The 57,671-nt window shown below is 47.4% G+C and carries 51 protein-coding genes and 3 tRNA genes (1 of these 54 running past the window's edge); 23 read left to right on the forward strand and 31 right to left on the reverse strand.

From position 1 onward, the window contains the following. Positions 1 to 31: 31 nt before the first annotated feature. Positions 32 to 107 (reverse strand) — tRNA-Val (locus BN1044_RS13755). 274 nt (positions 108 to 381) lie between these two features. Here BN1044_RS13755 and gltX point away from each other — a divergent pair. Continuing rightward, complete coding sequence (gene gltX, locus BN1044_RS13760; protein ID WP_072309186.1) at positions 382 to 1,797, forward strand: glutamate--tRNA ligase; 1,416 nt, start codon at positions 382 to 384, stop codon at positions 1,795 to 1,797. A gap of 5 nt (positions 1,798 to 1,802) precedes the next feature. On the opposite strand, the gene BN1044_RS23600 is transcribed toward gltX, so the two are convergent. The 3 genes from BN1044_RS23600 to BN1044_RS13770 are packed head-to-tail and all read right to left on the reverse strand — an operon-like array spanning position 1,803 to position 2,539. Next, complete coding sequence (locus BN1044_RS23600; protein WP_168780210.1) at positions 1,803 to 1,943, reverse strand: hypothetical protein; 141 nt, start codon at positions 1,941 to 1,943, stop codon at positions 1,803 to 1,805. Next, positions 1,927 to 2,115: a hypothetical protein gene (locus tag BN1044_RS13765; RefSeq protein WP_072309187.1), complete on the reverse strand. Its 189-nt coding sequence runs from the start codon at positions 2,113 to 2,115 to the stop codon at positions 1,927 to 1,929. Before BN1044_RS13765 ends, BN1044_RS23600 begins: the two co-directional genes overlap by 17 nt. A 25-nt stretch (positions 2,116 to 2,140) precedes the next feature. Further along, positions 2,141 to 2,539 (reverse strand): DNA-binding protein, encoded by a 399-nt coding sequence (locus BN1044_RS13770; RefSeq protein ID WP_072309188.1) that lies wholly within the window; start codon positions 2,537 to 2,539, stop codon positions 2,141 to 2,143. A 264-nt stretch (positions 2,540 to 2,803) separates the two neighbouring features. On the opposite strand from BN1044_RS13770, the gene BN1044_RS13775 reads away from it, so the two are divergent. After that, positions 2,804 to 2,879 (forward strand) — tRNA-Ala (locus BN1044_RS13775). 82 nt (positions 2,880 to 2,961) lie between these two features. After that, positions 2,962 to 3,037, forward strand: a tRNA-Ala gene (locus BN1044_RS13780). Between the two features lie 225 nt (positions 3,038 to 3,262). On the opposite strand, the gene BN1044_RS13785 is transcribed toward BN1044_RS13780, so the two are convergent. Further along, positions 3,263 to 4,465 (reverse strand): NupC/NupG family nucleoside CNT transporter, encoded by a 1,203-nt coding sequence (locus tag BN1044_RS13785; RefSeq protein WP_072309189.1) that lies wholly within the window; start codon positions 4,463 to 4,465, stop codon positions 3,263 to 3,265. A 417-nt stretch (positions 4,466 to 4,882) separates the two neighbouring features. Between BN1044_RS13785 and BN1044_RS13790 the strand changes: the two genes are divergently transcribed. Beyond that, positions 4,883 to 6,118, forward strand: coding sequence for an Nramp family divalent metal transporter (locus BN1044_RS13790; RefSeq protein ID WP_072309190.1), 1,236 nt, complete (start codon positions 4,883 to 4,885; stop codon positions 6,116 to 6,118). 77 nt (positions 6,119 to 6,195) lie between these two features. Here BN1044_RS13790 and BN1044_RS13795 read toward each other — a convergent pair whose 3' ends face one another. Further along, positions 6,196 to 6,612, reverse strand: a complete 417-nt coding sequence (locus BN1044_RS13795) for a DUF2502 domain-containing protein (protein WP_072309191.1) — start codon at positions 6,610 to 6,612, stop codon at positions 6,196 to 6,198. 218 nt (positions 6,613 to 6,830) lie between these two features. Here BN1044_RS13795 and BN1044_RS13800 point away from each other — a divergent pair, with 218 nt between their 5' ends. Then, entirely contained in the window at positions 6,831 to 7,373 is a 543-nt protein-coding gene (locus BN1044_RS13800; protein WP_211095610.1) for a sugar O-acetyltransferase, read from the forward strand. Here the strand turns inward: BN1044_RS13800 and mgrA are convergent. Beyond that, positions 7,370 to 8,359, reverse strand: coding sequence for an L-glyceraldehyde 3-phosphate reductase (gene mgrA, locus BN1044_RS13805; protein ID WP_072309193.1), 990 nt, complete (start codon positions 8,357 to 8,359; stop codon positions 7,370 to 7,372). The two genes, BN1044_RS13800 and mgrA, sit on opposite strands and share 4 nt — an antisense overlap. 222 nt (positions 8,360 to 8,581) lie before the next feature. Between mgrA and BN1044_RS13810 the strand changes: the two genes are divergently transcribed. Beyond that, a complete protein-coding gene (locus BN1044_RS13810) occupies positions 8,582 to 10,255 on the forward strand; it encodes an alpha-keto acid decarboxylase family protein (protein WP_072309194.1) in 1,674 nt (557 codons plus the stop codon). A gap of 15 nt (positions 10,256 to 10,270) precedes the next feature. On the opposite strand, the gene BN1044_RS13815 is transcribed toward BN1044_RS13810, so the two are convergent. Then, on the reverse strand, positions 10,271 to 11,140 hold the full coding sequence (locus tag BN1044_RS13815) for a LysR family transcriptional regulator (protein ID WP_072309195.1): 870 nt from the start codon (positions 11,138 to 11,140) through the stop codon (positions 10,271 to 10,273). A gap of 107 nt (positions 11,141 to 11,247) precedes the next feature. Between BN1044_RS13815 and BN1044_RS13820 the strand changes: the two genes are divergently transcribed. The 3 genes from BN1044_RS13820 to glk all read left to right on the forward strand — a co-directional run bounded on the left by BN1044_RS13820 (position 11,248) and on the right by glk (position 13,609). Then, positions 11,248 to 11,700: a multidrug/biocide efflux PACE transporter gene (locus tag BN1044_RS13820; RefSeq protein WP_072309196.1), complete on the forward strand. Its 453-nt coding sequence runs from the start codon at positions 11,248 to 11,250 to the stop codon at positions 11,698 to 11,700. A 72-nt stretch (positions 11,701 to 11,772) separates the two neighbouring features. Further along, on the forward strand, positions 11,773 to 12,477 hold the full coding sequence (locus BN1044_RS13825) for an aspartate/glutamate racemase family protein (RefSeq protein ID WP_072309197.1): 705 nt from the start codon (positions 11,773 to 11,775) through the stop codon (positions 12,475 to 12,477). A gap of 166 nt (positions 12,478 to 12,643) precedes the next feature. Beyond that, positions 12,644 to 13,609, forward strand: coding sequence for a glucokinase (glk, locus tag BN1044_RS13830; RefSeq protein WP_072309198.1), 966 nt, complete (start codon positions 12,644 to 12,646; stop codon positions 13,607 to 13,609). Positions 13,610 to 13,697: 88 nt separating this feature from the next. Here glk and BN1044_RS13835 read toward each other — a convergent pair whose 3' ends face one another. The 4 genes from BN1044_RS13835 to BN1044_RS13850 form a co-directional block, all read right to left on the reverse strand. Beyond that, positions 13,698 to 14,228, reverse strand: a complete 531-nt coding sequence (locus BN1044_RS13835; protein WP_254663934.1) for an HdeA/HdeB family chaperone — start codon at positions 14,226 to 14,228, stop codon at positions 13,698 to 13,700. Between the two features lie 181 nt (positions 14,229 to 14,409). Beyond that, entirely contained in the window at positions 14,410 to 15,144 is a 735-nt protein-coding gene (locus BN1044_RS13840; RefSeq protein ID WP_072309199.1) for a LytR/AlgR family response regulator transcription factor, read from the reverse strand. Continuing rightward, complete coding sequence (locus BN1044_RS13845) at positions 15,141 to 16,832, reverse strand: sensor histidine kinase (RefSeq protein ID WP_072309200.1); 1,692 nt, start codon at positions 16,830 to 16,832, stop codon at positions 15,141 to 15,143. The genes BN1044_RS13840 and BN1044_RS13845 overlap by 4 nt, the downstream gene beginning before the upstream one ends. Positions 16,833 to 17,051: 219 nt before the next feature. Further along, complete coding sequence (locus BN1044_RS13850; protein ID WP_072309201.1) at positions 17,052 to 17,426, reverse strand: MysB family protein; 375 nt, start codon at positions 17,424 to 17,426, stop codon at positions 17,052 to 17,054. Positions 17,427 to 17,555: 129 nt separating this feature from the next. On the opposite strand from BN1044_RS13850, the gene BN1044_RS13855 reads away from it, so the two are divergent. The 3 genes from BN1044_RS13855 to mdoH all read left to right on the forward strand — a co-directional run bounded on the left by BN1044_RS13855 (position 17,556) and on the right by mdoH (position 22,475). After that, on the forward strand, positions 17,556 to 17,951 hold the full coding sequence (locus tag BN1044_RS13855; RefSeq protein WP_247650243.1) for a DsrE family protein: 396 nt from the start codon (positions 17,556 to 17,558) through the stop codon (positions 17,949 to 17,951). Between the two features lie 485 nt (positions 17,952 to 18,436). Continuing rightward, on the forward strand, positions 18,437 to 19,933 hold the full coding sequence (locus BN1044_RS13860; protein ID WP_072309322.1) for a glucan biosynthesis protein G: 1,497 nt from the start codon (positions 18,437 to 18,439) through the stop codon (positions 19,931 to 19,933). Beyond that, on the forward strand, positions 19,926 to 22,475 hold the full coding sequence (mdoH, locus tag BN1044_RS13865; RefSeq protein WP_072309202.1) for a glucans biosynthesis glucosyltransferase MdoH: 2,550 nt from the start codon (positions 19,926 to 19,928) through the stop codon (positions 22,473 to 22,475). Before BN1044_RS13860 ends, mdoH begins: the two co-directional genes overlap by 8 nt. A 68-nt stretch (positions 22,476 to 22,543) precedes the next feature. On the opposite strand, the gene BN1044_RS23120 is transcribed toward mdoH, so the two are convergent. From BN1044_RS23120 to BN1044_RS13905, 8 genes are all read right to left on the reverse strand, one after another. Then, the gene (locus BN1044_RS23120) at positions 22,544 to 23,365 is read right to left on the reverse strand and encodes a hypothetical protein (protein WP_081329594.1); all 822 of its coding nucleotides are present in this window, start codon (positions 23,363 to 23,365) and stop codon (positions 22,544 to 22,546) included. A gap of 178 nt (positions 23,366 to 23,543) precedes the next feature. Continuing rightward, a complete protein-coding gene (locus BN1044_RS13875; RefSeq protein WP_072309203.1) occupies positions 23,544 to 23,942 on the reverse strand; it encodes a VOC family protein in 399 nt (132 codons plus the stop codon). A 137-nt stretch (positions 23,943 to 24,079) separates the two neighbouring features. Then, on the reverse strand, positions 24,080 to 24,847 hold the full coding sequence (gene moeB / locus BN1044_RS13880; protein WP_072309204.1) for a molybdopterin-synthase adenylyltransferase MoeB: 768 nt from the start codon (positions 24,845 to 24,847) through the stop codon (positions 24,080 to 24,082). A 2-nt stretch (positions 24,848 to 24,849) separates the two neighbouring features. Beyond that, positions 24,850 to 26,088 (reverse strand): molybdopterin molybdotransferase MoeA, encoded by a 1,239-nt coding sequence (moeA, locus tag BN1044_RS13885; RefSeq protein ID WP_072309205.1) that lies wholly within the window; start codon positions 26,086 to 26,088, stop codon positions 24,850 to 24,852. A gap of 214 nt (positions 26,089 to 26,302) precedes the next feature. Further along, positions 26,303 to 27,145, reverse strand: a complete 843-nt coding sequence (fghA, locus tag BN1044_RS13890) for an S-formylglutathione hydrolase (RefSeq protein WP_072309206.1) — start codon at positions 27,143 to 27,145, stop codon at positions 26,303 to 26,305. Positions 27,146 to 27,219: 74 nt separating this feature from the next. After that, positions 27,220 to 28,344, reverse strand: coding sequence for an S-(hydroxymethyl)glutathione dehydrogenase/class III alcohol dehydrogenase (locus BN1044_RS13895; RefSeq protein ID WP_072309207.1), 1,125 nt, complete (start codon positions 28,342 to 28,344; stop codon positions 27,220 to 27,222). After that, the gene (gene ptrR, locus BN1044_RS13900; RefSeq protein ID WP_072309208.1) at positions 28,331 to 29,287 is read right to left on the reverse strand and encodes a putrescine utilization regulator PtrR; all 957 of its coding nucleotides are present in this window, start codon (positions 29,285 to 29,287) and stop codon (positions 28,331 to 28,333) included. The genes BN1044_RS13895 and ptrR overlap by 14 nt, the downstream gene beginning before the upstream one ends. A gap of 292 nt (positions 29,288 to 29,579) precedes the next feature. Beyond that, on the reverse strand, positions 29,580 to 30,077 hold the full coding sequence (locus BN1044_RS13905; protein ID WP_072309209.1) for a winged helix-turn-helix domain-containing protein: 498 nt from the start codon (positions 30,075 to 30,077) through the stop codon (positions 29,580 to 29,582). A 637-nt stretch (positions 30,078 to 30,714) separates the two neighbouring features. Between BN1044_RS13905 and BN1044_RS13910 the strand changes: the two genes are divergently transcribed. From BN1044_RS13910 to BN1044_RS13955, 10 genes are all read left to right on the forward strand, one after another. Beyond that, positions 30,715 to 31,248 carry a lytic polysaccharide monooxygenase gene (locus tag BN1044_RS13910; RefSeq protein ID WP_072309210.1) on the forward strand — a complete coding sequence of 178 codons (534 nt, stop codon included), beginning with the start codon at positions 30,715 to 30,717 and terminating at the stop codon, positions 31,246 to 31,248. A gap of 1,063 nt (positions 31,249 to 32,311) precedes the next feature. After that, positions 32,312 to 33,472 carry a YbfB/YjiJ family MFS transporter gene (locus BN1044_RS13915; protein ID WP_072309211.1) on the forward strand — a complete coding sequence of 387 codons (1,161 nt, stop codon included), beginning with the start codon at positions 32,312 to 32,314 and terminating at the stop codon, positions 33,470 to 33,472. 161 nt (positions 33,473 to 33,633) lie between these two features. Then, positions 33,634 to 34,296 carry a GTP cyclohydrolase I FolE gene (gene folE, locus BN1044_RS13920; protein WP_072309212.1) on the forward strand — a complete coding sequence of 221 codons (663 nt, stop codon included), beginning with the start codon at positions 33,634 to 33,636 and terminating at the stop codon, positions 34,294 to 34,296. A 276-nt stretch (positions 34,297 to 34,572) separates the two neighbouring features. After that, positions 34,573 to 35,721 carry a DUF418 domain-containing protein YeiB gene (yeiB, locus tag BN1044_RS13925; RefSeq protein ID WP_072309324.1) on the forward strand — a complete coding sequence of 383 codons (1,149 nt, stop codon included), beginning with the start codon at positions 34,573 to 34,575 and terminating at the stop codon, positions 35,719 to 35,721. Positions 35,722 to 35,978: 257 nt separating this feature from the next. Continuing rightward, positions 35,979 to 36,977 carry an HTH-type transcriptional regulator GalS gene (gene galS, locus BN1044_RS13930; protein WP_072309213.1) on the forward strand — a complete coding sequence of 333 codons (999 nt, stop codon included), beginning with the start codon at positions 35,979 to 35,981 and terminating at the stop codon, positions 36,975 to 36,977. A gap of 335 nt (positions 36,978 to 37,312) precedes the next feature. After that, entirely contained in the window at positions 37,313 to 38,311 is a 999-nt protein-coding gene (gene mglB, locus BN1044_RS13935; RefSeq protein ID WP_072309214.1) for a galactose/glucose ABC transporter substrate-binding protein MglB, read from the forward strand. 112 nt (positions 38,312 to 38,423) lie between these two features. Next, entirely contained in the window at positions 38,424 to 40,016 is a 1,593-nt protein-coding gene (mglA, locus tag BN1044_RS13940) for a galactose/methyl galactoside ABC transporter ATP-binding protein MglA (protein ID WP_072309215.1), read from the forward strand. 45 nt (positions 40,017 to 40,061) lie between these two features. Then, positions 40,062 to 41,072, forward strand: a complete 1,011-nt coding sequence (mglC, locus tag BN1044_RS13945; RefSeq protein WP_072309216.1) for a galactose/methyl galactoside ABC transporter permease MglC — start codon at positions 40,062 to 40,064, stop codon at positions 41,070 to 41,072. A gap of 561 nt (positions 41,073 to 41,633) precedes the next feature. Then, entirely contained in the window at positions 41,634 to 43,796 is a 2,163-nt protein-coding gene (locus BN1044_RS13950; protein ID WP_247650244.1) for a sensor domain-containing phosphodiesterase, read from the forward strand. A gap of 194 nt (positions 43,797 to 43,990) precedes the next feature. Continuing rightward, positions 43,991 to 45,628 (forward strand): S8 family serine peptidase, encoded by a 1,638-nt coding sequence (locus BN1044_RS13955; protein ID WP_072309218.1) that lies wholly within the window; start codon positions 43,991 to 43,993, stop codon positions 45,626 to 45,628. Between the two features lie 95 nt (positions 45,629 to 45,723). Here BN1044_RS13955 and sanA read toward each other — a convergent pair whose 3' ends face one another. The 11 genes from sanA to puuD all read right to left on the reverse strand — a co-directional run bounded on the left by sanA (position 45,724) and on the right by puuD (position 57,208). Then, the gene (gene sanA, locus BN1044_RS13960) at positions 45,724 to 46,473 is read right to left on the reverse strand and encodes an outer membrane permeability protein SanA (protein ID WP_072309219.1); all 750 of its coding nucleotides are present in this window, start codon (positions 46,471 to 46,473) and stop codon (positions 45,724 to 45,726) included. A gap of 217 nt (positions 46,474 to 46,690) precedes the next feature. Beyond that, the gene (locus BN1044_RS13965) at positions 46,691 to 48,388 is read right to left on the reverse strand and encodes an NAD-dependent malic enzyme (RefSeq protein WP_072309220.1); all 1,698 of its coding nucleotides are present in this window, start codon (positions 48,386 to 48,388) and stop codon (positions 46,691 to 46,693) included. A 294-nt stretch (positions 48,389 to 48,682) separates the two neighbouring features. Beyond that, positions 48,683 to 49,567, reverse strand: a complete 885-nt coding sequence (gene cdd, locus BN1044_RS13970) for a cytidine deaminase (protein ID WP_072309221.1) — start codon at positions 49,565 to 49,567, stop codon at positions 48,683 to 48,685. A 196-nt stretch (positions 49,568 to 49,763) separates the two neighbouring features. Continuing rightward, a complete protein-coding gene (locus BN1044_RS13975) occupies positions 49,764 to 50,456 on the reverse strand; it encodes a CidB/LrgB family autolysis modulator (RefSeq protein WP_072309222.1) in 693 nt (230 codons plus the stop codon). After that, positions 50,456 to 50,863 (reverse strand): CidA/LrgA family protein, encoded by a 408-nt coding sequence (locus BN1044_RS13980; protein ID WP_072309223.1) that lies wholly within the window; start codon positions 50,861 to 50,863, stop codon positions 50,456 to 50,458. Before BN1044_RS13980 ends, BN1044_RS13975 begins: the two co-directional genes overlap by 1 nt. A gap of 128 nt (positions 50,864 to 50,991) precedes the next feature. After that, a complete protein-coding gene (locus BN1044_RS13985; RefSeq protein WP_072309325.1) occupies positions 50,992 to 52,209 on the reverse strand; it encodes an MFS transporter in 1,218 nt (405 codons plus the stop codon). Positions 52,210 to 52,459: 250 nt separating this feature from the next. Next, on the reverse strand, positions 52,460 to 52,723 hold the full coding sequence (locus tag BN1044_RS13990) for a hypothetical protein (RefSeq protein ID WP_072309224.1): 264 nt from the start codon (positions 52,721 to 52,723) through the stop codon (positions 52,460 to 52,462). Positions 52,724 to 52,990: 267 nt separating this feature from the next. Beyond that, on the reverse strand, positions 52,991 to 54,271 hold the full coding sequence (locus BN1044_RS13995) for an NAD(P)/FAD-dependent oxidoreductase (RefSeq protein WP_072309225.1): 1,281 nt from the start codon (positions 54,269 to 54,271) through the stop codon (positions 52,991 to 52,993). 5 nt (positions 54,272 to 54,276) lie between these two features. Further along, complete coding sequence (gene puuC, locus BN1044_RS14000) at positions 54,277 to 55,773, reverse strand: aldehyde dehydrogenase PuuC (RefSeq protein ID WP_072309226.1); 1,497 nt, start codon at positions 55,771 to 55,773, stop codon at positions 54,277 to 54,279. An 82-nt stretch (positions 55,774 to 55,855) separates the two neighbouring features. Next, positions 55,856 to 56,413, reverse strand: a complete 558-nt coding sequence (gene puuR, locus BN1044_RS14005; RefSeq protein ID WP_025800824.1) for an HTH-type transcriptional regulator PuuR — start codon at positions 56,411 to 56,413, stop codon at positions 55,856 to 55,858. A gap of 12 nt (positions 56,414 to 56,425) precedes the next feature. Then, positions 56,426 to 57,208, reverse strand: a complete 783-nt coding sequence (gene puuD, locus BN1044_RS14010) for a gamma-glutamyl-gamma-aminobutyrate hydrolase (RefSeq protein ID WP_072309227.1) — start codon at positions 57,206 to 57,208, stop codon at positions 56,426 to 56,428. Positions 57,209 to 57,424: 216 nt separating this feature from the next. On the opposite strand from puuD, the gene BN1044_RS14015 reads away from it, so the two are divergent. Then, positions 57,425 to 57,671, forward strand: the start of a protein-coding gene (locus BN1044_RS14015) for a glutamine synthetase family protein (protein ID WP_072309228.1). 1,160 nt of this gene lie beyond the right edge of the window; 247 of the gene's 1,407 nt are visible here — the first part of the coding sequence; its start codon is at positions 57,425 to 57,427; the stop codon falls past the right edge of the window.

Below are 57,671 nucleotides of genomic sequence, written 5' to 3' on the forward strand. Positions count from 1 at the left end.
GTACTTCACACTGCGGGAACACTCAAAAGAGTGGTGGGTGATGACGGGATCGAACCGCCGACCCCCTCCTTGTAAGGGAGGTGCTCTCCCAGCTGAGCTAATCACCCCCGCTGTGTGGAGTCGCATTATAGGGAGCGCCCGAAAATGGTCAACGCTTTTTTCAAGAAAAAATGCTGTTCGTTGGAAAAATAGTCAAGATGTCTTATACATAGGCAGCAATGATAATTTTTTAAGCACTTTTTGCAATAAGCACTCGAACTATAGTCGTAACGGCGTTGAGGAATTGAGGCGTAATGGTAGAATGCTGCCTACTTATTAGTAATAGAAAGCAGGCCACATTCCTATAATGTGGGTCATTGCGTAATAAAGGCCACGTTTCACATGAAAATCAAAACCCGTTTTGCACCTAGCCCAACTGGCTACCTGCACGTAGGTGGTGCGCGTACCGCACTTTATTCTTGGTTGTTCGCCCGCCACGCCGGCGGTGAATTTGTTCTTCGTATTGAAGATACCGATCTCGAGCGTTCAACGCAGGAAGCGATCGACGCCATCATGGATGGTATGAACTGGCTGAATCTCGATTGGGATGAGGGCCCGTACTACCAGACCAAACGTTTTGATCGTTATAACCATGTGATCGATCAGATGTTAGAGCAGGGCACCGCGTATAAATGCTACTGCTCCAAAGAACGTCTGGAAGAGCTGCGTGAAACGCAAATGGCTAACGGTGATAAGCCTCGCTACGATGGCCGTTGCCGCCATAGCCATGAACATCACGCCGACGACGAGCCGCACGTTGTGCGTTTCCTGAACCCTCAAGAAGGTTCAGTGATCTTTGACGATAAGATTCGTGGCCCAATTGAGTTCAGCAACCAAGAACTGGACGATTTGATTATTCGTCGTACCGACGGTTCGCCGACCTATAACTTCTGTGTTGTTATCGATGACTGGGATATGGAAATTACCCACGTTATCCGTGGTGAAGATCATATCAATAACACGCCGCGTCAGATCAACATTCTGAAAGCGTTGGGTGCTCCCGTTCCTGAATACGCACACGTGTCGATGATTCTGGGCGATGATGGTAAAAAACTGTCTAAGCGCCACGGTGCGGTCGGTGTGATGCAGTACCGCGACGATGGTTATTTGCCAGAAGCGTTGCTGAACTATTTGGTACGCTTGGGCTGGTCCCACGGTGACCAAGAAATCTTCAGCATTGATGAGATGAAAGAGTTCTTCACGCTTGATGACATCAGCAAGTCAGCAAGCGCGTTCAACACTGAGAAACTACAGTGGCTGAATCATCACTATATCAACACCATGGCTCCAGAATATGTGGCTATTCATCTGGCATGGCACATCCATGAAGCGGGTTATGAAACGCGTAATGGTCCACAGCTGGTTGAAATCGTTAAGCTGCTGGCCGAGCGTTGTAAGACTCTGAAAGAAATGGCGGCTCAGGCGCGTTACTTCTATGAGGATTTTGCTGAGTTTGATGCTGATGCGGCGAAAAAACATCTGCGCCCTGTCGCTCGTCAGCCGTTAGAGCTGGTACGTTCTAAGCTGGCGGCGATTACTGACTGGACCGCTGAAAATATCCATGATGCTATTCAAGGCACCGCGGATGAGTTGGAAGTCGGTATGGGTAAAGTCGGTATGCCATTGCGTGTGGCTGTCACTGGTGCAGGCCAGTCACCTGGCGTTGATGTAACCGTACATGCGGTTGGTCAGCAGCGTTCACTTAAGCGTATTGATATGGCTTTGGCCTTTATTGCCGAGCGTGAAGCGCAGCAATAAGCTTATTAGCTTATGCTTATAAAAGAAGAACCGGCTGATGCCGGTTTTTCTTTATCTAGAGTAAGCACTTTGTCATTCACATCTTTTTCTATACCACGAACTGTAAGAGCCATTTCGATTTCTAAATCTTCAGCTGTCGTTGGCATGCAAGCATTGCAGCAGAGTATTGATCCCCTCGCGCATAGTAAAATCGGTGAGGAATATTTGCTCATCTTGGTTCATCTGATTAAAGATACTTAGCCATGCTTTATCCGGAGAAGAGGTAATAGCGGAGCTTTTAATCACTTCTTTGGCGGTAAACCAGTCCTTTTTTTTCATTATAATATCCTATCGGTCTAGTGGTTTATGATGCTGAGCTGGTGGTGTCATTTTGAGCGTGAAGACAAGGCTGTGAATGCTGAGACTCTAAGCATCCCAATAATGCGTTAATGCCTCGACGCATGATAAAACGCGTTAGCTGCTCACGTTCATCTTCAGTCAACTGATAATAAATAGCACTCCACGCTTTTTCTGCTTTAGGAAGATCAGCCATATAAAATGATGATTCTTCATTAGCGAGTAACGCGGAAACAACTTCATCGGGGAAACTGCTGATGTGGTATTCGAGTGCTTTACCTTGAACGCCACTACGCTTTTGTTTACGCCATCCTTCAGATTTTGCTCTTTGGTTGATGGCTTGTGGCGTAGTAGGAAAGCCTGCGACCCCAACCAGCTCTTTTGCTGCATACCATTCCTTGTTCATATATCTTCCTTTTCTTGCTTAAAAATACTGCCGTATTTATTACTCAAAATAGTTACATATCTCGCTAATAGAATACAGAGAGTGAAGCCATAAAATAGCTTTAGCATTTCTAAAGATTGAATTGTTCTGAGCTACAATTTGTCGATAAATTTCGTTGAGTTGGCGGCTTTTTCAGCGTTTAGAACAAGAAAAACATTTAGCCGTTGACAGTATTTGTGAGGTTTCATATTATGCGCCCCGTTAACGCGATTTAGCGTCAGCGTTGGGGCTATAGCTCAGCTGGGAGAGCGCTTGCATGGCATGCAAGAGGTCAGCGGTTCGATCCCGCTTAGCTCCACCAACCTTTTCTCAGATTGGTTGGAAGTATAAAAGCTTTAAATAAGCTTAAAAGAAGTACAACCACTTCTCGTAGTTTACGTTGTGGGGCTATAGCTCAGCTGGGAGAGCGCTTGCATGGCATGCAAGAGGTCAGCGGTTCGATCCCGCTTAGCTCCACCAAAATTTGAAAAGCCGACAGAAATGTCGGCTTTTTGCTTTTCTGTATCTCGTACTGAAACTCTTTTCTTTTATTTCAACTCTTTCGCTATCAATTCAGTAAACACCCTGCTTAATAGCTCTGTAAGCACCGTTACGGGCTTTTCTGTAAAAAAAGACCCCGTTGGCTAGCAGACATTAAAAAAGGCGCCTAAGCGCCTTTTAGCCAATCAGATTTTATCCAGCGTATTACAGGAACAGACCCGCAATTGACGCAGACAAAATACTCACCAGCGTAGAACCATAAACCAGTTTCAGACCGAAGCGAGCAACCACGTTTCCTTGGTGTTCGTTCAAGCCTTTGATAGCGCCTGCAACGATACCGATAGAAGAGAAGTTCGCGAAGGAAACCAAGAACACAGACAGAATGCCCAGTGAACGAGGAGACAGTTCGGTCGCAATTTTCTGCAGGTCAATCATGGCAACGAATTCGTTAGAAACCAGTTTGGTTGCCATGATGCTGCCAACGTTCAGCGCTTCGTGGGCTGGTACGCCCATTACCCATGCAAATGGATAGAAGACATAGCCCAGCAGTCTCTGGAACGTCATGCCGTCAACGTGGAACAGCGCGAAGACCCATTCGGTCAGGCCGTTCAACGCAGCAATCAGCGCGATGAAACCAATCAACATAGCGGAAACGATGATCGCAACTTTGAAACCGGCCAAGATATATTCGCCCAGCATTTCAAAGAAGCTCTGACCTTCGTGGGTGTTTTTCAGCTGGATGTCAGCCTCACCTTCCACAGAATAAGGGTTAATCAGGGACAGCACGATAAAGGTGCTGAACATGTTTAACACTAATGCGGCTACCACAAATTTGGCATCCAGCATGGTCATGTATGCACCCACGATGGACATAGAAACGGTAGACATTGCCGTTGCTGCCATGGTGTACATACGTTTTTCAGACATTTTGCCCAGAACATCTTTGTACGCAATGAAGTTCTCAGACTGACCCAGAATCAGCGAGCTTACGGCGTTAAAAGATTCCAGTTTACCCATGCCGTTGATTTTAGACAGCACGGTACCAATTGCGCGGATGATAACCGGCAATACGCGGATGTGCTGAAGAATACCAATTAGAGCAGAGATAAAGACGATTGGGCACAGTACGTTCAGGAAGAAGAAGGCCAGACCTTTGTCACTCATGTTACCGAAGACGAAGTTGGTACCTTCTGCCGCATATTTGAGCAGCGTTTCGAAGAACCCAGAGAAACCCTTCACGAAGCCCAAACCAATGTTGGAGTTCAGGAAGAAGTATGCCAGCAGGAGTTCAACGACTAACAGCTGAACAATGAAGCGCACGCGAATGCTTTTGCGATCGCGGCTAACGAGCAGGGCAAGTACCGCTACCACCGCAAGGGCTAAAACAAAATGCAAAATAGGGGACATACAGTGCTCCAAATTATGAGGCAGGCTAAATTTCGCAGCACATTCTATGTAACGGCACAGGTAAAAACGAGACTTGGATTGCAAATATTGAAATTGTTATAACGTAAATCAAGAAAAAAGTTAGAAAAGTAACAAAAAGCCCCCATGGACCATGTTGATGAAAGTTTGAAAAGTTGTGATATTATTATTAAACACCATAGTTCGCTTTTTTGGAAGAAATCTCAGAAGCGGTGGTGGTAACGTGTTTAAGAGCTGAAAGCGCCTTGTCAGACTCCACAAGCAAACGGCCTATCGAACAGATAGGAAGTATCGTTTAAGTTGATATTGATAATCATTATCACTTATACAATAATGGAGTTAATCACGAAGTTTAGGTCACAAATCGTTAGTGTGACTATAGGTGTTAAGGTGGCTGGTATGCTTGATTCACGTGTTGCAGAAACAACTCCTCCTGCGTCGCGGAAGATAAAACTTTCGCTGATGGGACCCGCCTTTATCGCCGCCATCGGTTATATCGATCCCGGTAACTTTGCGACTAATATCCAGGCCGGTGCGTCTTACGGCTACAAGCTGCTGTGGGTCGTGGTATGGGCCAACTTCATGGCCATGCTTATCCAACTCCTTTCCGCAAAACTTGGCATCGCTACCGGTAAAAACTTAGCGGAACATATTCGCGATCGCTTTCCACGTCCGGCGGTTTGGGCTTATTGGGTGCAGGCTGAAATCATTGCCATGGCCACCGACTTAGCTGAGTTTATTGGGGCAGCCATCGGCTTTAAATTATTACTGGGCTGTACGTTGCTGGAAGGGGCGGTTTTAACCGGCATTGCGACTTTCCTGATCTTGACGTTACAACGCCGTGGGCAGAAACCGCTTGAGTTAGTTATCGGCGGCTTGCTGCTCTTCGTTGCTGCGGCCTATATCGTGGAGCTGGTGTTTTCTCAACCGAGCATTGCTCAGCTGGCGCACGGGATGCTGGTGCCTGATTTACCCACTCACGAAGCGGTCTTTTTGGCTGCCGGCGTGTTGGGTGCAACGATCATGCCGCATGTTATTTACCTGCATTCGTCTCTGACGCAAACTTCTGCATCCTTGGGAACCAAGGCCGAGCGCTACTCTTCGACTAAACTCGACGTTGCCATTGCAATGACCATCGCCGGCTTTGTTAACCTTGCGATGATGGCAACCGCAGCGGCGGCGTTTCATTTTAGCGGTCACAGTGGGATTGCAGAGTTGGATCAGGCTTATTTAACGCTAAAACCGCTGCTAGGTAATGCCGCTGCCACTATTTTTGGTTTGAGCTTAGTGGCCGCCGGATTGTCTTCCACCGTGGTCGGAACGCTGGCAGGACAAGTCGTCATGCAGGGTTTTGTACGCTTTTACATCCCACTCTGGGTGCGTAGAGTTGTGACCATGTTGCCTTCTTTCATCGTGATCATGGCTGGGCTGGATGCAACCCGCATCCTATTGTTAAGCCAGGTACTCTTGAGCTTTGGTATTGCTTTGGCGCTGGTGCCGCTGCTGCGCTTCACCGGCGATAAAGAACTGATGGGCGACATGGTGAACGGACGTACCGTTCAGGCTCTGGGTAAAATCATTGTGGTGGTGGTGGTCGGACTAAACGTCTACCTGTTGGTGAGCATGTTGTTTTAGGGCTTAGAAGATTTGTTTTTAGAAAATTTATAGAAAAGCAGGCTCATTTTTGTGAACCTGCTTTTTTTATTTAGTCATTAGTGATGGCCATGCCCGTTGCCACGGTTGTCATGGTCATGACGATCGTGGTTTTTATAGTGGCCATAATGGTTGCCACGGTCATGGTGCTTGTGTTTGTTTTTATGGTCATAGCGGTAATATTTCCCGCCGCGTGAATAGTAGTTTTTCTGCCACCAGTTGTGGTCACGCCAGCGACCACCATCCCAGTAATAGCCGCGTGGGCTGCGGTCACCGACCCAACGGCCTTGATGATTGCGCCACCAGTTTTGATCGCGCCAGTCATAGCCATCCCAGTAATTCCCACGCTGATCGCGGTCACCAAGGTGCAAGCTCACGCCGGGAAGTAAATCGATATCTGCTGATGTGGCCTGTGCAACGCCCAGAGGCATCAGGCTACAAAAAGCGAAAATAACGGCAGCTATACGCAGGTTCATGTTTTTCTCCTTTACGGGGAAGGACGTTGGTTGGCATCATCTTCAATGAACAACACATAACGCCACCATTCCTTTATGTGAACTGATATTAGCATTGTGAATGTGATTACAATGTGGAGAAATGGGGGAATCCTCGGTTAATCGCGACGTTTGAGATTATTCTGGCGGCCTCGCCAAGTTAAGGAGCAGTAGACGTGAGCAAAAGTGAAAAACAGAAGATGATTGAGGGTGAAAACTACTACTCATCGGATCCTGAGCTAGTGGCCGATCGACTACGCGCGATTGATTTATGCTTCCGCTTTAACTACACGTTGCCGTCGCAGCAGCAGGCACGCAAAGAGCTGCTGCAAGCGCTGTTGCCGAATGTGGATAAGCAGGCTGAGATCACCGGGCCGTTCTTTTGCGACTACGGCTACAACATTAAAATTGGGCAGCGATTTTACGCTAATACGGATCTGACCATTTTGGACATCGCGCCCGTGACTATCGGCGATGATGTGATGTTTGCCCCCCATGTACAGCTGTATACCGCGGCACATCCCACCCATCCTGAACAGCGAATTTCAGGCATTGAGTTTGGTAAGCCGATCACGATTGGCAACAAAGTGTGGATTGGCGGTGGGGTGATTGTGTGTCCGGGCGTCACCATCGGTGACGGTTCCGTGATTGGTGCTGGCAGCGTGGTAACGAAAGATATCCCGCCGCGCGTTGTTGCAGCGGGAAACCCATGTCGTGTACTGCGTTCGGTCGATGAAGACTAGCTGGCCAGAATTTCTTCGATAGCGCTGAGTTCTTCGGCGCTAAAATGTCGGTTTTCTAGCATGCCAACGGCATCTTCAATTTGGCTGATACGGCTTGCGCCGATCAGTACCGATGTCACGCGATCGCCTCGTAATACCCATGCCAGCGCCATTTGCGACAGTTTTTGCCCTCGCGCCAGCGCCATCTCATTAAGCTGCTTAATTTTACCCAGTTTCTGCTCAGTAATGGCTTCTGGTTTTAAGAACTGGCTATGTGCTGCGCGTGAATCTTCAGGTATTCCATGCAGATAACGGTCTGTCAGCAGCCCTCCCGCCAGCGGGGAAAACGCAATCGAACCAACGCCTTCTTCTTGCAAGACATCCAACAAGCCGCCTTCAACCCAACGTTCAAACATTGAATATTTAGGCTGATGGATCAAGCAGGGCGTTCCAAGATCGCGCAGGATCGCAATCGCTTGGCGAGCCGTTTCCGCGGGATAGTTAGATAGCCCAACGTACAGAGCTTTACCCTGACGCACGATGAGATCGAGTGCGCCCATGGTTTCTTCGAGCGGCGTATTAGGATCGGGGCGGTGGTGATAGAAAACATCTACATAGTCGAGGCCCATGCGTTTCAGGCTTTGATTAAGGCTAGCCACTAAGTATTTTTTGCTGCCCCAGTCGCCGTAAGGCCCTTCCCACATGGTGTATCCCGCCTTGCTTGAAATCACCATTTCATCGCGATAGGGCAGAAGATCGTGTTGTAGAACACGGCCAAAATTGGTCTCTGCCGAGCCGGGAGGGGGACCATAGTTGTTCGCGAGATCAAAATGGGTGATGCCTAAATCGAAAGCGCGCAACAACATATCGCGGCTGTTATCGAAAAGGGTGGTATCACCAAAGTTATGCCACAACCCCAGCGAGATAGCCGGTAGCTGTAAACCGCTGTTACCGCAACGTCGGTATTCCATCGATTGATAGCGTTCGGGATTTGCCAGATAACTCATTGATCTTCCTTACACGATGACATGAAAAAAGACGACAAACACACAGTGCGCCGCCTGTTGTTACTAGGTAGCGTGCGTGTTCATTGCGTAAATCTAGCTTTCCATCATGCTCCTGAGCCGGTTTCAACGCCATCAAAAAGAGCCCCCTATACTTTTAAACGTGAACTAACTACTCGTTTTTTCAGTGCTTACTGCCCTGAAATGTCCATTGGGAGCATCGCAATGAGCAAGACTGCAAATAGCACGGTGTATAGCGTATCCGACTACCTCCTCGACCGACTTTCACAGGCGGGTATCCAGCACGTGTTCGGCGTTCCCGGAGATTACAATCTGCGTTTTCTCGATTTTGTTACGGCTCACGCCGATCTTGAATGGGTGGGATGCACCAACGAACTCAACGCCGCCTATGCCGCCGATGGATATGCGCGCTGCGCGCCTGCTGCTGCGCTGGTTACCACGTTTGGGGTGGGGGAGCTAAGTGCGATTAACGGTACCGCAGGCAGCTATGCTGAATATTTACCGGTTATTCATATTGTGGGGGCACCGAATAGGCGCTCTCAGCAGAAAGGGGAGTTGCTACACCATACGTTAGGCGATGGTGATTATGGCCATTTCTACCGTATGGCGGCGGAAGTGACCTGCTCACAGGCCGTATTGACGCCAGAAAATGCGGCGGTAGAAATCGATCGCGTTCTCAGCGACGTGCTCTATCACCGTCGGCCAGGCTACCTTTTATTGCCAAGCGATGTGTGTGATGAGCCGATTCGTACCGAGCTCTATCCCTTAGCCACGCGACAGGATGAGATCATCGGGCTAAATGAATTTGTTCAGGCGGCACGTGAGCTACTTAAACCGGTGCGTAAGGTGGCATTATTGGCTGATTTTCTGGCCGATCGTTTTGGTCAAAAACAGGCCGTTCAGCAGTTGGCTGATTTACCCGGCGTCGCTAGCGCAACGCTGCTGATGGGGAAAGGCGTTCTTGACGAAAGCCAGCCAAACTTTGTTGGCACCTATGCTGGAGGCGCCAGCCAACCCTGCGTAAAGGCCGCGATTGAAAATGCGGATGCGTTGATAAGCGTGGGAGTGAGGTTAACCGACAGCGTGACGGCGGGCTTCACCCATCAGCTTGCAGTGAATAAAACTATCGATATTCAGCCGTTTTCAGCCAGCGTGGCAGGGCGCGTATTTAGTCAATTACCGATGAACGATGCATTAGCTGCGTTGATGGCGCTGGCGCGCGAGCTATGCGTGGAGTGGCAATCTCCCGATGCTCAGCGTGACAATTTACCTGAAGGTCACGGCAATCAGCTTGATCAACATACGTTTTGGCAGCAGGTACAGCGATTTTTACGCGCTGGCGATATCGTGATTGCCGATCAGGGAACCTCGAGTTTTGGCTCTGCCACGTTGCGTTTGCCTCAAGACGTTAGCTTTATCGTTCAGCCACTGTGGGGGTCGATTGGCTACACGTTGCCTGCGGTGTTGGGTGCCCAACTGGCGCAGCCACAGCGCCGCGTAGTGCTGCTGATTGGCGATGGTTCGGCTCAGCTTACGATTCAAGAATTGGGTACGCTGCTGCGTCACGGGCTAAAACCGGTGATTATTTTAGTCAACAACGATGGCTATACCGTCGAGCGAGCGATCCACGGCCCCGAAGAGGTCTACAACGATATTGCCGCATGGAATTGGACTCAAATTCCGGCCGCACTTTCGGTGAACGGCAACGCGGTTACCTACCATGCCGACAGCGGGCAATCTCTGCAAAAGGCCTTTGACGCAAGCAAAACGCCAAAAGCGCTGACGCTGATTGAAGTTATGCTGCCAAAAATGGATGTGCCTGAATATCTGGCGACGCTGAGCAAAGCGATTGCCGAACGTAACGCATCGCATCAATAGTCGGCTGAATAAGTCTCAAGCGGGCATATCCAGTAGATAGTCTTTAATCCAGCTCCCTGCCGGTCCCGGCGGGGAGTTTTTTGACCACACCACGTCGACAGAAATGGATTTTGGCCAGCCGGGCACTGACAGCGGCACCAATTCTTGTTGATGGCAAAACTCCTCCACCAACGCGCACGGTAGTACGCTCCAGCCAAATCCTTGAACCGCCATGCTCAGCAACAACAAATAGTTAGGTGCAGACCAAATCAGCCCATGCATTTGGCTTTGATCGCGCTCGAGATAGGTGCTTAAACGCAGTTCGCGCACGGCATTGAGTTCTTCTGGACGAATACGTTCGCGTAGCGCGAGTGGATGTGACGGGGCGGTATAAATTGCCATCTGGGTTTGTTTGCTTAACCGCGCAACGCCAATATCCGGCGGATAATACTTGCGCGCTTCTATCAGCCCAATGTGGGCGCGGTTTTTTTGCAGCAGATCGATAACGTCTTCATCTTCGCCAATCAGACATTCAAATTCAGTATCGGGATAGCGCTGGTCGAATTGTTGTAACAAGGCTTCTAACGCGCTGGGATGGAAGGTGTCGGAAAGCACAAACGTCAGGCGAGGCTCAATGTTATCCATCAAACGCACGGCTAGCTGGTCTAGGCGCTCGCTGGCGGCCAAAATTTCCTTCACGTGAATCAAAACCCGCTGTCCCTGTTCGGTTAGAACCGGATGACGAGCCGAACGGTCAAACAGCGTTACGCCCAAATCATCTTCTAAATTGGCAATCGCGGTGCTGATGGTGGACTGACTTTTATGCAAACGGCGTGCGGCGGCGGAGAATGAACCGGCAGAAACGGTTTCGACAAAGGCATTGAGTGCTTCGGGAGAGTAACGCATAAAGTATCTATTTTATCGATGGAACCTAATTTTAATATAGCGATAAACCTGAGGATAATCACCTTCTCTGACATGACTCAGAGGATTAATTTGAGGTTTTATTCCGTATGCAACGTAAATCTTTGATGGAACGCGTGTTCCACGCCGTCACTTTTGAGGCCATTGCGACTCTTATCTGTGCGCCCGTTGGCGCGTATTTGATGCAGCGCTCAGTATGGGAGATGGGCGGCCTGACGATTATTCTGGCTACCGCTGCGATGATCTGGAATATCATCTATAACGCGATATTCGATCGCTTATGGCCGGTAAGTCGGGTGGTGCGTAATGTAAAAGTCCGTATTTTCCACGCGCTTGGCTTTGAGTGCGGGTTTATCGTTATCGGCGTTAATATTGCCGCGTATGTGTTAGGCATCTCGATGCTACAGGCGTTTATATTGGAATTGGGTATCATCCTGTTCTTCCTGCCATACACCATGGTTTATAACTGGGTGTATGACACGCTGCGTGAGCGCATTGTTGCACGTCGTGCGGCTCGTAATATGGCGTCAACCCTACGCTAATGCTGTACTCATTCTGCCCGCCTGCGTTATGTTAACTCCTATAGAGAATAGCGGGTTAACAGGAGCAACAGCATGAAAACACTAGGCTTACTTGGCGGAATGAGTTGGGAATCCACGGTTCCTTACTATCGAATTATCAACGAGACCGTAAAAAACCAGCTGGGTGGGCTCCATTCCGCTCGGCTGGTTTTATACAGCGTCGATTTTGCCGAAGTTGAACATTTACAGATGCAGGGCGAATGGCAGAAGGCCGGTGAGCTTTTGGCAGACGCTGCGCAACGTCTACACGCTGCGGGTGCAGAGGGCATCGTGGTGTGCACCAACACCATGCACAAAGTGGCCGAGCAGATCCAATCACGCAGCGGTTTGCCATTGTTACATATTGCCGATGCTACCGCGGCACGCATTCAGGCTAAAGGCTTAACGCGTATTGGCCTATTAGGCACGCGTTTCACGATGGAACAAGATTTCTACCGTGGCCGACTCACCGACGCCTTTGGCATTGAAGTCATCGTTCCCAACGAATCTGACCGCGAAATTATCCACCGCATTATTTATCAGGAACTGTGCTTAGGACAAATCCGTCCTGAATCACGCCAACAATACCGCGAGATTATGCTGCGTTTAGCTGAACAAGGTGCGCAGGGCATTATTTTGGGATGCACCGAAATTGCATTGCTGGTCGACCAAACCGATGCTGACGTTCCCCTGTTTGATACCGCGCAGATTCATGCTGAATATGCTGCGCACTGGGCGTTAGGTAACGAAGACGTTTAAGCGTAGAACGGGTGCAAACAGCGCCTTGCTGAAACGATTTTTGTGATCGGTTTCACTATTGCGTGCCGTAGTGCGGAGTGCCCGTTGTGGGGGCTGATGCGGCTGTGTTTAGATACGGCCAGTCTTTTTTCAGTGGTTCAGGCAGTATTTTTTTGGAGATAGCAGTATGACAACGCACGCACTGGTCGGGGATGTGGGGGGAACTAACGCGCGATTGGCTCTTTGCTCGCTGGAGAACGGTGAAATCTCGCAGGCAAAGACCTATTCAGGGCTGGAGTTTGACAGTTTAGAAGCCACTATTCGTACTTATCTGCAAGAGCATAATGTTTCCGTCAAAGAAGCCTGTATTGCCATCGCCTGCCCCGTGACAGAAGACTGGGTGGCGATGACCAACCACACGTGGGCGTTCTCTATTGCTGAGATGAAAAAAAATCTGGCGCTGGAAAAGCTGGAAGTGATTAATGATTTCACGGCGGTTTCCATGGCGGTTCCTATGCTCAAGCCTGAGCATCTGATGCAGTTTGGCGGCAAAGCACCGCTGAAGGATAAGCCGATTGCTATCTACGGTGCCGGCACGGGGTTAGGCGTAGCGCATCTTATTCATGCCGCCGATCGCTGGATCAGCCTACCGGGCGAAGGCGGGCACGTCGATTTTGCCGCTAACAGTGAAGAAGAAGATCTGATCCTTGAAGTGTTGCGTCCAGAGCTGGGGCACGTTTCCGCCGAGCGTATTTTATCGGGTCCGGGATTGGTTAACCTTTATCACGCCATTGTGAAATCGGATAATCGTCTGCCGGAAAACCTTGCGCCTAAAGACGTTACCGAGCGGGCACTGGCGGATTCTTGCACCGATTGCCGCCGTGCGCTCTCGCTGTTTTGCGTCATTATGGGGCGCTTTGGCGGCAACTTGGCGTTAAATATGGCAACCTTCGGCGGCGTGTATATTGCGGGTGGGATTGTGCCTCGTTTTCTTGAGTTCTTTAAGGCGTCAGGGTTTCGTGCGGCGTTTGAAGATAAAGGGCGCTTTAAGGACTATGTACATGATATTCCAGTTTATCTTATCGTGCATGACTTCCCAGGATTGCTGGGCGCGGGCGCGCATCTGCGTCAAGAATTAGGGATGAAAATCTAGCTAGATTCCCAAAGCTCACTGAAAATAAAAAACTAAAAGCCTGCGCAGGAGACTGAGCAGGCTTTTTTGTGAGCATCAGCAAAATGCATTAAAAATGTTTTTTGACGTATTGCTCCATTTTACTCTTCAAATCAATAAGCTTGGTTGCTGGTGCCTTATTACACTCTTCAATTACCATCGGAGTGACAAACTCGTCAACCTGTTGCTCATCAACGTAATCGCCGCCTTTATAGTGGGTATCTAAATTGCTTACCCAAAATACAACCGGTGTTTGTGCCTGTGTATCAAGCGCCAAAAAATCTTCACAGGACATGTGAATGGGTGTGGTTTTAGATTCTTTGGATTTTGAACCGGTGGCGTTGGTTGTTGCGGCCGGAGCGTCTAACGTTAAGACTGCGTTGTTCTGCGCATTATTGCTTTGTGAATCACTGTTTTGAACCGATGCTGCGTAGGTGCAGGTGGTTGCCAGAAGCGTGGTTAAAAGCGCTATTGAAAAGGTTTTGTAATTCATCATCGCTATTCTCTCTTCGATCCAACAGAGCAAACCGCTCATAAATACATCATAAAAGTGCCATTTCCGTTGATATCTGTCATAACGAGCGGAAGTGTTTTGTAACACAAATAGTATATAGCACTTTGTGAAATGTTATATTTAGATATTAGCTCTATAAATATAGTTTTTTGGTCTGTTTGCTATGTGCTGATTAGTGCTTTTAACATGAGTTCGGTCGACAATGGATCTCGTGATGAGATCCATTGGTAGGGCGATTGACGAAAAATAGACTTGATTCTATTCGATGCTATAACCGCATGAGTTGGCGGAATGCTTTTATTTTTCCACGGCTTACTGGAACTTCAAACTCAAGATCGGTGAGGCGCAGTACGTAGGTGTTGTTAAACCACGGTACGATCTCTCGGATTTTAGACAGATTGACGCAGTACGAACGATGACAGCGGAAAAACTTCTCTTCAGGCAATCGGTTACAGAATTCAGTAATGTTCATAGGCATCACAAACTCTTCGCGGCGGGTATAGACTCGGGTGACCTTTTCATCCGCCGCGGCATAATAAATATCGTTGCACTCGGTGACGATGATGCGTTCGTCTTTTATCAGGTTAATGGTTTTAGGGGCCGGTCGCGCTACGGTGTTGTTGTTGGTTAACTCCTGCTCGCGCTGGTGGCTGGCCTCTAGTTTTTGCAACATGGTGATGATGCGTGACTCGTGATAGGGCTTAAGAATGTAATCAAAAGCCTCTAGCTCGAAGGCTTCTACCGCATGTTCTTTATAAGCGGTGATAAAAATAATCTGCGGCTTACGAGCGAATTTGCTGAGATTTTGTGCCAGCAGAACGCCGTCCAACGAAGGGATATTGATGTCGAGAAAAATAGCGTCCACTTCGTTATGCTGTAGGTATTTCAGCACATCCAGACCATCATCGAAGGTGCCCACAATCTGAATTTTGCTGTGAGTTCGGATCAGGTAGCTTAACTCTTCCTGCGCTAAAAACTCGTCTTCTACAATAATCGCTTTCATAGCGTATTAACCTCCTTGGGTTCTCGCACCGTGAGTTCGTTGTGCGTAGGAACGCTTGGGGTAATGTAAAAATAGATCTCGGTGCCGGGTTCAAGGCGGCGGATATGCAGACCATCGCCATACAGCAGCTTGACGCGCTGATGTACGTTGAGCAGGCCAATTTTATTATTTGGCATATCGCCGTGCGTCACCCGATCAATGGTTTCTTGGCTGATCCCGTTGCCGGTGTCTTTGATAGAGATCCTTATTCGGTTATCTTTCTTTTTAACCGCAATCGCTACCACGCCCTTGCCGCGACACGGCTGGATCCCGTGCACGATTGCGTTTTCAACTAACGGCTGAATAAGCAGGCTAGGAATAGTTAAATCGACGTCGTCGATGTCAAAAATAACCGTCAACTTACTGCCGAAACGCGCTTTTTCAATCGCCACATAATCCTGGATTTGGTGTAGCTCGCGCTTAATATCGATGTGCTCATCGTTGAGTTCTAGATTAAAGCGCAGATAGCTAGCCAAATTAATGATCAGCTGGCGCGCGGTATCTGGATTGGTGCGAATAGAGGAGGAAATCGCGTTGAGCGCATTAAAGAGGAAATGAGGGTTAATCTTGCTTTGCAGCGCGCGTAGTTCGGCTTTGTCTGCCATTTCGCGCAGCTGTTCAATGCGCGAAACTTCAATTTGCGTCGAGATAATCTGCGATAGGCCGACGGCCATCACCTTCAATGAATAGGTGATTTTGTGCGCGTGGCAGTAATAGATTTTTAGCGTACCGGTGACTTCGCCTTTTTCGCGCAGCGGGATGATAATTTGCGAATGGATCTGCGGCGTGCGATGAGCTTCATCGTTGTTATTTACCGTGATGTCACCGCGCTGAATCGTTTGGCGAGTGACATCGCTAATCAGCTCTTCGCCGATATTGTATTGATCTTCGCCCACGCCGACGTAGGCGAGAATATTTTCGGTGTTGGTGATGGCCACGGCATCGGCGTTGATATCTTCGCGGATGATCCGGCAAATAGTCATCAGCGACTCACTATTGATATTGCGGAAGTACGGCAGCGTTTTGTTGGCGATATCGAGAGCCAGTTTCGCCTGACGAGCCGCAATAACCTCTTTTTCATCTTCAACGCTTTGTACCAACAGCACGATCAAACCGATGCAGCCCGCGCCGAGGATCATCGGTAAACCGATGTGTTCAACGATATCGATCCCTAGTGGTTTAGAGTCGATAAAGACGATAATCAACACCATCGTCAGGCTTTCGCACAACATGCCCGCTAAGATACCCGCGCTCCAGCGTTTTTCTTTCGCCACGCGCTGATGGATCCACGCTGAAATAATCCCAGCAATAATGCTGCTGATTAAACATGGGATCGCGGTGACGCCATCCATATCGATCAAATAGCGATGTACGCCCGCGATGAGGCCGGTGGTGATCCCCACCCAAGGGCCAAAAAGTATCCCACCGGAAATAACCGCGATAATGCGTACGTTGATTAACGCCCCTTCAACGCTGATACCGTTATAGGTACTAAATAGGGCGAAGATGGTAAAAATCGCGGTGACGGCGGCGAGTTCAACCCGCGTATGCTGCTCTTTTTGCAGCAGTTGGCGGAACAGGCGAATGCGTGTCAGAAAAAAGATGCAGATCAGCATCAGAGCGGCGCGTTCAAACACCGCTAGCAGCATATTGAAGTTTTCTTGCAAAATATTATAAACCGAATAATTCAGGGTATTGATGTATGGCGATTATAGCCATAAAGCCCACGTGATGATAATCAACCTGGGCGGTGATACCGATTACCGTAATGAGAAGCGGGGAGGGCGCTCGCCTATAGGCGAAAATCAATCTATCGCAGATGCGCTCTGCGATAGCGGGGGAACTGTTTTGTCGATAGCAAAGCGGGGTTAATTTTGCTCTTCCCACTCGTCTGAGGCGGTTTCACCTTCTTCGGTGTCTAACGGCGGTTCGTACTGGAAGTCGTCTTCATCCCATTCGTAGAGCGTATTCTCAGTAATCCACTCTTCACGAATCTCTACTTCATCATAGTCATTATCAAAAATGGCCTGAGCCGCTTCGCCGTTAAAGAGCGGCACTCCATCTCCGCCTTCATCTTCGGTGGCGTGGAATTCAGCTAGCCACATGATTTCACCGTCTTGCATGACATATTTTTGCAAATTGAGCTGTGCGACCTGGGAGGCGTCATCGCTGTTTTCGTGATCGGCTAAATAGGCTTCGCGGGCGGCGTCGATAGCTTCATCTAAGGTTAGATACATGTCCATGATGTTTCTCGCTATTGGTGGTGGTTATGAAGTTTGAGTTCAAATATCAATTGTTGATAATTTCTGCAAAGGTGCAAGAAAACGGCAAGATTTTTTTGTGCACCCTGTTGGCAAGATATGTGCTCAATCATGACTTTGACTTCTCTGGCTGCTATGGTTCAAGCCTCTTTTACAGAAAAAATGATGACTAAAATGAAAGTTGTATTCCATGTTTCAGAATCAACGCACTGCATTCCAGCGTTTAACAGCGCAACGAATCTGTTGAAAGCGCGCAACGGCAAATATACCGATATTCATATTGTGTTTACCGGTTCAGCCATCAGCACGTTGATTGCTGACAGTGATGAGTCGCCAAATTGGGAGACGTTGCAGCAGGCCAACGTTATTTTACTGGCCTGCGAGAATGCGATGCGGGCGAATAGCATCACACTGGACCGGTTACTGATGGGGGTGAACTCAGTTTCTGCAGGAATATTGGCGCTGGTGGAACATCAGCAAGAAGGTTATTTTTACATCAAACCTTAGCGGATACTTCTATTCGGCGACGCGGATAAACGTTACGTCACTTAAGCAATCGTGTTTATATCGCTTTTACTTTCTTAATTAATGAATTGGTCAATCAGAATTGTGGATAAAAAAGCAGCTTTTTTCTATTAATGGCGGCGCTATGGCTGGCTGGTCTAAATTTATTCAGTGAAATTTTTATCTTGCACAATCAAGCCTTTATTAGGGATCTTCCTAAAAAACACTTAATGTAACATTTTGATTTTAAATGCTAATTTAATTCTGATTGACGTTGGGTATAATTAAATTCAATCCTATTGGGTTGCAACCCTTATTAGGTTGTTGTCGACGGGGTGAGTAATCAATTACTATGCTTCCAACAAACCAATTTATTACTGAGTTCTTCGTTTCGTAGAGCACCATCAGGGGGGTATGTGCTAACACATTTATTAACCACCCGGCCCAAGTTTCGCGCTTTAACAGGGCTGGCTGCATCAGTATTTCTGATGCTCGCAACAACACAGGCATGGGCGTTTTCGCTAGATGATGTTGCAAAAAAAGCACAATCTCTGGCAGGGGAGTCTTTCAAGGCACCTAAAAGCAATCTGCCTTCAGAGTTTCGTGAGATGAAGTTTGCTGACTATCAGCAAATCCAATTCAATCATGACAAACCCTATTGGAATAACCTTAAAACTCCATTCAAATTAGAGTTCTACCATCAGGGTATGTATTTCGATACGCCGGTTAAGATCAATGAAGTGACGGCAACATCGGTTCGTCAGATCAAATATAACCCAGACTACTTTAATTTTGGCTCAGTGAAACACGACCCAGAGGCCGTGAAAGATCTGGGCTTTGCGGGTTTCAAAGTGGTTTATCCGATCAATCAGGCGGGTAAAAACGATGAAATCATGAGCATGTTGGGCGCAAGCTATTTCCGCGTTGTGGGTAAAGGCCAAGTCTATGGTCTTTCTGCGCGTGGTTTGGCTATCGATACCGCACTGCCGTCTGGTGAGGAGTTCCCGCGCTTCCGCGAATTCTGGATTGAGCGCCCGAAAGCAAAAGATAAACACTTGGTGATTTACGCGCTGCTGGATTCTCCACGTGCGACTGGCGCATACCGCATGATTGTGACTCCGGGTACTGACACCGTGGTTGATGTGCAGTCTCGTGTTTACCTGCGCGATAAAGTGGGCGTGCTGGGCATGGCGCCGTTAACCAGCATGTATCTGTTTGGTTCAAACCAGCCATCTACTAACACTAATTATCGACCACAGCTGCACGACTCTGAAGGCCTGTCGATTCATGCAGGTAACGGCGAATGGATCTGGCGTCCACTGAACAATCCTAAACATCTGTCCGTGAGCACTTTCAGCGTTGAAAACCCGAAAGGTTTTGGCCTGCTGCAGCGTACTCGTGATTTCTCTCAGTACGAAGACCTAGACGATCGTTACGATCTGCGTCCGGGCGCTTGGGTTGAACCACGCGGTGTTTGGGGTAAAGGTAAAGTTCAGCTGGTGGAAATTCCAACCGCCGATGAAACCAACGATAACATCGTTGCATTCTGGATCCCGGCAAGCCTGCCAGACGTCGGAAAACCTATTAATCTGGATTACCGTCTACACTTCACTCGTGATGAAGCAAAATTGCATGACCCTGCGTTAGCGTGGGTTAAGCAGACTATGCGTTCTACCGGTGATGTGAAGCAGTCTAACCTGATTCGTGAGCCTGACGGCACAACTGCGCTGATTGTTGACTTTGTTGGTCCAGCACTGAAAGCGTTGACGCCTGATGCGCCTGTAACCACTCAGGTGACAACGGATGACAACACTAAACTGGTGCAGAACGATTTACGTTACAACCCGGTAACCGGCGGCTGGCGTCTGACGCTACGCTTCAACGTTATCGACAACAAAAAACCGGTTGAGATGCGCGCTTATCTCATTAAAGAAGATAAACCGCTGAGTGAAATCTGGAGCTATCAGTTACCTGCCAATGAATAAGTCTACTGAGAATGCCGATGCCTATCTAAAGGCATTGGCGATGAGCGCGGAGCAAGAAGCCGCGCTCAGGCAGCAAATGACCGCATCACAGGAAGTTTCTGTGGATGCGGTGCATAGGTCGCTGGCCTCAGACGATGTTCAACTGTCGGATTTAGAGGCGCTCGATGCGCCTCTTTGTTCAGTTGAATCACGTCTTGAAATGGGCTGGTCGGATACGCTGGAAGAAAAAGCATTGCTGACAAAAGATGCGGCAGGACGAACTGCGATCAAAGCAATGCCAACCATCAAACGTACGTCGATGTTTCCTGAAAAGTGGCGTACCAATCCGGTTGGCCGCATGTGGGATGGCCTACTAGGTAGAACGCAGCCGCCGAAACACCAGTTTAAAACCGCGGCAGAGGCCGAGGCTGATAAACGCTGGCGTAAAGTGGGCTCAATGCGCCGCTGGATTTTGCTGATCCTGATGCTAACCCAGACAGTGATTGCCACGTGGTACATGAAAACCATTCTGCCGTATCAAGGGTGGGAGTGGATCGATCCAGCCTCAATGCTGGAGAAACCGATCATGCAGTCGGTGATGGAGCTGCTGCCCTATGTTCTTCAGTTTGGAATATTAGTGCTGTTTGCCATTCTCTTCTGTTGGGTGTCGGCCGGGTTCTGGACGGCGCTGATGGGCTTCCTTCAGCTCTTGATTGGCCGCGATAAATACAGTATTTCGGCCACGACGGTCGGGGACGAAGCGCTCAATCCGAAGCATCGCACCGCACTTATCATGCCTATTTGTAACGAAGACGTATCCCGCGTATTTGCAGGGCTGCGTGCGACCTACGAATCGGTGGTGGCGACAGGACAAATCGAGCATTTTGACATCTTTGTGCTGAGCGACAGCTACGACCCTGATATTTGCGTAGCTGAGCAAAAAGCATGGATGGAGATTTGCAAAGAAGTCGGCGGTGAAGGGCGTATTTTCTATCGCCGTCGTCGTCGTCGTGTGAAACGCAAATCCGGTAACATCGATGACTTCTGTCGTCGTTGGGGCGGAGAATACAGCTACATGGTTATTCTTGATGCCGATAGCGTGATGAGCGGCGATTGCTTAACCAATTTGGTTCGTCTGATGGAAGCCAACCCAAGCGCGGGGATTATTCAATCTGCGCCGAAGGCAACCGGTATGGACACTATGTATGCGCGTATTCAGCAGTTTGCAACGCGTGTATACGGGCCATTATTTACCGCAGGTCTGCATTTCTGGCAGTTAGGTGAATCCCATTATTGGGGCCACAACGCCATTATTCGAGTGAAGCCGTTTATCGAACACTGTGCGTTGGCACCGTTGCCGGGCAGCGGTACCTTTGCTGGTTCCATTTTGTCACATGACTTTGTGGAAGCCGCATTGATGCGTCGTGCTGGTTGGGGGGTGTGGATTGCCTATGACCTGCCGGGTTCCTACGAGGAATTACCACCGAACCTGCTAGATGAGCTTAAGCGTGACCGTCGTTGGTGCCAGGGTAACCTGATGAACTTCCGCCTCTTCTTGGTGAAAGGGATGCACCCGGTTCACCGTGCGGTGTTCCTGACGGGCGTGATGTCGTATCTGTCGGCACCGCTATGGTTTATGTTCTTGGTGCTTTCAACGGCGCTGCAGGTGGTGCATACGCTGATGGAGCCACAGTACTTCCTGCAGCCGCGGCAGCTATTCCCTGTTTGGCCGCAGTGGCGTCCTGAACTGGCGATTGCGCTGTTCTCAACCACCTTGGTGCTGTTATTCCTGCCAAAACTGCTGTCAGTGGTGCTGATTTGGGCTAAGGGTGCGAAAGAGTACGGTGGTTCGTTCCGCCTGCTGATTTCTATGTTGCTGGAGATGTTGTTCTCCGTGCTGCTGGCACCGGTACGTATGATTTTCCATACCGTATTTGTGGTGAGCGCGTTCCTTGGCTGGTCAATCACTTGGCAGTCACCGCAGCGTGATGATGATGCGACGCCATGGAGTGAAGCTTTCCGTCGCCACGGTTCGCAGTGTTTACTCGGCCTTATCTGGGCGGGTGGCGTTGCGGTGCTGGATTTGCGTTTCCTCTGGTGGCTGTCACCGATCGTGGTGTCGTTGATCCTTTCGCCAGTGGTGTCGGTTATTACTAGCCGTCGCACGCTGGGCGTGAAGTGCAAACGTGCCAAGATCTTCTTGATCCCTGAAGAGTATTCTCCTCCGGTTGAGATGGTGGCGACCGAGCGTTACGTTGAGCTTAACAACAAGCGTGAACTCGATCATGGCTTCCTGCGTGCGGTGTTTGATCCTGCGTACAATGCACTGGCTACCGCGATGGCAACTTCTCGTCATCATGCGCATGCTGCAATTGCAAAAGCGCGTGAAGAGCGCGTAGAAAAAGCGTTGAGCACGGGGCCTCAGGAGCTTAGCCGAGACGAGCGTTTGGCGCTGCTGAGCGATCCTGTTACGTTGGCTCGTCTGCATCAGTTACTGTGGAGCACGCCAGAACGCTACCCACAGTGGACTCAGGCTTATCAGGCATTGAAGCCAGTGGCTTAACCGCTTAGCTGAGCTAAATGTAAAAAGGGTGTTTGCCGAAAAGCAAACACCCTTTTTTTATCTCGCGATTAAGGATGGGCTGCGCGGTGAGGCGGGTAGTACAAGATGTCTTGTTGCAGCATAAAGCGTGATGTGATGCTTTTAAGCTCGCCTTGGTAATCAAAGCTGATGATTTCCTGTTTCTCTGACAGTATACAGTTCCCGCTGTTATCCCATTTTTGGCACTCGGTGATATAGGTAACATGAGGCGTTTTGGTGATAGAGCTGAGATCCTTGCCGTTATCGGTAAAGGTTGAAAGGGTGTCATTGTCGTTTTTCACGACTTTCTCTAATCGTCCATCGGGACGATACAGATACATACCAAATCCAGGATTACGGCCAACGGCAACGTAGAAACGCACCTGATCGTCAGGCGTGTAAAAATAGTACTGATTAGTAATGCCGATAGTGTTGTCGCCAGCTTCAACTTCGGTCACCTTCACAATCCGGCCACGATCGTCCATTTTATAGGCGCTGATGAGCTGCGAAACATCTTGCTCATTGCTGGTTTGGACCATCACTACGCTGCGACTCATCCAACCAATATCATCCAGCATTAAGCGACTTTCCCAAACGGGGTTGGGACCGTAGCTTTGGCTGGCGGCCTCGATTTGTCCGTTACGAGCAAACTCGATGCTGATATCGCGCAGCGTATCTTGGCTCTCTGGACCGATAACGTATTGATGATAGCTTTTGGCTGGGCCAACGATATCGCCTTCCATCAAGATAATATTGTTGGAACGCACAATGTGAGAATTGCCAATAATCGGTGGAGCCGCTATCGCGCCAGACGGTAATAACACAACGGCGAGTAGCGTTGCAGCAGCGAGTAAAGTCTCTGGGGGCCGCATTCATGCTCCTTGTTGCGGTATGATTTAGCTAAATCGCGCCTAGAGAAAATCGTCGTCAGGCACAATTTATCGTGACTATCAGTGATGCAAACGTGTCTTAATTAATCATACACTAGGCTAGAAATAGAAGAGGGACTGAATGGGCTATGCGGTAGGAATTCACGGCCCTGAGCGATAATTATTGAGGCGTTGATAGTCGATTTGCGATTTCAATCAGATTGCCGTCTGGGTCGCGCAAATAAATAGAACTAATTTTCCCGGTGGCGCCGGTGCGGGTTACTGGCCCTTCAATAATCTCGACGCCGCAGCCAATCACCCATAAAACTACTTCCTGCAATGGCTGCGCCGTAATAAAGCAGAGATCGGCGCTGCCCGGCGTTGGATGTTTAGCATGTGGACGAAAAGGGGATTTAGCCGCGTGAAGATTGATTTTTTGCTCACCAAACGTGAGCGCCGTACGGCCTTCGCTGCCAAAGGTTTCAACGCCCATCCCCAGAACCTGCTGATAAAACTGTACGGATTTATCGATATTAGCAACGGTGAGGACTAAATGATCCAGCGCGGAGAGTTTAAGCATGGGCAGGCGGCTCCAAAAAATGATGCGAATATGAGTGAAAACGATATCGAAGAATAAAACGTTATTCAGCCACCATAACGTTTTACTCTGATGTTATTCAACATTTACGCAACAGATAGGAGCACAGACCAGATCGGTTATGCGTGACCGCACACTTCGCAGGCAGGGTTTTTAGGTAGCGTCATCGAACGCCACTGAGAGCTCATGGCGTCGTACATCATCAGCCGCCCACGGGGAACCGTGCCGAAATGAGCCAATAGCTTAATGGCTTCCATCGCCTGCGTAGCCCCAATAATCCCGACCAATGGCGACATTACACCCGCTTCCACACAGGTGAGGGCGTTAGCACCAAATAAGCGGCTTAAACAACGATAGCAAGGCTCATCGTCTTGATAGGTAAATACGCTGACTTGCCCTTCCATGCGGATAGCGGCACCGGATACCAACGGCTTATGCAAATTGAAGCACAAGCGATTAAGACGATCGCGAATCTCCACGTTATCCGTACAGTCGAGAACCACGTCAGCCTGTGCGATAAGCGCGGTGAGACCGCTATCCTCTAGCACGGCATCAACGATGTTTATCTGCGTATGAGGGTTAATCTCTTGGAGCGACAAACGTGCCGACTCGACTTTTGGCATCCCGATTCGTGCATCGCGGTGCAAGATTTGGCGCTGCAAGTTAGAAAGAGATACCGTATCGAAGTCGACAAGCGTCAGGGTACCCACGCCAGCCGCCGCCAGATATTGGCTTGCAGGGCAGCCTAAACCACCCAAGCCAATAATTAGCGCATGCGATGCTTTTAGCTTTTCCTGCCCGTCGAAATCAAAACCGCGCAGCACGATCTGGCGGTTATATCGCATCATCTCAGCATCGCTAAGCTCTTCGGGGATCTCTTTGCTCATGCTTAAAATCTCAGCAGCGGATTAAATAGTTCGACATCGACTAGCTCACCGGCTTTGACCGAGCCGCGCTCGCGCTCTAAAACAATGAAAGCATTGCCGAGGGTAAATGAGCTAAAGACGTGTGAACCCTGATGTCCGGTGGTGCGCACCTCTAGCTCGCCCTGAGCATTTGCGCTGACGATGCCACGCTGGAAATCTAAACGACCCGGTGATTTTTTCAGCGGAGTTATCGCCTTGGCTTTTAAGCGCGCCGGTGGCTGCCAGTGGGTATCGCCAGAAAGATGCGCAATCAGCGGTTGCACCAGCTGATAGAACGTCACTACGGCTGAAACAGGGTTGCCCGGCAGGCCGCAGAACAGTGCGCGATTAAGTTGGCCAAAAGCGAAAGGTTTACCCGGCTTCATGGCCAGTTTCCAGAAACTGATTTTTCCGACTTCATCTAAAATTTGTTTGGTGAAATCGGCTTCGCCAACGGAAACACCACCGCTGCTAATCAATAAATCAGCATGCAGATCGCCCGCTTTGAAGGCCTCGCGCAGCGCCTGTGGATCGTCGCGGATAATGCCGAGATCGATAATCTCGCAGTGCATTTGCTCAAGCATTAAACGCACAGCAAAGCGGTTAGTGTCGTAAATCTGGCCATCTTGCAGTGGGGTTCCCACCGGCTGTAATTCGTCGCCGGTTGAAAACAGAGCGACTTTCAGCTTACGTACAACCTTAATTTGAGCAATACCCAAAGATGCCAATAGAGGAAGTTCGGCGGTGCCTAAACGTACGCCGGCAGCTAATACTTCAGCGCCTTGGCGAATATCTTCCCCGGCCAAACGGATATTTTGCCCCTGCACTGGCATCGCTGTAAAACGCACGCCTTGTTCGCTGAGTTCAGCCTGCTCTTGCATGATAACCGCATCGGCTCCAGCCGGTACGGGCGCGCCTGTCATAATACGAATGACGCTGCCTGCTGGCCATTCACCGCTGAACGGGCTGCCTGCAAATGCTTTGCCAGCGACAGGAAGCACGGCGTCTGGCGTGATGTCTTGCAAACGAACGGCGTATCCGTCCATCGCCGAGTTAGCAAACGGAGGAACATTTAACGGAGAAATAACGGGAAGCGCGGTGATACGGCCAGCGGCATCGGTCAGCGCCACGTCTTCAACATCGGAAATGGCTGATGTTTGTGAAAGCAGTTTTTCCAGCGCTTGCTCAATAGAAATCAAATCAGAGGTGTTGTAACAATCCATCGGTTGGCTCCGTGCAGGGTTCCCGACAGCCGATCTCAGCTCAGGAGGGAATAAATAATGCGGCTATTATGGCAGAAATCGAAGAAGGGGAGAACGCTCGCGTAGCCCGCTTATAGTCCGCGTAGGTAGGTTCAGAAGGATATATCGATAGTCATCATTAAAAATGGCCGCAGGTGCGGCCATGAAATTCAGCGTGAATGAAATCTCACCCACATTACGCTAAGCCAAGGTGTTCGGCATGGAAGCGTAGATGATCTTCAATAAACGTCGCGATAGTAAAGTAGCTATGGTCATAGCCCGGTTGGATCCGTAATCGGAGCGACCATTCGTGCTGACGAGCTAATTCGGCAAGTTTGGCGGGTTGTAATTGATCCGCTAAAAACTGATCGTCATCACCCTGATCGATGAGGATCGGGAACGTTGGCTTTTGCTGCGCAATCAGACAACAGCTGTCATAGCGCTGCCAAAGAGACCGATCGTCGCCCAGGTAGGCCGCGAAGGCTTTTCGCCCCCAAGGTACCTGCGTTGGGTTAACGATAGGCGCAAAGGCAGACACCGACGAATACTGATGTGGATTACGTAATGCCAACGTCAGAGCGCCATGTCCGCCCATCGAGTGACCGCTGATGGACTGTTTATCACTGACGTTGAAATGTTCGCGAATAAGCGCTGGCAATTCCTGCGTGATGTAATCATCCATTCGATAATGGCTATTCCACGGCGCCTGCGTGGCGTTGAGATAAAAACCAGCCCCTTGTCCCAGATCGTAACCCGCATCGTTAGGCACTTCATCGCCGCGCGGGCTGGTATCTGGGATCACTAATGCTAAACCTAGCTCAGACGCAATGCGCTGTGCGCCCGCCTTAGTGGAGAAATTTTCGTCATTGCAGGTTAAGCCTGACAGCCAATACAGTACCGGCGGCGGTGCGTCGTCGGCTGTGGGAGGCAAATAGATGCTAAATGTCATTAGACAGTTGAGTGCATCAGATGCGTGGCGATAGCGTTGCTGCCAGCCATTAAACAGACGATGCTCTTCTAACAGTTCCAGTGAATCCACGACGTTCTCCTATCCGAGATAATGGGCGTAAGCATCGCGCCCATTATTTTGGGTATATCCGTTATTCGCTTTGACTAGCGGTCAAAGTGAATGACGGTACGAATCGACTTACCTTCATGCATAAGATCAAAGGCTTGGTTAATGTCATCCAAGCTCATGGTGTGGGTAATGAAATCGTTGAGGGCAAACTCGCCGTCCATATAGCGCTGTACGATATCCGGCAACTGAGTGCGGCCTTTAACGCCGCCGAATGCGGAACCGCGCCATACGCGACCGGTCACCAGTTGGAATGGACGGGTCGAGATCTCTTCGCCCGCGCCCGCAACGCCGATAATAACCGACTCGCCCCAACCTTTATGGCAGCATTCAAGCGCAGAGCGCATTACGTCTACGTTGCCGATACACTCAAAGGAGAAATCGACGCCGCCATCGGTCAGTTCGACGATAACTTGCTGAATTGGTTTATCGTAATCTTTTGGATTAATGACGTCGGTTGCACCTAACTTGCGAGCCAGTTCAAATTTGTCCGTGTTGATATCGACACCGATGATACGTCCCGCGCCTGCCATTTTGGCACCAATGATGGCAGACAGACCGATACCGCCCAGACCAAAGATCGCCACGCTGTCGCCAGGCTTAACTTTAGCGGTGTTGACGACGGCGCCCATACCGGTAGTTACGCCGCAGCCCAGTAAACAAACTTCTTCCAGCGGAGCTTCCTTGCTGATTTTAGCCAAGGAAATTTCTGGCACAACGGTGTATTCAGAGAACGTCGATGTGCCCATATAGTGGAAAATTGGCTTGCCGTCTTTGGAGAAACGCGTTGTGCCGTCTGGCATCAAGCCTTTGCCCTGAGTTTCACGAATGGCTTGGCACAGATTGGTTTTGCCTGACAGGCAGAACTTACATTTGCCACATTCCGGCGTATAGAGCGGGATCACATGATCGCCCACGGCGACGGTGGTCACGCCTTCGCCCACGGCCTCAACGATGCCCGCACCTTCATGGCCTAAGATCGCAGGGAACACGCCTTCCGGGTCTTTCCCTGATAGGGTATAGGCGTCTGTGTGGCACACTCCGCTGGCGACAATGCGAACCAAAACCTCGCCTTTTTGAGGCGGCATCAAATCAACTTCTTCGATGGTTAATGGCTGATTTGGCCCCCAAGCGACGGCGGCGCGAGTTTTAATCATTTGCATGGTGTGCTCCTGGTTCTTTTTGATGTAAGACGATGGCGTGCTCTGACGCGGGAATATCAATAGTCACTGACTGTTCTGCTACGCGCTCTTGCTCAATGATTTGCATTTTAAGCGCACGAATATTGGGATTAAACGCATCGCGTCGCCAGATAAGCCATGTGGCAGTTTGAGCGATATCATCAGGCAATGCGTGTACGGCCACTCGTTCATGACCGGGTAAAAGAGATAGAACCGAGCGTGGGATCATCGCAATACCGGCACCGCTGGCGGCGCAGGCCAACATGGCGTGGTAAGACTGAATTTCCATAATTGCACCGGGTACGGCGCCATCTTGCTGAAACCACGACTCAAAGCGCAGGCGATACGAGCAGCTAGGCCGAAAGGCAAACAGCGTTTGATTGGCGGCGTCTTTAGCGCGCGTAATCGGTGGGTGTTCAAGGCTGGAAATAACGACCATCTCTTCACGAAAAGCGATACAGCCGTTCAACTCATCATGATTGAGCGGACCGTCGACTAATCCTGCGGTAAGCGTTCCCGCACGCACTTTCTCCGTAATCTCCCCCGAAGTCCCCGTCACCAACGAGAGTGCCACCTGAGGATAACGTTGGTGATAGGCCGCCAATAACGTCGGTAAACGCGTTGCAGCGGTGCTTTCCATTGAGCCTAACGCAAAGCTCCCCGCCGGTTCTCCGGCATGGGTGATGCTCATTGCTTCATCGCTGAGCGCCAGAATTCGCTTGGCATAGTTGAGAAAGTTATGCCCCATCGGTGAAAGGCGTAAGCGCTGTTTTTCTCGAATGAACAGATCGGTGCCCAGCTCTTGCTCTAGCTGACGTAAACGGGTGGTCAGGTTAGAAGGAACGCGATGAAGTAGCTCCGCTGCGCGAGCAACCGAGCCAGTTTCAGCTACGCTACAGAACATGCGGAGTTGGGTAAGATCCATACTCATTCTCTTAACGTGAATAATTTTATATAAAATATTCACTTTTCATGATGCTTTTGCAAGCAGAGTTTGTATGAAATCAACTTTATTGACGTTGCAGGGGGGTGACAAACCCAGCTGATAGCGGATATGACAATATAAGATTAAAAGTGTAATGGTGCGGAAGATGGTGATCATGTACACGGTATCGTTGGGGCTTATAAAACACATTTCGTAAATCTAGTTATGATAAAGATAGTTATTAGGTGTTGGCTGTTTTTTTCTTATTGTATTTTAAATAATAAAATAGTTATCAAAGTAAAGAAAAATAATGGCTTATGACGGTAATGAATAAAACGATATTAAAATAGCATATAAACCTTATATCGTACTGTTGTTGCATGATATTTATTATTAATTCGCTTCTATTATAACCATGCTTTTCCTCTGAAGAGGGGAGCAACAGCTGTATATCTTCCTGTTTTCCCATGGCTATGTCTTTACAGGAGGTAAGCGAAAAACGATATCCCTTATTTCTTATTGTTAATATGGTGTTTTTTAACCCACAAATAGCAAGTGCTCGTCTAACTCTATGAATTAATTGTGATAAATTATCTATATACTCGTGGTTTTCAGCATCGTCAGGCCATAGCTCAGCAATAACCTCTTCCTTCGTTAATATTTTATCAGCATGTTTAATCAAGAGTTTTAGCAGCATGATTTCCATATAAGATAAATGAATATAGCTATCTTCATAGCATATACATTGATTGCTAAGATCAATGTGGCATCTTTCGTTTAGCATTAACATAATCTACCTCTCAGGTATAGAACACGTAAAATAGATGCTTGTTATGGCATTGGGTATTATTTTTTTGAACTTTCATGATTTGTCTCTTTCTGTGAATGTACTAAAAATCTTACTTTATTTATTGTGAATATCTCAAGTGAATTGTCACATAATAATTTATATTTTGTTTATACATACATGCAAAAGATCATTAGCAGTAAAATATTCACTCGTGTTATTGATAATGTTAAAATAACGATATCACTATGATAATAGACAAAAAATATTCTTTACAGGAGACGTGATTAATTAATTTTTTGGCTATTTCTGCGTGGATACAGCTGCAACAACATCCCCCTCTAATATCCATATGTTTAGTGTGTGAATGTGGGCGTCAGGTAATGATGCATGATTAACGAAAAATTCATGTATTTAATTTTAAAATTATGTTTATTTAAATATCTTTGGTAGTGAATTATTTAATTAAAATAAAATTATTAATATTTTAAAAATATTAATATTGAAGCGTTAAGTTGTTTTTAAATTTTAATATATTAAATTTTATTTTTCTTGGTGTGTTTTTATTGTTAACTGGGGTTGTGCGAAATAATTCTATTTTTCACATCAAATAAGTTACTCAGTTAATAAGGAAAAAAATATGAACAAGAAATTACACGCGTTAATTTCAACTTCAGTGCTGGCTGCCGGTATTATGCTGTATTGCCAAGGTTCTTATGCTCATGGGTATGTGACTTCTCCACCAAGTCGAGCCTATCAGTGCCAACAAGGTGTTAATCATGATTGTGGCTCAGTCCAATATGAACCACAAAGTATTGAAGGACAGGGGCAATTTCCTTCTGGCGGACCTGCTGATGGTCACTTGGCTAGTGGCGGTAAAGACAACTTTGGCGACTTAGATAGTCAAAGCCCAACCCGTTGGGTAAAAACCTCAATTAAAAGCGGGGATAATACGTTTGTATGGAATCTAACCGCACAGCATAAAACCTCAAGCTGGAAATATTATCTAACCAAGCCAGGCTGGAATAATGCGAAGCCACTGACACGTGCTGATTTCAATCTCAAGCCGTTTTGTCAGTTTAATGATAATGGTGCCATGCCTGATCAGACTGTGACCCATAAGTGTACTATTCCAACAGGTAATACGGGCTATCAGGTTATTCTGGCTGTTTGAAATATTGAAGATACTACCAATGCATTTTATCAAGCAATTGATGTAAACATTACTGATTAATTATAACTCTACTTAAAGTGATTCGATTTGTGTATTTTTTAGAGGCTGCTAATCTGCCTCTAAGAATTGAGTAATATAATTGTCATATTTCAAGTTGTATTTTTGTTGCCTGTATTTTTACAGTCGAATCACTTATTTGAATTAATATTATAGGGATGTGGTCGCTTTTCGCTTCAATGTGAATTGAATTATTTGGCGCATAAACGCTAACGGTACCGCCATGAAATATGGAAGAAATAATATTTTTATTTTAAATAGGATACTATTATGTCGAAGATTATTACTCCCTATGTTGATGTTACCGTGAATGCTGTGTGGGATGACAGCCTCTGAGTTTTACGCTAGAACGGCCATTGCCCCCATGATTGGCCTAAATGGTGATACCAATGCGATTTTCTCATTAGCCGATGCTAAAACCCTATCCAACTTTGTAAAGTAAATGGTATGAGCTTTATTGGCATGTGGTCATTCAATCGTGATGACCCTTCCTGTTATGATTATGTTGATCTATTCACTAGCGGTAACCCTAATCAAAAGCCTCTGGTGACTACACCAGAGTTTTTTCTTCAGCGTTAAAATAACGGATAATGAAAATAAGGTTATCCAACCAGCGCTATTAAAAACAGCCATCAAAATATGAATAAATAGCGATGGGATTTACTTTTTAGCCTTATTACATGCTGCGCATTTACAATCGTGCGTACCGTTGTAAGGCTATTTTTATTCGGACAATGATGAAGCCATCTAACATTTTACCTAGAGCGCCTCAACTTAAAATATCTCATCTTCCAAAAAATTCTTATCTATCTTGATTGAACCAACTGAGCCAGTTTCAACTACGCTACAGAGCATGCGGAGTTGGTTAAGATTCATAATTATTCTCTTATCGTGAATAACTTAATTATAATTATTCACTTTTTGAGACTTGCTTGACAAGGCAATATAGCAACAAATTATTTAACAATTACCTATCATCAAGCGTGATAGGGATGGAAATCCTGCAATGGCAGTGCGTATCGCATTAAGCGGTTTTTTAGCCTTGGTCGTGGCAATGGGAATCGGGCGGTTTGCTTTCACGCCCCAAGTTCCATTGATGATTGCGGAGCATCAGTTTTCACTGACAGGGGCGGGCCTAGTGGCTGCGCTTAACTATCTGGGCTATTTGGCCGGTGCTTTTGATGCCATGCGTGCGAGCAGACAGGTTGAACGGCGGCTACAGCTTGGGCTCTGGGGAGCGGTGTTTTTAACTCTGCTTTCAGCTTGCGTAAGCGGTTTTTGGTGGCATAGCTTAATTCGTTTTATGGTTGGCTGGGCGAGCGGATGGGCAATGGTGTTGGTGGCCGCATGGACGAATGAACGTTTGGCTCATTTCGGAAAACCAAATCTTGCTGCCGCGGTGTTTGCCGGCCCCGGCGCCGGTATTTTTATCAGTGGAATGCTATCGGTCGGAATTAGCGCGCTCAATCTCGATGCGGCTCAGGCGTGGCTGGTTTATGGTGTGTTAGCGCTGGTGCTCATCGGTTTTATCGCCCGTTTCTTACCAAGAGCAGGGGAGCTGCATCGCCCTGACGTGCCTGCTCAGCCTTTAGTATTAACGCCAGCACTTAAACGACTTGTGTGGAGCTACAGTCTGGCTGGATTCGGCTATATTTTACCGGCGACGTTTTTATCACAAATGGCTCATGCACGTTTTCCCGATAGCCTATTTGCCCAGTTTGTTTGGCCAGTATTTGGCTTTGCCGCCGTGGTGGGGATTGGTTTGGGGATTTTGACGCGTCGCTGGCTGCTGACTCAGCAACGCTTAGCGATCGTACTGTGGATCCAAGCATTAGGCATTTTGTTCACGGAAACGATCCCTGGAGTCAGTGGGTTGGTATTAGGAGCATTACTGACCGGCGGCGGATTCTTATGCGTAGTTCAACTTTCGCTGCAATATGGCCGTGAGTTGGCTCCTTCGCACATTCGTTATATGGCAGGGTTGCTGACCACGGGTTACGCCGTTGGCCAATTAGTGGGCCCTATGCTTTCGGCTATTTCAACGGCGCTAACTCATCGTTTAGAGCCTGCGCTGTATATTGCTGCAATAGGTTTACTCGTTGCGGGTGGCTTGGTTTTTCGCACCCAGCCCGTGCGCAGACCACAAACAGAGCGCACTGATGGATAACCGCACACTTTATATGCATTAAACAAATGACGGTTTTTCATGTATAGCTGAAAGAGTATCACTGGATAAAGCGTTCGCACTCCACTAAAGTGATGACAAAATTCTGATGTGATCACCATCAAATTGTGCTCAGAATTAAGATTACCTGCAGGAGAGAATTGATGTCATCGCTAAGTAAAGAAGCAGTTTTGGTTCATACGGCGCTAGAAGCTCGCGGCCTAGAAACTCCCCTGCGAGGGGAAGTGTTAGATCGTGAAACACGTAAACAGCGCATCAAAGAGCACATGACGGAAATCATGCAGTTGCTCAATCTTGATTTGTCTGACGATAGCTTGGCGGAAACGCCACACCGTATTGCCAAAATGTACGTTGATGAGATTTTCTCTGGCTTAGACTACGCGAATTTTCCCAAGATAACCGTCATTGAAAATAAGATGAAGGTTGATGAGATGGTCACGGTGCGGGATATCACGTTAACCAGCACCTGTGAGCACCATTTTGTGACCATCGATGGCAAAGCGACGGTGGCCTATATTCCTAAAGAGTGCGTTATTGGCCTGTCGAAGATTAATCGCATCGTGCAATTCTTTGCGCAGCGCCCGCAGGTACAAGAGCGTTTGACGCAGCAAATTTTGGTGGCGTTACAAACTCTGTTGGGAACCAATAACGTTGCGGTATCTATTGATGCCACCCATTATTGTGTGAAAGCACGCGGTGTGCGTGATGCGACCAGTGCGACGACCACAACTTCGCTCGGTGGGCTGTTTAAATCGAGCCAGAATACCCGTCAGGAGTTTTTGCGCGCGGTACGCCATCACGGCTAATTGAGTGGGAATAATCGGGTGATTGACTCGAAGTGATACAGCGCCGGCCATGTGCCGGCGTTTTTGTCTATACCCGTCATACTTCAAGCTGCTCACGCGTTGGCTGCACCCGCTCACCACAGTCACTTACTGGCGTAAGCTTCTGGGGATTTGCAGGTTTGCCGCCTTCAACCAACTTGAATTATTTTGGGTATCGTTAAAGTACTGTCTATAGGGATCGCCGTTATGCTGCAGCGTTTGCAAAACTCTCAACCCGAAGCGGTAACAAAACCCACCATGCTGAAAACACGCATTGGTACGCTGGATTTTGTACGCGGGCTGGCGATTCTTTGTATTCTTTTAATGAATATCACCGGCTTTGGTTTACCTAAAGCGGCCTATCTTAACCCTGCTTATAACGGCCTCCCCGATGGCGCAGATACGCTGACGTGGGGTCTGTTACATATCTTCGTGCAAGGCAAATTTTTAGCCATGTTTGCGCTGCTGTTTGGGGCAGGGCTTCAGCTATTGTTGCCCAAAGGCAAACACTGGCTGCGTGCGCGTTTATCTTGGCTGGTTTTATTCGGACTAATTCATGCCATTTTCTTTTGGGATGGCGACATTTTATTGGCCTATGGCCTGATTGGGTTAATCAGTTGGCGAATGATCCGCGATGCGACTTCAACCCTTCAGCTGCTGCGCACCGGCCTTGTGCTGTATGTTATTGGATTAGGGCTGTTACTGTTGCTGGGGCTGATTGCAGGGCCTGAGCCGAGCGCATTTTGGCAGCCGGGATATGCCGCCATTCAGTACGAAGGGATTTGGAAAATACACGGTGGCTGGGAAGCATGGCGTAATCGCAGTGATTTGCTCAGCGCAAATCTGATGGCGCTGGCGGTGCAGTATGGTTGGCAGCTCGCGGGGCTGATGCTGGCCGGTGCGGCATTAATGCGCAGCGGCTGGCTAAGCGGCAGTTTCAGCCAGCGACATTATCGGCGAACCGCACTTTGGTCGCTGGTAGTGGGGTTAGGCATTCAGGTACCGACAACCTTAGCGCAGTGGCAAAATGGTTGGGAATATCACGTTAGCGGCTATCTGCTTCAGGTGCCTGCTGAACTGTCTGTCCCGCTAATGATGATCGGTTATGTTTCGCTGATTTATGCCTTCTGGCCACAAATCTCACGGCTAAAACTTGCCTTCGCGCTGCGGCAGGTTGGACGCATGGCGTTGACGAATTATTTGTTGCAAACGCTGCTGTGCACCACGCTGTTCTATCAATTTGCTATGTTTAATCACTGGTCAAGAGCGGCATTGCTTTGGGTTGTTCCGGCGGTATGGCTGGTCAATATTGTTTTCTCGGTGCTTTGGCTGCGTCACTTCAAGCAGGGGCCTGTTGAGTGGCTTTGGCGTAAATTAACGGCGCTTGGCGCTCAAACCAGAGATTAAGCCAAAACGGTTCAAGTGAATTTTGACGCTAAAAATAGGGATAGAAAGCGTGAGTTAAGCTAAAGGTTAATGAAATGTATGAAAACGTTTTCTTTCCTGTGACATATTTCACGCAGCAATGATGAAAAACTGGGTAGCATAGCGCGGTCATATCACGTACGTGCTTTCGACTCAGGGATCTCTATGAATACCATTCGCTGTCCTGCACTATTCCGTGTTTATTTTTATGCTTTTCTTTGCCACCGTGAGCGTCGCGCATGATCACTATTCGTGATGTTGCACGGCTGGCCGGCGTTTCCGTAGCTACCGTATCCCGTGTTTTGAACAATACGGCGATCACCACGCCTGAAACGAAAGCGGTGGTACAGAGCGCCGTAGCCGAGCTCGGCTACCGCCCGAACGCCAACGCGCAGGCGCTAGCCACGCAAAGCAGCGATATGTTGGGTGTGGTGGTGATGGATGTTTCCGACCCTTTCTTTGGCGCTTTAGTCAAAGGCGTTGATGAAGTTGCCCAGCGAGAACGCAAAAACTTGCTGATTGCTAACAGCTATCACGATGCAGACAAAGAGCGAAAAGCGATAGAAATGTTGATTCGCCAGCGCTGCAATGCATTGATTGTGCATGCAAAAATGCTATCAGACGATGAGCTAGTGGCGTTTATGCATCAGGTGCCGGGTATGGTGTTGATCAACCGTATCGTTGCGGGCTATGAACACCGCTGTGTGGGCCTGAATAACTTGGCGGGTGGGCAAATGGCGACGCAATTGTTGCTGGATAAAGGTCACCGGCGGATTGGATTTTTAGGCTCGAACCATCCGATTGAAGACCTAATGATGCGGCAGAAAGGATACGAAACCGCCATGCAACTCGCGGATATCGAAATTGGTAAAGCGTGGTACGCCTATGCTTCGCCCGATCTGCAAGGCGGGGAGGCCGCGATGGTAGAACTCCTTGGTCGCAATCAGCAGCTGAGTGCTGTTTTTGCCTATAACGATGCTATGGCCGCCGGCGCCTTAGCCGTGTTAAAAGAAAATGGTATTTCTATCCCTGAACAATTCTCTATCGTGGGTTTCGACGATATCCCTATTGCACGCTATACCAGCCCTAAACTGACCACGGTCCGTTATCCTATTGTTTCTATAGCTATTTTAGCCTCTGAACTAGCGCTTAAGTCCGTTCATCAGACGCCTCTTTCTGCCAACGGTCATTGTTTTATGCCTACCTTGGTGCAGCGCTGGAGCGTGGGTTCTCGATAATTGTGGTGTAGCTCACTTTGTCAGCAGATTGGCCCATGTAACCGTTTTCAATCTGTGAGTTCATTCACAGATTATTAACATAATCGTGTCTATTCTTGTGGCGTTTTCGCTATCACAAATATCAGTCATACGTGTAAATCGCCCTGATACTCTAGGTTTTTCGGGCGTCAAACCTAGAGTGGCTGGGATATTCTAAATGTAAACGATATGTGTATTTTAAACGGTTCACGTTGGTATTTGCTTTCTTGCCGCAGCGATAGTGGAAACGATAAACAAGGGCGTCTGAAAAATCGGACATCCATGCTGAAATACCCTACATCCAATCGGAGCTTCACATGAATAAGAAGACGTTTACCTTAGCAACTTTGGCGGCCAGCATGATGTTTGGCGTCGCGGCACAGGCGGCAACCACCAATATTGGGGTCACCATCTATAAGTACGACGACAACTTTATGTCCGTGGTACGTAAGGCATTAGAAAACGATGCTAAGGCAGATCCAAGCGTCAAATTGCTGATGAATGACTCACAAAACGATCAGTCCAAACAAAACGATCAGGTTGATGTATTGATGGCGCGTGGCGTGAAAGGGCTGGCGATTAACCTCGTCGATCCTGCGGCTGCGCCAACGATTATTGATAAAGCGAAGGCAAACGATGTTCCGGTCGTATTCTTCAACAAAGAGCCCTCTCGTAAGGCGCTGGATAGCTATGACAAAGCGTATTACGTGGGTACCGACTCCAAAGAGTCCGGCATTATTCAGGGCCAACTGATTGGTAAGCATTGGAAAGCCAATCCTAATTGGGACCTGAACAAAGACGGCGTGATTCAGTTCGTATTGCTGAAAGGCGAACCGGGCCACCCAGATGCCGAAGCTCGTACCACTTATGTAGTGAAAAGTCTCAACGATCAAGGTATTAAAACTCAGCAATTGCAGTTAGATACGGCAATGTGGGATACCGCGCAGGCCAAAGATAAGATGGATGCATGGTTGTCTGGCCCAAATGCGAACAAGATTGAAGTGGTTATCGCTAATAACGATGCCATGGCGATGGGCGCCGTTGAAGCACTGAAAGCACACAACAAAACCTCGATTCCCGTATTTGGTGTCGATGCGTTGCCAGAAGCGCTGGCATTAGTTAAATCAGGTGCAATGGCCGGTACCGTATTGAACGATGCCAATAACCAAGCTAAAGCAACCTTCGATTTGACCAAAAATCTAGCCGAAGGCAAGCCAGCGGGTGAAGGTACCAACTGGAAAATTGAAAATAAAATTGTTCGCGTTCCGTATGTCGGCGTCGATCAGGACAATCTGTCTCAGTTTATTAAAAAATAAGCTTCACCTAAGCCTATATAACAATAACTTTTAAGTTTTAAGCCCGATATTGATTGATGGTTCAACCAGAGGTTATCGGGCTTATTCTTTATGTCATTTTCAGGTGGATGTTATGCCAGATAACTCTTTGATGGGTAACTCGTTGACAGATAGCTCTTTGGCAAAAGATCAGATTTCTAATCAAGAGAACGCATCGATAAAACATGATGATGACGCGTTTTTATTAGAAATGGATAATATCAATAAGTCATTTCCTGGCGTCAAAGCGCTGGATAATGTCAATCTGCGTGTGCGACCACACTCTATCCATGCATTGATGGGGGAGAATGGTGCTGGGAAATCCACGCTATTAAAATGTTTGTTTGGTATTTATCAAAAAGATTCAGGACGTATTCTTTTTCAGGGAAAAGAGATTAATTTCAAGAGCGCGAAAGAAGCATTGGAGCACGGCGTTTCGATGGTTCATCAAGAGCTAAACTTAGTTCTGCAGCGTAGCGTAATGGATAATATGTGGCTTGGTCGTTATCCGATGAAAGGGATTTTTGTCGATCAAGATAAAATGTATCAAGATACTAAAGCGATATTCGATGAGCTCGATATTGATATCGATCCGCGTGAAAAAGTCGCTGGATTGTCGGTATCCCAAATGCAGATGATCGAAATTGCTAAGGCATTTTCATATAACGCCAAAATTGTCATCATGGATGAACCCACCTCATCTTTAACAGAAAAAGAAGTTAATCATCTTTTTACTATTATCCGTAAATTAAAAGATCGTGGATGCGGCATTGTTTATATCTCCCATAAAATGGAAGAGATATTTAAGCTCTGCGATGAAATCACGATCCTGCGTGATGGGCAGTGGATTGCGACCCAAACGTTAGATGGCATGAGTATGGACCAGATCATTTCAATGATGGTGGGACGTTCGCTAACCCAGCGTTTTCCCGATCGGGTTAATACGCCGGGTAAGGTCATCTTGGAAGTCCGTGAGCTGACGTCGCTGCGCCAGCCTTCAATCCGTGATGTTTCATTCGATTTGCATGAAGGCGAGATCTTAGGTATCGCGGGGCTGGTGGGTGCGAAGCGAACGGATATTGTGGAGACCTTATTCGGCATTCGTGAAAAGGTAAAAGGTACGATTCGCTTGCATGGTAAAGCGATTAACAACCATAGCGCGAATGAAGCGATAAACCATGGCTTTGCCTTAGTCACTGAAGAGCGCCGCTCTACCGGTATTTATGCTTATCTCGATATTGGTTTTAACTCGCTGATTTCGAATATTCGTAAGTATAAAAATAAAGTGGGCTTGCTGGATAATCAGCGGATGAAAAGCGATACCCAGTGGGTTATTGATGCTATGCGGGTAAAAACACCAGGGCATCATACATCGATTGGCTCGCTGTCTGGCGGTAATCAGCAGAAGGTAATTATTGGTCGTTGGTTACTGACTCAGCCAGAGATACTGATGCTGGATGAACCCACTCGCGGTATTGATGTGGGGGCTAAATTCGAAATCTATCAATTGATGACCGAGCTGGCGAAAAAAGGCAAAGGCATCATTATTATTTCATCAGAAATGCCTGAACTACTGGGTATTACCGATCGCATATTAGTCATGAGTAATGGCCAAGTTGCCGGTATTGTTGAAACCAAAAGAACATCACAGAATGAAATTCTGAGATTGGCTTCTTTGCATCTATAAATTCTGCATCGGTAATGTTGCACCTGATATTTTAAGGGTCCGAATATGAGCGTATTAAATAAAAAAAGCCTGTTTACCTATTTTAAAGAGGGCGGGATTTATGTTGTTTTATTAGTGCTGTTAGCGATTATTATTTTTCAGGATCCAACATTTCTAAGCCTAATGAACCTGAGTAATATTCTGACTCAGTCATCGGTGCGTATTATTATTGCGCTCGGTGTGGCGGGGCTGATTGTTACACAGGGTACGGATTTATCTGCCGGCCGTCAGGTGGGGTTGGCTGCCGTGGTTGCTGCAACGCTTTTACAGTCTATGGATAACGTCAATAAGGTGTTTCCAAACTTAGACACCGTACCTATTCCATTAGTCATTCTCGTGGTGTGCGCGGTGGGGGCTGTGATTGGTTTAGTGAACGGTTTAATTATCGCCTATCTCAACGTAACGCCGTTTATTACCACCCTTGGTACCATGATTATTGTCTACGGTATTAACTCGCTGTATTACGACTACGTAGGGGCTTCACCTGTAGCGGGCTTTGCACCGAATTTCTCGAATTTTGCACAGGGCTTTTTGCGTTTCGGGGATTTTAAACTCTCTTATATTACGTTTTATGCACTGATCGCGGTCGCTTTCGTCTGGGTGCTGTGGAACAAAACGCGGTTCGGTAAAAATATCTTTGCTATTGGTGGTAACCCTGAAGCGGCGAAAGTTTCTGGGGTAAACGTACCGTTAAATTTGATCATGGTGTATGCACTGTCTGGCGTGTTCTACGCATTTGGTGGGATGCTTGAAGCGGGGCGTATCGGTAGCGCAACGAATAACCTTGGCTTTATGTATGAATTGGATGCTATCGCAGCCTGCGTCGTCGGCGGCGTGTCATTTAGCGGTGGTGTAGGAACCGTTATCGGTGTGGTGACTGGGGTCATTATTTTTACGGTGATCAACTATGGCCTGACCTACATTGGCGTTAATCCCTATTGGCAGTATATTATCAAGGGTGCAATTATCATCTTTGCCGTAGCTCTTGACTCGCTGAAGTATGCGAAGAAAAAATAATTATTAAAAATAAAAAAGCCGGACTTAGGTTCGGCTTTTTTTATGGCATAAGATATTTCTCGGTGTAATCCTCTGTATAATAAATTTATGATGATAAAAATTCATGTATTTCAAATTAAACTTTTAATAAAAACAAATCAGAGTTATTAACATGCGTACACTTCAAAAGTGAATTTTCTATTTGTTAAATATAATCACATTATTAACCTAATAATAAAAAAAGAATGTGCTTGGTTAATTTTTATCTAGGAACATTCTTGATTGCAATAATAATTCTACATTTCTTAGTCCTCAATATGTAATAATCTCCCATCAGGTTTAATACTTGAGGTATTGAGCTAGTAACATAAAGAAATTATGTCTCTTGCTAACTACATATCAAGGAAGTGAGCAGTACTAAACGGATTTTTCTACGAGAATAGACATTTCTTAAATTATAAATCCATAACTTACGAAATGGGCAAACATGAGGTTTCATTGTTTGTTTTCTATCTCTGATATTTTTTCTTTCCAAAGAAGCATATCGATACAATGAGAAACACCATTATCAGGCTGCAAGAAATGATTGTTCCGATGCTTATTTGCATCGTATTGCTGCCTTTATCGCGTGAATTATCGCCTATGGCGAACATTCAAGGGAACGCAATTTTTTTACTTTATCTTCCGTTGGCTTTAGCGATTTCAGTTGTCATGTTATTTGGCATGAAAGGATTCATTCCGCTGTTTATCGTTTATACGTTTTATTATTCAACTTTAAATATCATGAGCTTGACCGAAGCCGTAGTGCTTTCACTGTGTTACGGACTGCCGCTATGGGGAAGTTTCTGCATCATGAATCGTATGGTAGGCGCTCGTTGGCGTTACGATATTGATAGCATGAGCAGTCGTGCATTAGGCATTCGTATGTGCGTATTTGGGTTGCTTTATCCGCTAGCCTGTAAAGGCATGATGCTCGCGTTTGGTTCCGTGTTAGATATGTCTCCAGTAATGGAACGCTATTTTTCGTACAAGCTAGATATGTTCGCGGTGGTTAACGTTGAGGCGCTGGTTTTGTCTTCAATCGCAATTTCGCCCGCCTATTATTATAATTTGCGAATGTTGCTTAACGGAAACTATGCAAAGAAATTTTTTAACCAATGTTTGCGTAATGCTTTTTCAAGAGAAAAACATTGTGTGACATTCATTTGGCTAGGGATTTTATTGGGGGCGCTATTTGCTATTTGTTTCCCCGCGCAGGAAAATTTCAACGTCAGCTACTTTATCCCATTGTTATTTATTTTGTTTACCTACGGAATATTTAGGTTCGGGCATAGAGTTATTTTACTTATGTGGTCATTTACGGCCCTGTGCTTATTTGTTTTTAACTCAAATTTCTCTGTTGAGCTCAATAGTAGTTATCAGATTGCATTTTTATCGGCTTCATTGATTGCTTTTACGGTCTCAATTTTTTATATGGCCGTGATGTTTAAACGCAGCGAAGTGATGAAACGGGTTTATATGCATCTTGCCCGTGTCGATCCGATGGTGGGTTTGGCAAATATTCGTTCATTGAATTTGTATATCGATAAGCATCCGCAGGGTACGCTTTGTTTTCTTCGTTTAACAAATTTAGAAGCCTTGAGCCGCTATCATGGCATGATGATGCGGGTTGATACCAAAAGGCGTATTGCCGCGGTGATTAAGCCGCTGCTTAAACCGGGTGAAGATATCTACCAACTGCCAGGCTGCGAACTGCTGCTTTATCTTGATACGACGGATAACGTTAACCGCATTCATCTGATTCGTCAGCGCCTGTGTGCTGCTCAACTCAGTTGGAAAGACAATCCGGTGATTTTGCGCTACGGCATTGCTTATACTCAGTTTGATGCTGAGGAAGAGTCACTTTATACCAGCGTAGGTAAACTCCATCATCTTTCAGAGCGCGCTAGCCTCGAAAATGAGGTTACCTGTTTAGAGGAAAATGCGCAGTCGATTAGGGAAGAAGTGAGCGAGCGAGTGGTGTGGTTGCGGAAAATTACGACGGCGTTGCTTGAAAACCGTCTCGAGCTTTATGCTCAGCCTATCGTGCATTCGGGAGGAAAGAGTTATTACGAGATATTAGCTCGTCTTCTGGATAACGGTGATGTGATCCCGCCGAGTAAATTTATTCCACTTATTTCTGAGTTTAATTTGTGCGCGCAGTTTGATTTGCTGATGGTTGAAAATGTGGTGAAGCACATTAGTGAAGCGAAATTAGACACCAGTAATACCTGTTTCTCGGTTAATCTGATGCCACTTACCTTGATGCAGCGTGATACTGCGCCACGCATTATTGAAATCTTTGAGCATTACCAAGTCCGTCCAGAAGCGATCATTTTTGAAATCACCGAAGAACAGCATCTTGTTAATGAGAATATCGAGCACTCGACGATTAAAGCGCTACGCGACTACCATTTCAAAATTGCCATTGATGACTTTGGCACCGGATTTTCTAACTATCAGCGTTTGAAATCCTTAAATGCGGATGTCGTGAAAATCGATGGGATATTCGTAAAAGATATTGTCAATAACTCGCTCGACCAGCTGATTATTAAGTCGATTTGCGATATTGCTCGAGAAAAGAAACTGCAGGTCGTTGCTGAATATGTTGAGTCTCAAGAGCAGCTGGAAATGCTACAGCAATTAGGTGTGCAATATTTGCAGGGTTTTTTACTTGGAGAACCTAAGCCGCTAAGCTCTTTCTAAAATTTTATGTTCAATGAACACCGCGTCCTATTGATGTGGTGTTCATTATTTTTTATCTCTGTCTTCTTGTTTTTAAATTTTAATTTAAATTAAAAGAATTGTTTTTTATATTAATAATGTTTTGTTACTTATATTTTTCATGTGTTATGTAGTGGCGATTGTATTTTTAACTGTGAAATTGATGAGAAACTAACATGAAAAATGAGCTTAATATATTTTGTAGTGTTAACTTTGATGGTTTTATCTATATTGATTTTAATACATCAGAGCAGATCGATAATGTTCGCTATAAGCTATGCAGTAATGACGTTGTTGTTGCAGAGAAAGAGAGTGTAGATGTCAGTGAAACAATTTTTTTTGCAGGGGTAGACGAAGGAGACTACACGGTAATTGCTACTGTTACGGCGCAGGATCAGAATATTATTGATGTTTCCTCGCCAACTATTCACGCAAAGAACAGACGGTTTTTTTCACAAACCAAATCAGTGCAGACGATAGAAAGAAAACTAAAAGGGAAAAATCATATCATTGATGGTGTTGTTGATTATTTTCTTGAGATTAAATTTAAAGCTGGAGGTGATAAGAAATTCAAACACGAAAACGTTGATGGAGTTTCACATTTTTCAAGCTTTACCAGAATGCTGATTAAGAATACGGATCTAAATATTAATGATATTTCATTGCTAAAAGTTTTCACATCCGCAATAAGTAATAAACATGGCTATAATTCACTAGGTAATTTATATAAAATTAACGCTACGGCAAGTTTTGATCTATTAGATAAAATATCAGAACAAATTGAAAAACTTGATTATGTTGAATATTGCGCAGTGGTTCCCGTTACCGATAATCTGACTCCGGTTACACAGCCACTCTTTAACGATTCATCAAGATCACATCGGGTTAGATCACTCACTCCCCCTACCGCAACCCCTGATTTTTCAGCCAAACAAACCTACCTTGATGCTGGCTATGGAATGAATGTTAGAGCGGCATGGGCTCTGGAGAATACGGGGTCTAATGTAAATATTCGCCATCTTGATTTTGGCGTTTATCATAATCATGAAGATCTCAAAGGCAATATTACCGTCGTTGCTAGCCGATCAGAGTCTGAAGATTGTAACCACGGTACAGCCTCAACAGGTATTATTGCCGCTGTAAAAAATACTTTAGGTGTGACAGGCATTGCTCATGGCGCTAAGTTTTATTTTTACGACACAGATTATTTAGATTTGATTGTTAAGGATGCATTACCCGGCGATATTGTGAGTCTCAACGTCCAATTTTCTATTAATGGCACTTATGTGCCTGTCACTACTAACAAATCATGGTGGGATAAAATTAATGCTCTTGTTAATCGTGGTGTGGTTGTCATTCTAGCTGCGGGAAATGGCGGTGATGACTTACGAAATCTTGCTGAGTTTGATGACTACGGTGATAACGGCAGCATGCTAGTGGGTGCTTGTGAGCATGACACTGGGCGTTCTTGTTATTTTTCAAATTATTCCCATTCAACATCTTTGGTGAATTCTTGGGGGGACTGGTCAGTGACTTCAACAGGGTATGGCTCATTGCAAATGGCTGAAAATGAACGTTCATACTGTGATGATTTCTCTGGCACATCAAGTGCAACGCCGTTGGTGAGTGGGGCCTTAGCATTAATTCAATCTTATGCCAAAAATAACTATGGCGTTTATTTCAATGCTCATCAAATGCGTGATGTTATTGTGAAGACGGGAGGCAATGAAGGGGTTGTTGATGGAATTGGCTATCGCCCGAATATCGTCGCAGCGATGAAGTATATTGATACTTTGCTGCAAACTTCAGAATGATTTTAATAAAAATAGATTAACTGGCGTCACAGACGATTTAGGGTAAAGCACTGAGTTCCGAATAGGTGACGCTTAGGCTAGCCGCGAGATAATATCTATTTAGCCGCTGGTTTTTCAGCGGCTTTTTCTTGTTTTAAAACCTGCTCAAGTTCTTGCAATTGCTCTGGAGATACCGCTGGATAGCTTTGTGCATCGGCTGGAACTTTATGCACTGCCGGAATGGGGATCATCGGGCCCAGAAAACGAGGTTCACGCTTAAGTATATAGAGATCGGTTAACGCCCCTAGGCGTGCGCCAATTTCCCTTACTCTTATCATCATCATATTTTTTGGCGACGGTACCGCCAGGCATTGCGCCTGTATACCCATGTGAAGCGCAATAAACAGAGCACGCTCACAGTGGAAACGTTGAGTAATGATGGTGAAGTCGTTGGTATCGAATACTCTGCGGGTGCGAACAATGGAATCCAGCGTTCTGAATCCTGCATAGTCGAGCACAATATCGCCGTTAGGCACACCGGCATTGATGAGGTCACGGCGCATCGTTACCGGCTCATTGTAGCTCTGGAGCGCGTTGTCGCCGCTCAACAATAAGTAATTCACTTTGTTGCTGTTGTAAGCGTTAAGCGCGCCTTGGATGCGATAACGGTAATACTGATTGATGGTCCCAGTACTGACATATTTGGCCGTACCTAAAACCACACCCACCTGACGATGCGGTAAATCCTGCACATCTTCGTAAATATACGGCGCAGTTTTCCAGCTAATCCAGCGATCTAGACCAATAGCAGTCACCGCCAGTAAAATAGCGACGGTTAAAATACCGTATATCAGTCGTCTCCACATGATGGTGCCTGCTGTGTCGGTTAGATTTATGTCTGGATGTACTTATGCCTACGAGGCTACTTTACCCGCTAAGGCGACGCAAGCAATCTGAGTATGATTTTCCTAACTTGATGATTTTTTAGACGATGAGGGCGCGTTATTAAAAATAAAGCGTGGTTGTTACGCCACGCTTGGGGGAGGATTCTGGTTGTATTTTACTCAGCGACTTTCACGAAGCTTAGAATGAAGTTCGCTTGTAGATACGATACTGAGGCTGCCAGAAGTTATTATCGATCGCTTGTAATAACGCTTCATCAGAGGTTAATACGGCCACGCCTTGTAGCTGTGCTTCTTTGGCCACTTGGAACGCAATGGAGCGCGATACCTGCTGGATATCTTTAATATCGGGTAGCAGTGCTCCAGTACCTTGCTGTGCCAGCGGTGAGCAATCTGCTAAGGCGCGGCTGGCGGCCATGAGCATGCCGTCTGTGACGCGCTTTGCCCCTGAGGCCAGAACACCGAGCCCAATACCAGGGAAGATGTAGGAGTTATTACATTGCGCGATTGGGAAGACCTGATCTTTATAGCTTACCGGCCCGAACGGGCTGCCGGTAGCGACCAGCGCCGCGCCATCGGTCCAGTTAATAATATCTTCTGGACGTGCTTCAACGCGTGACGTTGGGTTCGACAGCGGCATAACGATAGGGCGCGCGCAGTGGCTGTGCATTTCGCGAATGATTTCTTCGGTAAATAAGCCAGGCTGACCCGAAACGCCGATGAGAACGGTAGGCTTAGCGTTACGCACCACTTCCAACAGTGAAATGGCATCGCTTTCTACTTTCCAGTTCGACAACGATGCACTTTTTTGCACCAGCTTACTTTGGAACTCTAACAGGTTTGGCAGTTTGTCTGTGAGCAAGCCAAAGCGATCGACCATAAAGACGCGTTGGCGTGCCTCTTCATCGCTCAAGCCTTCGGATTTCATCTGGGCAATAATTTGCTCGGCGATACCACAACCAGCAGAGCCTGCCCCTAAGAACGTAATGGTTTGATCGCGCAGCTGGCTACCGGCAGCACGGCTGGCAGCAATCAGACTACCCAGCGTGACGGCCGCAGTGCCTTGAATATCATCGTTGAAACAGCACAGTTCGTCACGATAACGGTTGAGCAGTGGGGTGGCGTTTTTCTGCGCGAAGTCTTCGAATTGCAATAGCACATTTGGCCAGCGGCGCTTCACCGCCTGAATGAATTCGTCAACAAAGGCATAATACTCGTCACCGGAAATACGTGGGTGACGCCATCCCATATACAGCGGATCGTTTAAGCGCTGTGGATTGTTGGTGCCGACATCTAACACAACCGGCAGCGTATAAGCAGGGCTGATGCCGCCGCACGCGGTGTACAGTGACAGTTTACCGATAGGGATCCCCATGCCGCCGATGCCTTGATCGCCTAGCCCAAGGATACGTTCACCGTCGGTTACGACGATAACTTTCACGTTTTGTTTGGTGGCGTTTTGCAACATGTCGTCGATGCGGTCGCGGTTCGGATAGGAGATGAACAGGCCACGCGCGCGACGGTAAATATCAGAGAAATGTTCACAGGCTTCGCCCACCGTCGGGGTGTAAATGATCGGCATCATTTCACTCAGATGGGCATCAAGCATGCGATAGAATAGGGTTTCGTTGGTGTCTTGGATATTACGTAGGTAGATATGTTTATCGTTATCAGTTTTGAAATCGAGATACTGGCGATAGGCGCGCTCGGTCTGTTCTTCAATCGTTTCGACGGCTTCAGGTAACAGGCCATGCAGGTTGAAGTTGCTGCGTTCTTCTTCGCTAAAGGCGCTGCCTTTGTTCAGCAGGGGGAATTCCAGCAGGATCGGGCCTGCGTAGGGGATGTACAACGGGCGTTTACTTTCGTATTCCAGTTCCATGAATAGCACTCTTTATGTCGGGCGGTATACCCATCATATTTCAAGCTGCATTTTTGTTGGCTGTGCTCACTGAACGCATCAATGCAATTCGAATTATTTGGGTATAGTGATCAGATTATCAGAGATTTTAATACGTCATCCCAGCGATCCTAAGAGATACTAATAAGTTGTTCAATGCTTGTTATAGAAAGATGACATTTAGCAGGGAAAGTGCGAGCTAAGTAACACTTTTTTACAGGATTTGGCGAGGAACGAACGGAAACGCAGGGCCGAATGACCCTGCGTTAAAGTAGCTTAAATCTGAACCTGTTCTACTTGAGTGCAGCCTAATGCATGAAGCGTTGCTTGGGTTGCATCCCACTGGGAGAACACGGCGTCTTCTGTTTCAACCAATACCGCGCGGCGTGTACGCAGCACATCTTTTCCTGAAACGTTCATCAGAATCAGTGCGGCCTGCAACGGCGGTAAGCTTGGGTTGAATGCCGCATTTTCAGCATAACGTCCGCTATAAACGGTGCCATCATCGGCTTCCAAGGCAACGCCGCTATAGGCATGGCTATAAGGCGCATGGCTGCGGTTGGCTGCATCTAATGCTGCTAAAGTCAGTTCATCTGCATTCGCTAAGCTGAGGTTATGGTTCTCTTCATCCATCAACAGCGTTTTGATTTCAAGATCGCGTGGGCCAAAAGCATCCGGCAGGTAATCACCCAGCGTGGCGGCCTGACGACCTGGCAGGTTGATGGCCAGCTTGGTTCCGCTATTGAGTTCATTCATAAACTGGCGGCAGTGACCACAAGGCGTGTAGTTAACCGTGATGGAGGCGAGGGCTTTTTCGCCGCGCAACCATGCGTGCGTTACCGCACACTGTTCTGCGTGAATAGTTTGCTGCATTGGCGCGCCCAGAAACTCCATATTGGCACCGAAATACAGGTTGCCGCTAACGCCGCGTGCAACGGCACCGACGTAAAAATTGGAGATTGCTGCCAGTGAGCAGGTGGCGGCCATAGGGAGCAGGGCAAATGCTAATTCGCTGTCGCTCATGCCGGTAGCTTGTTTCAGAACCTCGACTTGAGAAGCGGTGATAACCGCTTGGAAATCAGCATGATTGATAATCGGTGAGAGCGCCGCCTGCAAAGCGGCTGGCAGTTGGCTGAATGCCGCGTCGTATCGTGCGTGCATGGGGGAGCCTCTTAGTTAGTTACGGGAGAGTATTCTAGGCAACCGATTGGCTTTATTATGTGATTATTATCACTATTTTGATGTAATTAATGTAACAAATGAAAGAAGTGTGAGATGTATCGCGGGTTTTTGTGATTTCTGTTTCTTGCTGCCGCTTCATGAACCTCCCCATTTAGGGGAGGGATAGGAAGTGATCTTAGCTAAATAAATGCAGCATCACAGGGAAAAGGAATGGCGCTAACAATGAAGTAATAATCCCGCAGATAACCAGTGCCAGCGAGCTGAATGCGCCTTCCTGAAAATCCATCTCGGCGCAGCGTGCGGTCCCAAGGGCATGCGAAGCGGTACCCATCGCCAAACCACGCGAGGCCTTGGTGCTAATTTTCATCAAGTTCAATAGGGTATGGCCAAATACAGCCCCCAGGATCCCAACGAAAATAACGCATACCGCACTGATTGCTGGGATGCCACCAATCGACTGTGACACGGCCATCGCAATTGGCGTGGTCACTGATTTCGGCATCACTGAAGCAGCGATTTCTGGCGAAGCGCCCATCCACAGAGCAATTGCGGTACCTGAAATCATGGCTGTGGCGCTACCGATAAAGCAGATAGTGATAATGGATTTCCAGCGTGCGCGGATCTGGTGGATCTGCTCATACAGTGGAAATGCTAATGCGACCACGGCGGGTTGCAGCAAACTGTTGAGCGTTGAACTGCCAGCAAAGTAATGCTCGTAAGGAATTTTGAGCAGTAATAGCAATGGAATAATAATTACCATTGATACGAGCAACGGATTCAATAACGGCATATTTAGCTTTTGGGCAATACGTCGCGCCCCAAAAAAGACTAATAGTGTGAGTGGTAAGGACCACCAAATATAAGCCATTATTTTTTCTCCTCGCTGCCGTCGGTAGCCTCACCGATGATGCGTTCGCGATGCACCATATGAGAGCTATAAGCAACGACAACCATAATAATCAAAGTACTCACTAGGCACGATACGACGATAGGCCCAAACTGCTTGGTCAGAACGTCGTAGTACTGCATCACGCCAACGCCGATAGGGACAAACAACAGCGCCATGTAGCGGATTAAGATATTACAACCGGGCTTCACCCATTTTGCCGGCATGATTTGTGACGCCAGCAGGGCAAATAGGATCAGCATGCCAATAATGCTGCCTGGAATTGTGATTGGTAGCAGCGTTGAGATGGCATTCCCTGCAAATAAGCACAGGTAAATTAATATGAAAGCTCTCAAATACTGCCAGCAAACTGAAAATGCTTTTGACATCAGTGAATACCTAAGAAAGAAAACGCATTCATCATACAATTAAAATCAGGAATGTGCTACCGATCACATCATGAAAACAAGTTATCGCAAATATGCCGTTTGTGAAGGTTTTCAGTCAGAAGCCCGTATCAGATGAGATCTTCGGAAGCATGGTTGGATGCGCCCGACAGTCTATAGCCGTACCAGAAAAATGCTAGACCAAAAAGTGATATCACTGCCAGTACGTAGAAAAGCATAGTCGGTGGCGCGAAAGACAGCAAAAAGCCACACAGTATAGGGTTTACCGCGCCGCCTAAATTGCCTAAGTTTTGTACCCCATAATAGCTGCCTTTCAAGTGAGGTGGCGCAATAAAATCGATAAACAAGTATTCAACCGGGATCACAATCACTTCACCGAGGGTGAAGATCGCCATGGCGACCATCCAAATAGGAATGGAACGCTCAGCCAACGCAAACCCAATGAGCCCAAGACAGAAAAAGAGCGTGCCAAACATTAGCCAGCGCAACAGATTTTCTTTATTCATTTTGCGGCTGAGCAAATACTGTAAGCCGATGACGACGGTTGCGTTCACCGTCATTACCGAACCAATCACTTGATAAGCAAACTGCGCATTGCTGACGGTAATGAGATACTGGGACAAGTAGCCAGTAAACTGCCCTGCAACCACTGCACCCATGGTGCTGCCAAGGGTGAAAAAGATCAGCCGCCGGTCGTGGCTTAAGACTTTAAAGGTGGCTCGAAAACTGAGCCGCTGTTCGGTAAACACCGCACCGCCGTTCGTCGGCGGAAGCCCGTAACCGTCTAAGCGTAGCCACAGGGTGAGTCCAACGAGAAAGGCCAGTAGGCCAGAGAGGAAAAACGGCAGCATAGGATAGAATGACGCTGCGAAAACGCCGAGCGCTGGACCAACGGCCCAGCCAACATTGACCAAGGTGTAATTCATAGAAAAGCCGCGAATGCGTTCACTCACCGGCAACCATTCGGCAAAGCAGGCTTTAATGGCAATGCTGAAAATAGAATAAGCGGCGTGCAGTAGCGCCAATACGGGCACCATCCAGAGCACGTCGTTAAGCCATGGCATAATACAAAACGTCAAAGCAAATAGGGCAATGCTGATAATCATCAAACGGTGTTTATCGAATTTATCAACCAGATAACCACCGTAAAAGCTGGCGACAATACCAAGAGCAAGACTGACACCTAAGACTAACCCCACGCTCTCAGGTTCAAGATGAAAATGCTCAGTCATATAGATGGTAATAAAAGGCAGCGTAATGGCGCGCCCTATAGTTAATATGAGCGATGAAATTAATAGCAGGGTAATTAGTGGTGGGAATCCTTTCAGCCTCATATATTGACATCTTATTAGGTGCAGTTTACGCATGGTAAAGGGGCGAACGATAGCTACTGAGTGTATTAGAAAAAACGGAGTCGGCTAGTCTAAACAATAAATTCAATAAGTTATTTATAATTTATGACTCGTTTAGCGATCAATGACTGCTACAAACCAGAAATCGTAAAGAAAATACTGAAGTGAAAAATAAATGTTTGTAAAAGATTCAATGGCAATCCATTACCATTGTTCACTATGTGGCTTATGGGTGCTCGGCAACGAGTCTGGCTTGTTCAGACCATGCGTGGAGCTGTTTTGTATAGATAAATTTGATGGAAGGAAAGGGCTCTAATGGACTGTTCACCGCGATATAAACCAGGCATGGGTAGCTTTCTGGCTGTGATTTTTTAGCAAAATCAAATAGCTCACTTTCATCGACTAAAGGATCTGAATTGGCGTCGAGGTCATATAGGAAAGAGCTAATGACCCATTTGTAATATTCATCATAATTATATATTAGCTGCATAATATTCCTCTCTTTTAAATATATAAATGCAGCTTTATATTTTGTTTTTTTAAGCGCCTAAATACCAGCGCTATTTTCATTAATTTCGTATCGCTGATACTAGCCGGTAATAATAGTGTTTAAAAATCAAATGAAATGAATACAAATGGAAAACTCTGAAAAGTTATTCCTTACTTTTGGTAGCATAATTAATGGCGATAAAAGTAAGTTTAATGGAAAAATACAAGAGTCTTATAGACTCTTGTATTTCGGTGGGTAATGGCGTAATTACACGCCTAACCGATCGCGGATTGTATAATAGGCGGCACCGATAGCGGTGAATGGAATTTGTAAATTTCGTCCACCAAAGAAAGGAAGATGAGGAAGTTTAGCAAAGGCATCAAAACGTTCGGCGTCGCCACGCAGCACTTCTGAAATCAGTTTCCCGGCTAGATGAGTACAGGTAACGCCATGCCCGCTATAGCCTTGCATGTAGTAAATATTATTCTCCAACCGACCAAACTGTGGCATGCGTGATAGGGTCAGCAAGAAATTGCCAGTCCAGCGATAATCAATTTTCACGCCTTTCAATTGTGGGAAAGTTTTCAGCAATTTTGGCACGATGAGATTATCAATATCGTCTGGGTCACGAGCACCGTAAACTACGCCGCCGCCATACAGCAAACGGTTATCGCCGGTTACACGGTAGTAGTCTAAAAGATAATTACAATCTTCAACGCAGTAGTCTTTCGGAATTAATGAGGCAGCCACGTCGGCTTGTAGAGGCTCCGTTGTTACAATTTGAGTACCACACGGCATGCTGCGGCGCGCTAATTCCGGTTCGACTTTATTTCCCAGATAGGCATTCCCCGCGACGATAACGTATTTCGCCTGCACTTGACCTTTTTCAGTCACAACCGTGGCAGGTGTGCCATGCTTAATTTTAACAACCGGAGATTGCTCGAAGATCCGCCCACCTTGCATGCGGATCGCTTCAGCCTCGCCGAGTGCTAAATTGAGAGGATGAATGTGACCACCGCTGTGATCTAATAATCCTCCAACGTAGCGATCGGAGGCGATCTCTTCACGCACGCGGTCTGAATCTAAAAGTTCAAGCTGAGTATTGCCATAGCGTTCCCAATGGGCTTTTTGTTCGATGAGCGTGTGGTATTGCTTGTTATTGAGCGCAACGAAAATGCCGCCGGGTTTGTAATCACAGTCGATGGCGTAACGTTTGATGCGCTGGCGAATAATTTCAGCGCCTTCAAACATCATACTGCCCAGCATTTTTGCGGTGTCCATCCCGTAGCGTTGTTCAATCACGTCAATATCGCGGCTGTAGGAGTTGACCAACTGACCACCGTTACGTCCGCTGGCGCCAAAGCCAATGCGCGCTGATTCTAGCAAAACGACGTCATATCCCGCTTCAACTAGGTGCAGTGCGGAAGAAAGGCCGGTATAACCACCGCCGACGATACACACGTCGCATTGAACGGATTCGGTCAGCTGTGGGTAAGGCGCGTGTGGATTCGCGCTGGCGGCATAGTAGCTATTTACATGTTCAGTCATGATGTTTACTCCAGCGAGATCCAGATAGTTTTCAATTCGGTGAATTTTTCTAGGGCGTGCAGTGACTTATCGCGCCCGTTACCGCTCTGCTTATAACCACCAAACGGTACGGTCATATCGCCATCGTTGTAGTTGTTGACGAATACTGAGCCCGCTTTCAGGCGGCGCGACATGCGATGGGCTTTAGAGAGATCGCGGGTCCAGATGGCTGCGCCTAAGCCATAATCACTGTCGTTTGCCAGCGTGAGCGCTTGTTGTTCGGTGGTGAAGGTCGTAACGGCGAGTACCGGGCCAAAAATTTCTTCACGTGCAATGCGCATTGAATTGTGAACGTCGGTAAAAATAGTGGGACCGAGATAGCTGCCATGTTCACCTTGTGGGTGATCGCGGCCATCCAGATACAGGTTCGCACCTTCAGCAAGCCCTGCAGCGATATATTCATTCACTTTTTCGCAATGATCGGCATCGATAAGCGTGCCCATCACGGTTTCAGGATCGAGTGGGTTACCCGGTCTGAAGGCCTGAGCCTGTTCGCGCAGAATACTGAGAAACTCGTCTTTGATACTTTCTTCCACCAATAAACGCGTGCCTGCGATACACACTTGGCCTTGATTGTAGAAAATACCCGCCGCCGCATTAGCCGCTGCTTTTTGCAGATCGGGGCAGTCGGCAAAAATAATGTTGGCGCTTTTGCCGCCGGCTTCGAGCCAAACGCGTTTCATATTGGAGTCACCGGCGTCTTTCAACAACTGTTTGGCAGTGCGCGTGGATCCGGTAAATGTCAGTACGTCGACGTCCGGGTGGCGAGAGAGAGCTTGTCCTGCGCCTTGGCCAAAACCTGAAATCACGCTCAATACGCCGTCGGGTAACCCAGCTTCTTTGGCTAAACCAGCGACACGTAGAGCGGTTAACGGTGATTTTTCCGACGGTTTTAAAATAACGCTGTTACCCGCGGCTAAGGCTGGCCCGAGTTTCCAGCAGGCTAGCAGGAGAGGGAAGTTCCAAGGCACGATGGCGGCCACAACGCCAACGGGCTCACGTTCAATTAACGCAAGGGCATCTTGAGCCGTTGGCGCAATTTCGCCATACACTTTGTCAATGGCTTCGGCATACCAACGCAGAGAGCGGATAGCTCCGGGAATATCATCACGTAGGCTATGGCGAATAGGCTTGCCGGTATCCAGTGTTTCCAGCAGCGCCAGCTCCTCGTGATGCTGTTCCATTAAATCAGCCAGCTTCATTAGCGTAGCTTTGCGTTTTGCCGGTGGGGAGCGCGACCAATCCCCCCGCTCAAAGACTTCACGCGCTGCGCTAACGGCCTGATTCACATCGTGCTCATATCCCTGAGCGACGCGAACCAGCTCACGCTGACCCGCCGGATCTTCCACGGCAAACTGTGCGCCATCGGCGGCCTGCTGATAACGGCCATTAATAAACAGTCGGTTCTCAATCTCTAGGGCGCGAGCCCGTTGCTGCCAGTACTGCAAATCGTGAAAGTCCATGCGTTCCCCTTAATTCCCTTCGACATGGCATTGCAGGGCAATGCCAACGGCGTTGGGTTTTATCTATATCTCGACATAGGCGTCAGAATGTTGTGGGTGTATGGGCGCTGATAATTCGACATATACGCGCCGACGTATTGCTGAAGCTATGTGGAATGCCGGTGTTAATGGCATAACTTTGTCCGGCTTCAAGGTGATAAATCTGGCCATTGACCGTCAGCATCACTTCCCCTTCCAGCAGGGTGCCTATCTCTTCACCCTGATGTTTTATGCGCTCACCGGTTGTGGTGCCTGGCTCATAAGTTTCGATCATCATGGCTAGCGTGCGGTTAGGGTTGCCGTTGTGAATGAGCTTCATGGAAACCCCTTGGCTGCCAATTTCAATCAAGTCCTCGGCGTTAATCACAACCTGTGGTTCATCTGGCTTTTCCTGTTCGGCAAAAAACTCCGACAGTGACAACCCATAGACCTTGAGCAGTTTTTGCAAGGTGCTAATGGCTGGGCTGACTTTATCTTGTTCGATGGTGCTAATAGCACTGTGCGTTAATCCAGACAGTTCAGCTGCCCTGCGCTGTGACAATCCCAATTGTTGACGGATATGTGACAGGCGTTTTCCTGGCGCCAAGCTGACATCGCTCATATGCATATTTCCTTATTGATAGTTCTTATCAGGCTGGCTGTTTTTTTCAGCACTGGCGTTCTGACAAGCGGTGATAAAACCTTCAAACAACAAGCGGGATAGGGCGTATTCATCGCTATTCCATTCAGGATGCCACTGCACGCCCAAGGCGAATGGGTGATCGTGGACGCTAACCGCTTCCACTAAGCCATCGGATGCCTTAGCTTCGATGCGTAGACGTGGCCCCAGCGTTTTGGCGCCTTGACCATGCAATGAGTTAACCCAGAACTTGTTGCAACCCGGTACTAATTGAGAAAGCAAACCCCCTGCCTGTACCAGTACTTCATGAGAGGGGGCATATTGTTGCTCCAGCGGAAGTTCTGGATCTTCGCGATGCTCCAGTAACTCCGGCTGTTCATACAGGCGGCGATACAGCGTGCCACCGGTTGCCACCACCATTTCCTGTAACCCTCGGCAGATGGCGAAAAGGGGAATGCGCCTTTCGAGTGCGAGGCTAATCAGCGCCATACTCAAACTATCACGCCCTGGATCGGCGTCAGGCTCATCGCCGTTTTCACCATATAGGTGCGGCTGCACATTGCTTGGGCTGCCCGGCAGCATAATGCCGTCCAGATGGGGGAGAAGCGATTCTAATAGCTCAGGTTCAGACAGCGCATGTGGCAGGGCCACCGGAAGTCCACCTGCATTCAATACGGCATTTAGGTACTTTTCTTGCAAGGTTTGCGTTAGGTGCCCGTGCACCCTGTTCCTACACATGACTACGCCAATCACCGGCCTGTTAAATATATTGCCCATACCACCCTCTCCGCTTGGTCTAAATTATGAACACATTGCTTCCATACAGCGCCTTTCCGTTCAATATTTTCTCAATCTAGCAGTGGTAAGCGTAATATTCAAACTAATTGCAACACTTGCGAAACATTTTGTTTGCATCTACATTTCAATTATGGACATTATATCGAGCAGTCCAAACGGTCAGATCCACGGTCTTCAAACAATGGCGGGTGAATCATGCAAACCAATATCGTAGAAGTTGAAAACTTTGTTCAGCACAGTGAAGAGAGACGAAGTAGCGCGTTCCAACGCGAAGTAAAAAATTACTTGGAACGCTATCCCTCCACGCAGCACGTCGATGTACTCCTTACCGACCTTAATGGTTGCTTCCGTGGAAAGCGTATTCCTGTTGCTGGGCTGAAAAAGCTTGAGAAGGGCTGCTATTTCCCTGCGTCGGTGTTTGCGATGGATATTTTGGGCAACG

It is taken from the genome of Hafnia alvei, from assembly GCF_900095695.1.
Classification (GTDB): Bacteria; Pseudomonadota; Gammaproteobacteria; order Enterobacterales; family Enterobacteriaceae; genus Hafnia; species Hafnia alvei_B.

What these genes read in the sequence shown, in the direction of transcription:
- gltX (WP_072309186.1), top strand. Translation starts at nt 382, where the DNA reads ATGAAAATCAAAACCCGTTTTGCACCTAGCCCAACTGGCTACCTGCAC.
- BN1044_RS23600 (WP_168780210.1), bottom strand. Translation starts at nt 1,943, where the DNA reads ATGCCAACGACAGCTGAAGATTTAGAAATCGAAATGGCTCTTACAGTT.
- BN1044_RS13765 (WP_072309187.1), bottom strand. Translation starts at nt 2,115, where the DNA reads ATGAAAAAAAAGGACTGGTTTACCGCCAAAGAAGTGATTAAAAGCTCC.
- BN1044_RS13770 (WP_072309188.1), bottom strand. Translation starts at nt 2,539, where the DNA reads ATGAACAAGGAATGGTATGCAGCAAAAGAGCTGGTTGGGGTCGCAGGC.
- BN1044_RS13785 (WP_072309189.1), bottom strand. Translation starts at nt 4,465, where the DNA reads ATGTCCCCTATTTTGCATTTTGTTTTAGCCCTTGCGGTGGTAGCGGTA.
- BN1044_RS13790 (WP_072309190.1), top strand. Translation starts at nt 4,883, where the DNA reads ATGCTTGATTCACGTGTTGCAGAAACAACTCCTCCTGCGTCGCGGAAG.
- BN1044_RS13795 (WP_072309191.1), bottom strand. Translation starts at nt 6,612, where the DNA reads ATGAACCTGCGTATAGCTGCCGTTATTTTCGCTTTTTGTAGCCTGATG.
- BN1044_RS13800 (WP_211095610.1), top strand. Translation starts at nt 6,831, where the DNA reads ATGATTGAGGGTGAAAACTACTACTCATCGGATCCTGAGCTAGTGGCC.
- mgrA (WP_072309193.1), bottom strand. Translation starts at nt 8,359, where the DNA reads ATGAGTTATCTGGCAAATCCCGAACGCTATCAATCGATGGAATACCGA.
- BN1044_RS13810 (WP_072309194.1), top strand. Translation starts at nt 8,582, where the DNA reads ATGAGCAAGACTGCAAATAGCACGGTGTATAGCGTATCCGACTACCTC.
- BN1044_RS13815 (WP_072309195.1), bottom strand. Translation starts at nt 11,140, where the DNA reads ATGCGTTACTCTCCCGAAGCACTCAATGCCTTTGTCGAAACCGTTTCT.
- BN1044_RS13820 (WP_072309196.1), top strand. Translation starts at nt 11,248, where the DNA reads ATGCAACGTAAATCTTTGATGGAACGCGTGTTCCACGCCGTCACTTTT.
- BN1044_RS13825 (WP_072309197.1), top strand. Translation starts at nt 11,773, where the DNA reads ATGAAAACACTAGGCTTACTTGGCGGAATGAGTTGGGAATCCACGGTT.
- glk (WP_072309198.1), top strand. Translation starts at nt 12,644, where the DNA reads ATGACAACGCACGCACTGGTCGGGGATGTGGGGGGAACTAACGCGCGA.
- BN1044_RS13840 (WP_072309199.1), bottom strand. Translation starts at nt 15,144, where the DNA reads ATGAAAGCGATTATTGTAGAAGACGAGTTTTTAGCGCAGGAAGAGTTA.
- BN1044_RS13845 (WP_072309200.1), bottom strand. Translation starts at nt 16,832, where the DNA reads ATGCTGCTAGCGGTGTTTGAACGCGCCGCTCTGATGCTGATCTGCATC.
- BN1044_RS13850 (WP_072309201.1), bottom strand. Translation starts at nt 17,426, where the DNA reads ATGGACATGTATCTAACCTTAGATGAAGCTATCGACGCCGCCCGCGAA.
- BN1044_RS13855 (WP_247650243.1), top strand. Translation starts at nt 17,556, where the DNA reads ATGACTTTGACTTCTCTGGCTGCTATGGTTCAAGCCTCTTTTACAGAA.
- BN1044_RS13860 (WP_072309322.1), top strand. Translation starts at nt 18,437, where the DNA reads ATGCTCGCAACAACACAGGCATGGGCGTTTTCGCTAGATGATGTTGCA.
- mdoH (WP_072309202.1), top strand. Translation starts at nt 19,926, where the DNA reads ATGAATAAGTCTACTGAGAATGCCGATGCCTATCTAAAGGCATTGGCG.
- BN1044_RS23120 (WP_081329594.1), bottom strand. Translation starts at nt 23,365, where the DNA reads ATGCGGCCCCCAGAGACTTTACTCGCTGCTGCAACGCTACTCGCCGTT.
- BN1044_RS13875 (WP_072309203.1), bottom strand. Translation starts at nt 23,942, where the DNA reads ATGCTTAAACTCTCCGCGCTGGATCATTTAGTCCTCACCGTTGCTAAT.
- moeB (WP_072309204.1), bottom strand. Translation starts at nt 24,847, where the DNA reads ATGAGCAAAGAGATCCCCGAAGAGCTTAGCGATGCTGAGATGATGCGA.
- moeA (WP_072309205.1), bottom strand. Translation starts at nt 26,088, where the DNA reads ATGGATTGTTACAACACCTCTGATTTGATTTCTATTGAGCAAGCGCTG.
- BN1044_RS13895 (WP_072309207.1), bottom strand. Translation starts at nt 28,344, where the DNA reads ATGCAAATGATTAAAACTCGCGCCGCCGTCGCTTGGGGGCCAAATCAG.
- ptrR (WP_072309208.1), bottom strand. Translation starts at nt 29,287, where the DNA reads ATGGATCTTACCCAACTCCGCATGTTCTGTAGCGTAGCTGAAACTGGC.
- BN1044_RS13905 (WP_072309209.1), bottom strand. Translation starts at nt 30,077, where the DNA reads ATGTTAATGCTAAACGAAAGATGCCACATTGATCTTAGCAATCAATGT.
- BN1044_RS13910 (WP_072309210.1), top strand. Translation starts at nt 30,715, where the DNA reads ATGAACAAGAAATTACACGCGTTAATTTCAACTTCAGTGCTGGCTGCC.
- BN1044_RS13915 (WP_072309211.1), top strand. Translation starts at nt 32,312, where the DNA reads ATGGCAGTGCGTATCGCATTAAGCGGTTTTTTAGCCTTGGTCGTGGCA.
- folE (WP_072309212.1), top strand. Translation starts at nt 33,634, where the DNA reads ATGTCATCGCTAAGTAAAGAAGCAGTTTTGGTTCATACGGCGCTAGAA.
- yeiB (WP_072309324.1), top strand. Translation starts at nt 34,573, where the DNA reads ATGCTGAAAACACGCATTGGTACGCTGGATTTTGTACGCGGGCTGGCG.
- galS (WP_072309213.1), top strand. Translation starts at nt 35,979, where the DNA reads ATGATCACTATTCGTGATGTTGCACGGCTGGCCGGCGTTTCCGTAGCT.
- mglB (WP_072309214.1), top strand. Translation starts at nt 37,313, where the DNA reads ATGAATAAGAAGACGTTTACCTTAGCAACTTTGGCGGCCAGCATGATG.
- mglA (WP_072309215.1), top strand. Translation starts at nt 38,424, where the DNA reads ATGCCAGATAACTCTTTGATGGGTAACTCGTTGACAGATAGCTCTTTG.
- mglC (WP_072309216.1), top strand. Translation starts at nt 40,062, where the DNA reads ATGAGCGTATTAAATAAAAAAAGCCTGTTTACCTATTTTAAAGAGGGC.
- BN1044_RS13950 (WP_247650244.1), top strand. Translation starts at nt 41,634, where the DNA reads ATGATTGTTCCGATGCTTATTTGCATCGTATTGCTGCCTTTATCGCGT.
- BN1044_RS13955 (WP_072309218.1), top strand. Translation starts at nt 43,991, where the DNA reads ATGAAAAATGAGCTTAATATATTTTGTAGTGTTAACTTTGATGGTTTT.
- sanA (WP_072309219.1), bottom strand. Translation starts at nt 46,473, where the DNA reads ATGTGGAGACGACTGATATACGGTATTTTAACCGTCGCTATTTTACTG.
- BN1044_RS13965 (WP_072309220.1), bottom strand. Translation starts at nt 48,388, where the DNA reads ATGGAACTGGAATACGAAAGTAAACGCCCGTTGTACATCCCCTACGCA.
- cdd (WP_072309221.1), bottom strand. Translation starts at nt 49,567, where the DNA reads ATGCACGCACGATACGACGCGGCATTCAGCCAACTGCCAGCCGCTTTG.
- BN1044_RS13975 (WP_072309222.1), bottom strand. Translation starts at nt 50,456, where the DNA reads ATGGCTTATATTTGGTGGTCCTTACCACTCACACTATTAGTCTTTTTT.
- BN1044_RS13980 (WP_072309223.1), bottom strand. Translation starts at nt 50,863, where the DNA reads ATGTCAAAAGCATTTTCAGTTTGCTGGCAGTATTTGAGAGCTTTCATA.
- BN1044_RS13990 (WP_072309224.1), bottom strand. Translation starts at nt 52,723, where the DNA reads ATGCAGCTAATATATAATTATGATGAATATTACAAATGGGTCATTAGC.
- BN1044_RS13995 (WP_072309225.1), bottom strand. Translation starts at nt 54,271, where the DNA reads ATGACTGAACATGTAAATAGCTACTATGCCGCCAGCGCGAATCCACAC.
- puuC (WP_072309226.1), bottom strand. Translation starts at nt 55,773, where the DNA reads ATGGACTTTCACGATTTGCAGTACTGGCAGCAACGGGCTCGCGCCCTA.
- puuR (WP_025800824.1), bottom strand. Translation starts at nt 56,413, where the DNA reads ATGAGCGATGTCAGCTTGGCGCCAGGAAAACGCCTGTCACATATCCGT.
- puuD (WP_072309227.1), bottom strand. Translation starts at nt 57,208, where the DNA reads ATGGGCAATATATTTAACAGGCCGGTGATTGGCGTAGTCATGTGTAGG.